General features: G+C 42.1%; 47 protein-coding genes. 24 read left to right on the top strand and 23 right to left on the bottom strand.

Going from position 1 to position 49,319, the window contains the following annotated elements; all coding sequences use genetic code 11:
- Positions 1–354: 354 nt before the first annotated feature.
- A complete protein-coding gene (locus BLP85_RS14315; protein WP_092820977.1) occupies positions 355–924 on the bottom strand; it encodes a peptidylprolyl isomerase in 570 nt (189 codons plus the stop codon).
- A 102-nt stretch (positions 925–1,026) separates the two neighbouring features.
- Between BLP85_RS14315 and BLP85_RS14310 the strand changes: the two genes are divergently transcribed.
- Positions 1,027–1,695, top strand: a complete 669-nt coding sequence (locus BLP85_RS14310; RefSeq protein WP_092820989.1) for an acetoacetate decarboxylase family protein — start codon at positions 1,027–1,029, stop codon at positions 1,693–1,695.
- Between the two features lie 53 nt (positions 1,696–1,748).
- Here the strand turns inward: BLP85_RS14310 and BLP85_RS14305 are convergent, their stop codons facing one another.
- Positions 1,749–2,819, bottom strand: a complete 1,071-nt coding sequence (locus tag BLP85_RS14305; RefSeq protein WP_092820988.1) for an alpha/beta hydrolase — start codon at positions 2,817–2,819, stop codon at positions 1,749–1,751.
- A 203-nt stretch (positions 2,820–3,022) separates the two neighbouring features.
- Here BLP85_RS14305 and BLP85_RS14300 point away from each other — a divergent pair, with 203 nt between their 5' ends.
- Positions 3,023–3,538: a hypothetical protein gene (locus BLP85_RS14300; RefSeq protein ID WP_092820975.1), complete on the top strand. Its 516-nt coding sequence runs from the start codon at positions 3,023–3,025 to the stop codon at positions 3,536–3,538.
- 238 nt (positions 3,539–3,776) lie between these two features.
- Here the strand turns inward: BLP85_RS14300 and BLP85_RS14295 are convergent, their stop codons facing one another.
- Positions 3,777–4,007, bottom strand: coding sequence for a hypothetical protein (locus BLP85_RS14295; RefSeq protein ID WP_092820973.1), 231 nt, complete (start codon positions 4,005–4,007; stop codon positions 3,777–3,779).
- A gap of 948 nt (positions 4,008–4,955) precedes the next feature.
- On the opposite strand from BLP85_RS14295, the gene grpE reads away from it, so the two are divergent.
- From grpE to BLP85_RS14270, 5 genes are all read left to right on the top strand, one after another.
- Positions 4,956–5,504 (top strand): nucleotide exchange factor GrpE, encoded by a 549-nt coding sequence (grpE, locus tag BLP85_RS14290; RefSeq protein ID WP_092820971.1) that lies wholly within the window; start codon positions 4,956–4,958, stop codon positions 5,502–5,504.
- Positions 5,505–5,627: 123 nt separating this feature from the next.
- Entirely contained in the window at positions 5,628–7,571 is a 1,944-nt protein-coding gene (gene dnaK, locus BLP85_RS14285; RefSeq protein ID WP_092820969.1) for a molecular chaperone DnaK, read from the top strand.
- 119 nt (positions 7,572–7,690) lie between these two features.
- Positions 7,691–8,125: a hypothetical protein gene (locus tag BLP85_RS14280; protein WP_092820967.1), complete on the top strand. Its 435-nt coding sequence runs from the start codon at positions 7,691–7,693 to the stop codon at positions 8,123–8,125.
- Positions 8,126–8,270: 145 nt separating this feature from the next.
- Complete coding sequence (locus BLP85_RS14275) at positions 8,271–9,182, top strand: matrixin family metalloprotease (protein ID WP_092820965.1); 912 nt, start codon at positions 8,271–8,273, stop codon at positions 9,180–9,182.
- Between the two features lie 119 nt (positions 9,183–9,301).
- Positions 9,302–9,679 (top strand): hypothetical protein, encoded by a 378-nt coding sequence (locus tag BLP85_RS14270; RefSeq protein ID WP_165493289.1) that lies wholly within the window; start codon positions 9,302–9,304, stop codon positions 9,677–9,679.
- A gap of 92 nt (positions 9,680–9,771) precedes the next feature.
- Here BLP85_RS14270 and erpA read toward each other — a convergent pair whose 3' ends face one another.
- The 4 genes from erpA to BLP85_RS14250 all read right to left on the bottom strand — a co-directional run bounded on the left by erpA (position 9,772) and on the right by BLP85_RS14250 (position 13,729).
- Positions 9,772–10,107 (bottom strand): iron-sulfur cluster insertion protein ErpA, encoded by a 336-nt coding sequence (gene erpA / locus BLP85_RS14265; protein WP_092820961.1) that lies wholly within the window; start codon positions 10,105–10,107, stop codon positions 9,772–9,774.
- A gap of 117 nt (positions 10,108–10,224) precedes the next feature.
- Positions 10,225–11,235 carry a putative solute-binding protein gene (locus BLP85_RS14260; protein ID WP_092820986.1) on the bottom strand — a complete coding sequence of 337 codons (1,011 nt, stop codon included), beginning with the start codon at positions 11,233–11,235 and terminating at the stop codon, positions 10,225–10,227.
- Between the two features lie 240 nt (positions 11,236–11,475).
- On the bottom strand, positions 11,476–12,486 hold the full coding sequence (locus BLP85_RS14255) for a putative solute-binding protein (protein WP_092820959.1): 1,011 nt from the start codon (positions 12,484–12,486) through the stop codon (positions 11,476–11,478).
- Between the two features lie 235 nt (positions 12,487–12,721).
- A complete protein-coding gene (locus BLP85_RS14250) occupies positions 12,722–13,729 on the bottom strand; it encodes a putative solute-binding protein (RefSeq protein WP_092820957.1) in 1,008 nt (335 codons plus the stop codon).
- A 240-nt stretch (positions 13,730–13,969) separates the two neighbouring features.
- Between BLP85_RS14250 and BLP85_RS14245 the strand changes: the two genes are divergently transcribed.
- A complete protein-coding gene (locus tag BLP85_RS14245; RefSeq protein WP_092820955.1) occupies positions 13,970–15,904 on the top strand; it encodes an ATP-binding cassette domain-containing protein in 1,935 nt (644 codons plus the stop codon).
- 381 nt (positions 15,905–16,285) lie between these two features.
- On the opposite strand, the gene BLP85_RS14240 is transcribed toward BLP85_RS14245, so the two are convergent.
- The 5 genes from BLP85_RS14240 to dnaA all read right to left on the bottom strand — a co-directional run bounded on the left by BLP85_RS14240 (position 16,286) and on the right by dnaA (position 23,102).
- Positions 16,286–16,660, bottom strand: coding sequence for a hypothetical protein (locus tag BLP85_RS14240; RefSeq protein WP_092820985.1), 375 nt, complete (start codon positions 16,658–16,660; stop codon positions 16,286–16,288).
- A 174-nt stretch (positions 16,661–16,834) separates the two neighbouring features.
- A complete protein-coding gene (gene gyrB, locus BLP85_RS14235) occupies positions 16,835–19,303 on the bottom strand; it encodes a DNA topoisomerase (ATP-hydrolyzing) subunit B (RefSeq protein ID WP_092820953.1) in 2,469 nt (822 codons plus the stop codon).
- Between the two features lie 54 nt (positions 19,304–19,357).
- On the bottom strand, positions 19,358–20,440 hold the full coding sequence (recF, locus tag BLP85_RS14230; protein ID WP_092820951.1) for a DNA replication/repair protein RecF: 1,083 nt from the start codon (positions 20,438–20,440) through the stop codon (positions 19,358–19,360).
- Between the two features lie 27 nt (positions 20,441–20,467).
- Positions 20,468–21,613: a DNA polymerase III subunit beta gene (gene dnaN / locus BLP85_RS14225; RefSeq protein WP_092820949.1), complete on the bottom strand. Its 1,146-nt coding sequence runs from the start codon at positions 21,611–21,613 to the stop codon at positions 20,468–20,470.
- 109 nt (positions 21,614–21,722) lie between these two features.
- Complete coding sequence (gene dnaA, locus BLP85_RS14220; RefSeq protein ID WP_092820947.1) at positions 21,723–23,102, bottom strand: chromosomal replication initiator protein DnaA; 1,380 nt, start codon at positions 23,100–23,102, stop codon at positions 21,723–21,725.
- Between the two features lie 662 nt (positions 23,103–23,764).
- On the opposite strand from dnaA, the gene rpmH reads away from it, so the two are divergent.
- The 5 genes from rpmH (at position 23,765) to mnmE (ending at position 27,864) form a co-directional block, all read left to right on the top strand.
- On the top strand, positions 23,765–23,899 hold the full coding sequence (gene rpmH / locus BLP85_RS14215; RefSeq protein ID WP_000831329.1) for a 50S ribosomal protein L34: 135 nt from the start codon (positions 23,765–23,767) through the stop codon (positions 23,897–23,899).
- Between the two features lie 30 nt (positions 23,900–23,929).
- On the top strand, positions 23,930–24,319 hold the full coding sequence (rnpA, locus tag BLP85_RS14210) for a ribonuclease P protein component (RefSeq protein ID WP_092820945.1): 390 nt from the start codon (positions 23,930–23,932) through the stop codon (positions 24,317–24,319).
- A 9-nt stretch (positions 24,320–24,328) separates the two neighbouring features.
- Positions 24,329–24,649, top strand: a complete 321-nt coding sequence (gene yidD / locus BLP85_RS14205) for a membrane protein insertion efficiency factor YidD (protein WP_092820943.1) — start codon at positions 24,329–24,331, stop codon at positions 24,647–24,649.
- A 5-nt stretch (positions 24,650–24,654) separates the two neighbouring features.
- Entirely contained in the window at positions 24,655–26,409 is a 1,755-nt protein-coding gene (gene yidC / locus BLP85_RS14200) for a membrane protein insertase YidC (protein ID WP_092820941.1), read from the top strand.
- Between the two features lie 99 nt (positions 26,410–26,508).
- On the top strand, positions 26,509–27,864 hold the full coding sequence (mnmE, locus tag BLP85_RS14195; protein WP_092820939.1) for a tRNA uridine-5-carboxymethylaminomethyl(34) synthesis GTPase MnmE: 1,356 nt from the start codon (positions 26,509–26,511) through the stop codon (positions 27,862–27,864).
- Positions 27,865–28,001: 137 nt separating this feature from the next.
- On the opposite strand, the gene BLP85_RS14990 is transcribed toward mnmE, so the two are convergent.
- Entirely contained in the window at positions 28,002–28,148 is a 147-nt protein-coding gene (locus BLP85_RS14990) for a hypothetical protein (RefSeq protein WP_171259730.1), read from the bottom strand.
- A 228-nt stretch (positions 28,149–28,376) separates the two neighbouring features.
- On the opposite strand from BLP85_RS14990, the gene BLP85_RS14190 reads away from it, so the two are divergent.
- The gene (locus BLP85_RS14190; protein ID WP_092820937.1) at positions 28,377–28,712 is read left to right on the top strand and encodes a DUF1622 domain-containing protein; all 336 of its coding nucleotides are present in this window, start codon (positions 28,377–28,379) and stop codon (positions 28,710–28,712) included.
- An 88-nt stretch (positions 28,713–28,800) separates the two neighbouring features.
- Here BLP85_RS14190 and BLP85_RS14185 read toward each other — a convergent pair whose 3' ends face one another.
- Positions 28,801–30,009, bottom strand: a complete 1,209-nt coding sequence (locus tag BLP85_RS14185; RefSeq protein WP_171259729.1) for an MFS transporter — start codon at positions 30,007–30,009, stop codon at positions 28,801–28,803.
- Positions 30,010–30,124: 115 nt separating this feature from the next.
- Positions 30,125–30,391, bottom strand: coding sequence for a metal/formaldehyde-sensitive transcriptional repressor (locus BLP85_RS14180; RefSeq protein WP_092820981.1), 267 nt, complete (start codon positions 30,389–30,391; stop codon positions 30,125–30,127).
- 54 nt (positions 30,392–30,445) lie between these two features.
- Here BLP85_RS14180 and dmeF point away from each other — a divergent pair, with 54 nt between their 5' ends.
- Together dmeF and BLP85_RS14170 are read left to right on the top strand one after the other, a co-directional pair.
- Entirely contained in the window at positions 30,446–31,426 is a 981-nt protein-coding gene (dmeF, locus tag BLP85_RS14175) for a CDF family Co(II)/Ni(II) efflux transporter DmeF (protein ID WP_092820935.1), read from the top strand.
- 81 nt (positions 31,427–31,507) lie between these two features.
- A complete protein-coding gene (locus BLP85_RS14170; protein WP_092820934.1) occupies positions 31,508–32,209 on the top strand; it encodes a DsbC family protein in 702 nt (233 codons plus the stop codon).
- Between the two features lie 434 nt (positions 32,210–32,643).
- Here the strand turns inward: BLP85_RS14170 and BLP85_RS14165 are convergent, their stop codons facing one another.
- The 4 genes from BLP85_RS14165 to BLP85_RS14150 form a co-directional block, all read right to left on the bottom strand.
- Positions 32,644–32,901: a GlsB/YeaQ/YmgE family stress response membrane protein gene (locus BLP85_RS14165; protein WP_092820933.1), complete on the bottom strand. Its 258-nt coding sequence runs from the start codon at positions 32,899–32,901 to the stop codon at positions 32,644–32,646.
- 177 nt (positions 32,902–33,078) lie between these two features.
- Positions 33,079–33,606, bottom strand: coding sequence for a hypoxanthine phosphoribosyltransferase (gene hpt, locus BLP85_RS14160; RefSeq protein WP_092820932.1), 528 nt, complete (start codon positions 33,604–33,606; stop codon positions 33,079–33,081).
- A gap of 222 nt (positions 33,607–33,828) precedes the next feature.
- Positions 33,829–35,145 carry a guanine deaminase gene (gene guaD, locus BLP85_RS14155; RefSeq protein ID WP_092820931.1) on the bottom strand — a complete coding sequence of 439 codons (1,317 nt, stop codon included), beginning with the start codon at positions 35,143–35,145 and terminating at the stop codon, positions 33,829–33,831.
- Between the two features lie 215 nt (positions 35,146–35,360).
- Positions 35,361–36,317: a TerC family protein gene (locus BLP85_RS14150; protein WP_092820930.1), complete on the bottom strand. Its 957-nt coding sequence runs from the start codon at positions 36,315–36,317 to the stop codon at positions 35,361–35,363.
- 379 nt (positions 36,318–36,696) lie between these two features.
- Here BLP85_RS14150 and BLP85_RS14145 point away from each other — a divergent pair, with 379 nt between their 5' ends.
- Positions 36,697–36,981 carry a GNAT family N-acetyltransferase gene (locus BLP85_RS14145; RefSeq protein WP_092820929.1) on the top strand — a complete coding sequence of 95 codons (285 nt, stop codon included), beginning with the start codon at positions 36,697–36,699 and terminating at the stop codon, positions 36,979–36,981.
- A gap of 54 nt (positions 36,982–37,035) precedes the next feature.
- Here BLP85_RS14145 and BLP85_RS14140 read toward each other — a convergent pair whose 3' ends face one another.
- Both BLP85_RS14140 and BLP85_RS14135 read right to left on the bottom strand, forming a co-directional pair.
- A complete protein-coding gene (locus BLP85_RS14140; RefSeq protein ID WP_092820928.1) occupies positions 37,036–38,121 on the bottom strand; it encodes a zinc-dependent alcohol dehydrogenase family protein in 1,086 nt (361 codons plus the stop codon).
- A gap of 358 nt (positions 38,122–38,479) precedes the next feature.
- A complete protein-coding gene (locus BLP85_RS14135) occupies positions 38,480–38,812 on the bottom strand; it encodes a hypothetical protein (protein WP_092820927.1) in 333 nt (110 codons plus the stop codon).
- A gap of 219 nt (positions 38,813–39,031) precedes the next feature.
- Here BLP85_RS14135 and BLP85_RS14130 point away from each other — a divergent pair, with 219 nt between their 5' ends.
- On the top strand, positions 39,032–39,505 hold the full coding sequence (locus BLP85_RS14130; RefSeq protein WP_092820926.1) for a BLUF domain-containing protein: 474 nt from the start codon (positions 39,032–39,034) through the stop codon (positions 39,503–39,505).
- Positions 39,506–39,567: 62 nt separating this feature from the next.
- On the opposite strand, the gene mpl is transcribed toward BLP85_RS14130, so the two are convergent.
- Positions 39,568–40,932 carry a UDP-N-acetylmuramate:L-alanyl-gamma-D-glutamyl-meso-diaminopimelate ligase gene (gene mpl / locus BLP85_RS14125; RefSeq protein WP_092820925.1) on the bottom strand — a complete coding sequence of 455 codons (1,365 nt, stop codon included), beginning with the start codon at positions 40,930–40,932 and terminating at the stop codon, positions 39,568–39,570.
- A 256-nt stretch (positions 40,933–41,188) separates the two neighbouring features.
- On the opposite strand from mpl, the gene BLP85_RS14120 reads away from it, so the two are divergent.
- The 4 genes from BLP85_RS14120 to BLP85_RS14105 all read left to right on the top strand — a co-directional run bounded on the left by BLP85_RS14120 (position 41,189) and on the right by BLP85_RS14105 (position 45,317).
- On the top strand, positions 41,189–41,527 hold the full coding sequence (locus BLP85_RS14120; protein ID WP_092820924.1) for a DMT family protein: 339 nt from the start codon (positions 41,189–41,191) through the stop codon (positions 41,525–41,527).
- Positions 41,528–41,706: 179 nt separating this feature from the next.
- Positions 41,707–42,219, top strand: coding sequence for a 5-(carboxyamino)imidazole ribonucleotide mutase (purE, locus tag BLP85_RS14115; protein ID WP_092820923.1), 513 nt, complete (start codon positions 41,707–41,709; stop codon positions 42,217–42,219).
- A 27-nt stretch (positions 42,220–42,246) separates the two neighbouring features.
- Positions 42,247–43,368, top strand: a complete 1,122-nt coding sequence (locus BLP85_RS14110) for a 5-(carboxyamino)imidazole ribonucleotide synthase (protein WP_092820922.1) — start codon at positions 42,247–42,249, stop codon at positions 43,366–43,368.
- 662 nt (positions 43,369–44,030) lie between these two features.
- Complete coding sequence (locus BLP85_RS14105; protein WP_092820920.1) at positions 44,031–45,317, top strand: lytic murein transglycosylase; 1,287 nt, start codon at positions 44,031–44,033, stop codon at positions 45,315–45,317.
- A 98-nt stretch (positions 45,318–45,415) separates the two neighbouring features.
- On the opposite strand, the gene BLP85_RS14100 is transcribed toward BLP85_RS14105, so the two are convergent.
- A complete protein-coding gene (locus tag BLP85_RS14100) occupies positions 45,416–46,543 on the bottom strand; it encodes an anhydro-N-acetylmuramic acid kinase (RefSeq protein WP_092820918.1) in 1,128 nt (375 codons plus the stop codon).
- Positions 46,544–46,606: 63 nt separating this feature from the next.
- On the opposite strand from BLP85_RS14100, the gene tyrS reads away from it, so the two are divergent.
- Both tyrS and BLP85_RS14090 read left to right on the top strand, forming a co-directional pair.
- Positions 46,607–47,839 (top strand): tyrosine--tRNA ligase, encoded by a 1,233-nt coding sequence (tyrS, locus tag BLP85_RS14095; protein WP_165493288.1) that lies wholly within the window; start codon positions 46,607–46,609, stop codon positions 47,837–47,839.
- 529 nt (positions 47,840–48,368) lie between these two features.
- Positions 48,369–48,662 carry a hypothetical protein gene (locus BLP85_RS14090; RefSeq protein WP_092820916.1) on the top strand — a complete coding sequence of 98 codons (294 nt, stop codon included), beginning with the start codon at positions 48,369–48,371 and terminating at the stop codon, positions 48,660–48,662.
- Positions 48,663–49,319: the final 657 nt, after the last annotated feature.

Below are 49,319 nucleotides of genomic sequence, written 5' to 3'. Positions count from 1 at the left end.
TCGAGTAATTTCTACCATCAATCAATGAAAATAATTTCGATCGATCAACCAGTAAAAATCCACACAAGTTGTTCTTCATAATCTCTTAATGATCTATTTTCTACCTCGTCAGTAGAAAATATAACGCAATACACATCTAACAACTTAACCTGTTCAGCTAAGTTCGTTTGCTGTATCGCGTCGGGATGAGCTCATTATAGGGCAATTTCGTACACGTGCAAGTGCTTTTAACTGATTGTTTTATTAAGTGTTGTATTTTTATGCACTCTTTTGGTTCATTTTTATTCTAATTTAAATATAAACATATAATTTTAAAGCAAAAATATGAATTAAATATTTCTGCTTTATTTTTTATTACTTTTTCTCTTCTGCTGCTTTAATGTTCACACTGATAATTTTCACAGCTTGCTTGGGTACATTTTGATGCATGCCAAAGTTTGCAGTCGGTACTTGGGTGATTTTATCGACCACATCCATGCCTTTAGTGACTTTACCAAACACCGCATAACCGGCATTCATCTGACTTCTGTTTAAAAAGTCATTGTCTACCGTATTAATAAAAAATTGGCTTGTTGCAGAATTGGGCTTGTTGGTTCGTGCCATCGCCAAAGTGCCACGTGCATTCTTTAACCCATTATAAGATTCATTCTGGATGGGTGCTTTGGTCGGTTTCTCTACCATGTTGGCATCCATTCCTCCACCCTGAATCATAAAGCCGGGAATCACCCTGTGAAAAATAGTGCCGTTATAAAAGTTATCTTTTATATAGGCTTCAAAATTTTTTGCAGAAATAGGTGCCTTGTCATTAAATAACTCTATTTCAATATTCCCCATAGACGTTTTCATTTCTACCAAGGTATTTGCAGCCATCACCTGCAAACTCATACATGCAGCACTAATAGCAAATAAGGCTTTATTTAACATTTCTTTACTCTTCTACGTTAAGTTGTAATTGTGAATGTCGATATATTAATCTTTCAATATAAATATAACAGCTTCTCTTTTTGAGATAAAACGAGTATGACAATGAGCAAAGAATTAAACACAACTACTTTTTCCCTTTATCCACCGTGGCATTTACATGGGGATGCTTTTATTTTGAATTACTGGTTAACACCCAAATTTATTGAGCAGCATCAGAATTTTTATATTGCTTCCTCTCCGATTGGCCGCGTGGTACAGGTGATTTTGGTTCGTTATCATGATTCTCCTGTAGGTCCATATGATGAATTGCTGATCTTGGATCATCCTTTAATCAGTAAAAGGCGCTTGTCTTCCATTCCTAAAATTTATGTTTCTACCGAAAGTTCGATGGTCAACGGTCAACACTTTTGGGGAATTCCAAAACAGCTGGCCCAGTTTGAATGGCTCATCCATGATGATGTGGTGTATTGCAAGATTTGCTTTGAACAGCAAGAAATGAGTTTGCACTTGCAGAAATATAAACATAGTCAGACGTTTTATGTGAATAGTCACCATTTACCTGCACGGCTGCTCAATATTTACCAAGCCTGGCAAGGTTTACGCTATCAATTCACTCCACAATTTCGCGGTAAACTCAGCAAATTAAAACAAGCCAGCTGGAAAAACACCCAGGACATTTTCCCTGATTTTTCTCAGGCCCGCTATTTACACAGTTTTTACGTGCCAGAATTTAGCCTCACCTTACCTAAAGCTAAAATTGAGAAAAAATAAAAAAGTGTTTCACGTGAAACACTTTTATTGCAGCTTGTTCTTAAGCTAAACAGCTAAGCGTGTTTATCCCAAAACTTTCTATAGTTTTTACTAATTTCAATAAAATACTTTTTAGCACGATAAGACACGGGTGTTAGATTGGCAAAACCATGCGCTTGATCGCTATATTCCTGATAATGCACCTTCACACCGCGATGACGTAATTTATGGGCATAAATTTCCCCTTCATCATGTAATACATCATGACCAGCAGTCACCACAAACGTAGGGGGTAATTTGTCATGTTTGCCATAGGTCGGGGAAATGAGCGGATCATCCAGTTCAACCTGATGGGTATCTGCATAATAGTGGGTCACAAAATCCACATCTTTACCGGTTAAAACCAGCCCTTCATTATAGGCATAAAATGAAGGATGACGGCTTTTAAAATCCACTGCCGGATAGAGCAGTAATTGGGCTTGTGGTGCATAAACTTTATGGGCAGCTCGTTGTGCAACCACGGTGCTGATATTTCCTCCAGCGCTATCGCCCGCAACTGAAATCCTATTTTTTAAGATTTTAAGCTGCTTTCTATTTTGATAGACCCATGCCAAGGCATCTTCACAGGTCTGAATCAGTTTATTCGGACTTGCTTCAGGGGCTAAAGGATAGTCAATACTCAAAACCTGTACTTTGGCATGTACTGCCAGTAAACGACAGACTTCATCATGCGAATCCAGACTGCCGACAACAAAGCCACCCCCATGAAAATACACCACCATTGGCAATTTTTTAGTGGGTGCAGGATGGTAATGTCGCGCGAAAATGGTTCCACTGTGTAAAGGTAAACGCAGATCTTCCACCTGTTTCACCGGTGTAGGTTTAGCTTTGATGGACTGCATTTGCAAATCAAAGCTTTTACGCGCATGGATAATATCTTCACTCACAAAGCCATTACTGCCACGTCTTAACTGGGCTGCCATCATGCATTGGATTAAGGGATCAAGTTCAGGATACTGGTGGGGATATCTTAAAATTCTAACTAAAGATTTTTGTGCAAAACTGGGTAACCGGTCCAGAGTACGTGCAGCTGTACCTTGACCTTTTTCTAACACGGTCTGTAAAGTTCGGCTAAAAGCAACCATCATTGCATCTTCCTTTTATTTTAATCTTCACATTTTCTACATGGTCAGCCCATGCGTGACCATAATCTTATATAAGTCTAATCATCTGTATACACAGTAAAAACATTCATACGCTAATCTTCTTTTTATACCTTGTCATTGACTATTTCCATGTATATTTCGGAGTGTTTTTGCTACTCCTTGCCACAAGAAGGATACACCTTATGGCTAAAAGACTGATTATACTCTCATTAGCTACGACATTTTTAGCTGTAGGCTGTGTGGCATTTCCTGAAGATGGTGGCTACTACAATGGCGCTTATGATGATCGCTACGACCGTGATTATGATCGGGTTTATGGTTCAAGTTATGACTATCGCTATGAACTTGAGCGGGATCGTCAACGTTGGGAATATCAACAACGCCAAAACCATTTAGAGTTAGAACGCAAAAAACGTGTGTCTGAGCGTCGTCAGTGGGAACAGAACCGCCAGAAACAGTTTGAATGGGAACGTAAAAAACGTGAACAGCAACATCTATTGGAACAGCGGAAAAGAATCGCTGAACAGCGTCGCAATAACCAGTCCGGCTGGAATCACCAAAAGCGTGAAATTGAACGTAAGCGCGCAGAACAGCAGCGTAAAAAGGTGCAGATACGGCAACTGCATAAAGTGCAGGAAAAACGCAGGGATCACCGTCGAGATTCAAATCATCGAGAACATCAGCAGCGTGAGAGATGATCTCATTCCACCCCTGCCAGTTCCTCCCCCTCAATATCCTTTATTTAATGAATCAGCAATCCGGCTTAGTATCGAATACTGTGCTGATAAAATCATGATTCTCTCCGCAACGAAACTTTGCGATATCTCTTAAATAGATGATAGCAAAAGCCGAGCTACCATCTATTGCAACCATCAGCTGAAAGCTTTCTCTAAGACTCTAAGAAGAAATCATCTCATCCTGGCGATAGCCTGGTGATTACTGTGCAGCTTGTGAACTTTGAGAAGCAGAGCCAGAGTGGGTAGCGCCCGCATGAACTGAAGTATCTGCCTGAACGCCAATTCCCCCCGGTTGTGCCTGAGTGGAAACCCCCAGACCTGTGGTAACTTGAGCAGTCTCAGGATTTTGTGTGGTTTCGGCAGAAGTACAACCGACCGCAGTCAATGAAACAGCAATCACGCTTAAAGATAATAAAGCGGTTTTTTTCATCCATATTTTCCTTGTTGGTTAAGTTTATGAAGCAAAGTCCAACTTTGCGCTGCCTATCATTCAAAATTTTTATTGTAACTGCCCACCTGTTGAGTTGTAGTTTTGCGAAATCATGTAATTATTCACTTGTTTTTATAATATTAAAATTCTCAATTGACTTGCTTGTTTCAGCGCAAATTTGACCATTAACATTTTGTATTTAATATTATTAATCCAATTTAAAACTCAGAAATATGACGCATTTCCCCATCCTTTAGATGAGCATTTAAATTGTAAAGATCTATCAAAATCCTGATAAAATTTTGCTAAATAAATACATAAATTCTCTTCTTTTCTGTATTCGGAAAATTTCAGGCAAAAAAAAAAGCTTATCCGGAGATTGGATAAGCCTAGAAAACACATTTCTAAATACCAAGAAGAAACTACAGCGATAGAATCTGGGTTAAATAATAAGCGTACCTAGCAATTTTGTGAAATATATAATTTATAGCATATTGATCGTTTTTAAGTCTAAATAAACATCAAGAAGTTCATTGCTTGCATGCTATGAACTTTCCCATACATATTATTATCAATAGCTTAATTCGGTTCAGACTATTGCAACTGCTATTTCTGCCGTTCACTCCACTATAAATAATAGGCTTACTTAGATCAGGATACGCTAGTCACCAGGGTTCCACCTATGCTCTGCTTAACCGGGTCTAAATCCTGATATTTACCCGCAATCATCACATCATCTGACATTTTATTTTAGAAAAAATAATGCTTTTTAATAATTTTAATCAAATTAAACAGATTTAATTGCTTGTCTCGCTTGAATTTTTAGCGTCTGCCCCGAACTCTGTAGTAATCATGAATTATCACTCATGGCAGTTCAGGATTAACGCGGTTAGCACTGAGGCCAAAAGGACTGACATGTTTAAAAACCCATTCAAACGGAGTAAATCTATGGCAACTGAGCAAAATCAAGACGCTCAAGATCTAGGGCAAGAGCAAGCTGAGCAAAAAACAGCAGAATCTCAAGCTGAAACAGAACAAGCCGCAGTTTCAGTTGAAGATTTACAAGCCCAAATTACCCAGTTGGAAGAAAGTTTAAAACTTGAAAAAGCACGTACAGCCAATGCGGTCTATGAAGCACAAAAAAGTGTAGAACGTATTCAACGTGATGCTGAAAAGCATAAAGAAACGGTGATTGAGAAGTTTGCTAAAGAGTTGCTGGAAACTGTCGACAATTTAGAACGTGCCATTCAGGCGGCTGGTGATATTGAATCGCCATTACTTGAAGGCGTACAACTGACCCATAAATCGTTACTCAGTACGCTGGAAAAATTTAATGTTGTAGAAGTCAACATGAATAACGGTTTCAATGCGGATTTACATCAGGCAGTCGGTATTGCACCTGATGTCAAAGCAGGTGAAATCGGTACTGTATTACAAAAAGGTTATGCCCTTTCAGGCCGTTTATTGCGTCCAGCAATGGTCCTCGTGGGTCAATAAGGTAAAGAAATTCGAGAGTTTTTCTACTTTTTTTCATGCAAACAACTTGAAAAATTTTGAATGGCTCTCATATCGGATAACAAGCAAAAACATTGCAAAAAATAATTTTGAGGAAGCATCCAAATGGCTAAAATCATTGGTATTGACTTAGGTACAACAAACTCTTGTGTTGCCGTACTTGAAGGCGACAAAGTTAAAGTTATCGACAACGCTGAAGGCGCTCGTACCACTCCATCTATTATTGCCTATAAAGATGGCGAAATTCTGGTTGGTCAGTCTGCTAAACGTCAGGCAGTCACAAACCCTAAAAATACATTATTCGCAATCAAGCGTTTGATCGGCCGTAAGTACCAAGACCAAGCGGTACAAAAAGATATCGGTCTGGTACCTTACAAAATCATTCAGGCAGACAATGGCGATGCTTGGGTTGATGTCAACGACAAGAAACTTGCACCACAACAGATCTCTGCTGAAATCTTGAAAAAGATGAAAAAAACTGCAGAAGATTATTTGGGTGAAACAGTCACTGAAGCGGTAATTACCGTTCCTGCATACTTCAACGATGCACAACGTCAAGCAACTAAAGATGCGGGTAAAATTGCCGGTCTTGATGTGAAACGTATCATCAACGAACCAACTGCTGCGGCTCTTGCGTTCGGTATGGACAAGAAAGAAGGCGACCGTAAAGTTGCAGTTTACGACTTGGGTGGTGGTACTTTCGACGTATCAATCATTGAAATTGCGGACCTGGACGGCGACCAGCAAATCGAAGTATTGTCTACAAACGGTGATACTTTCTTGGGTGGTGAAGACTTCGATAACGCGTTAATTGAATTCCTGGTTGAAGAATTCAAGAAAGAACAAAGCGTGAACCTGAAACAGGATCCACTGGCATTACAGCGTTTGAAAGAAGCGGCTGAAAAAGCAAAAATCGAGCTTTCTTCTTCTAATGCAACTGAAATCAACCTTCCATACATCACTGCAGATGCGACTGGTCCTAAACACTTGGTGATCAACGTAACGCGTGCAAAACTTGAAGGTTTGGTGGCTGACCTGGTTGAACGTACTATTGAACCTTGCCGTATTGCGCTTAAAGATGCCGGTCTTTCAACTTCCGACATCTCTGACGTGATTCTGGTGGGTGGTCAGTCGCGTATGCCACTTGTACAACAAAAAGTACAAGAATTCTTTGGTCGTGAGCCACGTAAAGACGTGAACCCGGACGAAGCGGTTGCAATTGGTGCTGCAATTCAAGGTGCGGTATTGTCTGGTGACAAAACTGACGTATTGCTTCTTGATGTAACTCCATTGACTCTTGGTATTGAGACGATGGGCGGCGTGTTAACAGCAATCATCGAGAAAAACACCACGATTCCTGCGAAGAAATCTCAAGTGTTCTCAACTGCTGCAGACAACCAGCCAGCTGTAGACATTTCGGTTTACCAAGGTGAACGTAAGATGGCTCAACAAAACAAATTGTTGGGTAACTTCCAGTTAGGCGATATCCCACCTGCTCCACGTGGTGTGCCACAAATTGAAGTATCGTTCGACATCAATGCTGACGGTATCTTGAAAGTGTCTGCAAAAGACAAGAGCACGGGTAAAGAGCAATCAATTCAAATTAAAGCAAACTCTGGTTTGAGCGATGCTGAAATTGAAGCGATGATCAAAGATGCTGAAGCAAATGCTGAAGAAGACCGTAAGTTCGAAGAACTTGCAAAAGCACGTAACGAAGCTGATGCTTTGGTTTCTAGCGCGCAAAAAGCAGTAAAAGATTTGGGTGAACAAGTGACTGCTGACGAAAAAACTGCGGTTGAAACTGCGGTTTCTGAACTTGAAGCTGCAACCAAAGAAAATGACGTTGAAGCGATCAAAGCAAAAACTGAAGCACTGCAAAACATCATCATGCCGATCACTCAACGCGCTTATGAAGCTGCGCAAGGTGCTCAAGGCGGCGCGCAAGGTTTTGACCCAAATGCATTCCAAGGTGATGCGGGTCAACAACAAAAAGCGGATGACGGCGTTGTAGATGCTGAGTTCACTGAAGTTAAAGATGACAAAAAATAATTTGTCGAATTAACAGAAAAAAGACCGCGCAAAAGCGCGGTTTTTTTTGGTTATCTTATAGGCAACAGGATGGATTTTGACTAACATATAATTATATAAATTACTTAAAAAATAAAAATATGCATAATTTTATCAAGCTTCTACTGATTGCTTCTGGCTTTGCAATCATGATGCTCTACCCGATGGGCAATCTGTTTATCGTATTACCCTCGAGTGTTTTTCTTTCTCCATTTAATTATTTGCAAGCTTTAGGTATAGAGGCGGCCTTTGCTCTTGGTTTCCTAATATCAGCAATAGTGTTGCTGATATTATCGGTACCTCAGCGCTACCCTTATGGAAAAGGCTTTATCTTATTGGGCTTGGGATTAATCAGCTATATTATTTTCCAGGTGTATAAATATGAAGTGAGCTTCTATGCTTTCAATCATCGAAATGTGAATTCTTACCATGTTAAATATTTAATTGAACTTATTATTTTTTTATTTAATTTTGTAGGTCTAATCTTCATCTATCATTCTAATTTGCCTAAACAAATTGATCAGTTTAAAAAATAAAGCTTAGGATGCTAAATTTCCTGAACTTAAGCATGACAAAAAATAATGTATCGAATTTAAAAAAGACCGCACAAAAGCGCGGTTTTTTGATTTTTATTTTTGCTTAATTGTTATACAGTATAAAAAATAATGTTTTTAAGCTTTTATGCGCTTAGTGCTACTCAGCCTTTTGGTCATCTTTCTTTTAGGCATGACCTATCAAACCCGAAATCATCCCCAAATTCGCAACAACAAGCTGCTGGATCGTATACAGCATCCTTTCGATACCCGGTTACGTTACCGCATTGCTGAAGTTGATCCGCGTTTTGGCCTGAGTGAAAATGAACTGAAACAGATCAGCCAGCAAGCCATTGACATCTGGAAAGCAGGTACAGGCCAAGACTATTTTGTTTATGATCCCGATGCCCAGCTCACCATCCATTTAATTTATGACCAACGCCAAGATGAATCGATGCAACGTCGCCAGCAAATCGGACAGATTCAACACAACCAGCAAGTGTGGGTCAATAAAAACCAGCAACTGAAGCAATTCAAAGATGAGCTAGATCGTACCAATGCCATGCTCGAAGCGAGAAAACACCAATTAGGTCTGCAGTTACAACAATACAATCAGCAGATAGCCGTCATTAATCAGCATGGCGGAATCCCGCCTTCAGAACGTGACCAGCTCATGCAGCAGCAAAATCAATTACAACAGCAAATTTTTGTACTGCAGCAGGAAATCAATATTTATAATCAGAAAATCCAGCAACTCAATCTGCAGGTCGATGACCTGAATCAGCTTAATCAACAGATTGATAGTTCTGTAAAAAGCTTTAATCAGCGCTTTCAGCCGCGATTATTTGATAAAGGTTCGTTTAATGGCAAGCAAATTAATATCTACGAATTTGAATCCGTTGAAGATTTACGCTTGACGCTGGCACATGAATTTGGCCATGCATTAGGCTTGAAACATAATCAGGACCCACAAGCGCTGATGTATCCGCTCATGAAAGATCAAAACATGCAAAATTTCCGCTTGTCCGCTGCTGATATTGCCTTGTTACAGGCGCGTTAGGCCCAACTTGAGATACAATGCAAAAAAACCTTACTTTTTATAAATCTATGAATAGTAAGATATCGGCAATCAGGCAAATTTCATGTTATGGTAATAACAAGAAATGACAACAGAAACCTGTGGAGATGCATGTGAGTTACTACCATATACTTATTGAAGTAAATGATCACATCAGTACGATTGAGCAGACTCGCGATATTGAAATTTTTGATATTATTGAGATTCAGCCTTATCTCCATTCTATTCTTTTGCCTTATTTCAATGAGCAACAGATTGAACTTGAAGATGAAAATATTGAATATAAAGATATTCTACATTTACAAGTCAAACAGACCCTGTTGCCTATTCAAGATTTGATTGAAGAAGAACAGCGCTTATTGCCAAGCGATACCGATATCACCATTAGCGCTTATGAAATTTTTAACAATCGCGATTTAAGCCAAGATGTAACTACCGTTATTTTTGATATTTTAGAAGCAGCTAAACTACAAGCTTAATCATTTAAATAGCTTGAAACTGCAATTTAGCAAGCTGAACTGCAATAAAAAAGCCCTCATGTTTGGAGGGCTTTTTATATTTGATTATTCGCTTAAATTGAGAAAGATGAACCACAACCACAGGTTGTTGTTGCATTGGGGTTGTTCACGATAAAACGTGAACCTTCCAGACCTTCTACATAATCAACTTCCGAACCGACAAGATATTGATAGCTCAGTGAATCGACCAGCATTTTCACATCGCCATTGACAAATTCAGCATCATCTTCATTCATGCTTTCAGCAAAGTTAAAGCCATAAGAGAAACCGGAACAACCGCCACCTGTAACATAAACGCGTAACATTAATTCTTGGTTGCCTTCGCTATCACGCAATTGGCGTACTTTATTCGCAGCATTGTCGGTCAGCACCAGAGCTTGGGCATTCATGTGGGATTCCTCTGTTCAATTCAGGTGTCTTGAAATATAAAAGACCATATATCAAGTATAGCATACCCAATATATGGTCAGTATTTACAGATTTAAAGTTAAATCAGACTATTTTTCTCAAGATTGTTTGTAGTTTTCATCCGGCAGACTACATTCGAAATTCTTTGGATCTTGCTTACAACGGAATTGCCAGAGCAACTTCATCATCCGTTTATCATAAACACCGCGTTTGGTTAAATCCACTCGCGACTCGCGCATGAGTTTTTGATAGCCTGCCTTATCTGCTTCAGGAATTTGCATCCAGTATTTTTGCGGAATATCGGCTTTCATTTTGCCTAAAATCCCGAAGGCACGAGGTAACTGGCTTTTGACCCATTCACGTGACTTTTGCCCATATCCTGCCGGAAATTTATTTGGACGAATAATCACATTACCAGTCACCTGTAAAATAGGATAATTCACAATTGCACCCTTATTCCCTAAGCCTTTATAAAGTTCTAAAGGTTTAAAGACGGCAGCAGGTGCACCAATAATATCGACTTGGCCATTGTTAAATTTAGCGCCAAAATTGGTGACATCTGCACTAATTGCCTGTGCACCCACTTGCTGAACCATAATTTTTTGCGCTTCGTCGTAATCAAGTACGGCAATTTTTTTACCTGCGGCTTTCGCTACAGTATTGATATTACGGTCGTTGACCATTAAAAAGGCATCACCGACTGGAATTACACCGACCACTTCATATTTACTATTCACCATATGTTTGGCAAAAGTCGGACTGGCTAAACCCTGCATGACTTTTACCGCCAGTTTTAAATCGGGAATCGCACCAATGGCATCCAGTGAACCGGTAAAATGGTTAAACTGACGACCGCGCATACCGGTCACACTAATCCCGTCACACTTTCCAGCTTTAAAATCCTCAGCGATGACCGCTTCGTTCTGGCCTACACGCAATTCAATATCGGCACCCCAATTTTTGGCTGCCAATTGATAATCTTTCATCAGGGCAAAAACATCACCACTTTTACCCACTAAATCAAATACGCAAATCACTTGTTTAGCTTGAGTCATACTGGTAACTGCACATAAACCCAGACCAAGCAGCAGTGTTTTAGACCATGGCATCATGATTTTTTTCTTCCTTGTATCATTATTTTATTCAATCTTGGATTGAATGGTTTTTTGCTTTTTTTTATTCATCAGCCATTAGCGGTTGGTCTTGAAGACCTTTTTTTGAGGCTGATCAAAATTTTACTGTTTTTTAAAGATTACGACTTTTTTTACTCACCACAATGGCAAAGATGACAAAATCCAAGCGACAAAAAAGCCCAGATTTAATCTAGGCCTTCCTTTTATAAATCAATATCATTCACCACCAAGTGAACATTCGAAATTCGCTTTATCGACAGAACAGCGGGCCTTTTTCAAAATCCCCATCATGCCTGCATCATAAATACCACGTTTGGTCATATCCATACGGCCTTCACGCAATAATTTCTGGTATTTGGTTTTATCTTCTGCATTCAGGTTCAATTTAAACTTGGCTGGAATATTGGCTTCCAGACGATTAATCAGGGCAAAACTTTTTGGTAAGTTTTTCACAAACCAATCACGTGATTTTTGACCAAAGCCTGCCGGAAATTGGTCTGGACGGATCACAAAATCTGCGGTCACCTGGAGTACAGGGAAATTAAACATTGCACCATTGGAACCTAAACCTTTATAGATTTCTAAAGGCTTATACGCATAGGCTGGTGCACCCACCATATCTACCTGTCCATTATTGAATTTTGCGACAAAGTTAGATACGTCAGAGATCACCGCTTGCGCCCCTACACGCTGCACCATAATTTTTTGTGCATCGTCATAACCCAATACGGCAAATTTTTTGCCTGCTGCTTTTTCAATCGAGTCAATCTGTTTATCACGTACAAAAATAAAAGCCGAACCTAAAGGTGAAATACCCGCCACTTCATATTTTTTGCCGCCTAAATTACTGACCATTTTCGGCGCATTACGTTTATCCAAAGCAAAAGTGATGGCACGCTGAGCAATCGCATTACTGGGTGCACCACCGAGAGCATCAATAGAGCCTACGAATTTGTTGTATTGACGAGCACGCATCGCGGTCATAAACACGCCGTCACATTTACCGGCTTTAAAGTCATTATCTGCAACTGCTTCATCTTGACGTGGAATAAGATTAATCTCCGCGCCCCATCCTTTGGCAGCCAGTGCCCATTCCTGAGCCATTTGAAAAGATTCACCCGATTTACCCAGTAAATCGAATACACATACATCGACTTTAGCAGCTTGCGCTGTGCTCGCTAAGCCGACAGCAGCAAATGTTGCCAATGTAAAAATCGTTTTTTTCATTATTTAGGTCCTTTTGGAATCTTGTTGTTTGACGAGTATCCGTTCACGCCACAAATATTAAGCAAGTTCATTCTAAAAAAATAGAGCATTTACTCCAATTAATCAGGCTTAAAATGCCAATATTTTTTCTATTTTTTAAGTTCACAATAAAAATCATAAGCTTATGTAATAACGATTTTTAGCTATAATTTATGGAATTTGCGCTATTTTACAAATAAATACAATAATGATGTCTTTATTCACCGCTTAATGAACACTCAAAGTTGGTTCGTTCCACAGTACAACGGGCTTTTTTCAGTACCGTCATCATAGTCGGTTCATAAATTCCTTGCCTGGTCAGGTCTAAACGTCCATCCCGCAATAATTTCTGATATTTATCATGATCTTCCTTGGTTAAATTAACTTTATATCTGGCAGGAATTCCTGCTTCCAGGCGCTGCACCATCGCAAAGCTTTTCGGTAAAAGCTTTATAAACCAGCTACGCGATTGGTCTGCAAAACCTTCAGGAAATTTTTCCGGGCGAATCACCAGATCAGCAGTCACATTGACCACTGGAAAATTAATCATGGCCCCGTTAGAGCCTAAACCCTTATAAATTTCTAGCGGCTTAAAAGCATAAGCAGGTGCCGCAATCATGTCGACTTCACCATTGTTGAATTTTTTCACAAAATTAGAAATATCAGACATCACCGGTACGGCACCGATACGCTGGACAACAATTTTTTGCGCCTGATCATAATGCAGAATCGCAAATTTTTTACCTTTTGCTTTCTCTATAGAATTAATTGATTTATCGCGTACAAAAAGATAAGCGGTACCAATTTGCCCAATCCCTGCCACCTCATATTTTTCATTGGCAATGGTACTGATCAGCCGCTTTTTATTGCGTTTGTCTAACACAAAAGCAATGGCTTTTTGTGCAATCTGATTACTTGGAACGCCACCGAGTGCATCAATTGAACCGGCAAATTTGTTATAGGCACGGGCGCGCATTGAGGTCATGTAAAAGGCATCACAGACACCGGCTTTAAAATCTTTTTCTATTTTTGCTTCATCTTGATAGGATATTAAATTGACATCAGCCCCCCAATTTTTACTGGCTAAGCCCCATTCTTCAATTAATTTATAGGACTCACCAGCTTTACCGAGTAGATCGAATACACAGATATTTTGTTTTGCCTGAGCCAAGCCTGAAAAACTCAAAAGTGTGAGTGTTGATAAAATAAAAGTTCCTTTATTCATAATACCCCTTCTTCTTTTTTCACTTATTCCTCTTAGAAAATCACTATAGTTTTGTTTTAATAGTAAAAATAGCATTAGCACTATCTTTCTGACAAAAGGCTGTTTTTTGCACAATTTGTCACATTTTTCTTAATTTACTGAAAATCATCCCTTTATAAAAAAGAATCATGCACTGCCTTTTTATTTTCTGAGCCGCTTCCTTTAGAATACGCTCACCATTCTTCTCATTTAGATATTTCAATGATTCAGTTAGATCAACTTTCTATACGTCGCGGTGGACGTGTTTTATTTCAAAAAGCGTCTATGCAGCTACATCCAGGATGGAAAATTGGCCTAACCGGTGTCAATGGCGCAGGAAAATCGACCTTGTTTGCGGCATTGTTGGGTGGAATGGAATCGGATGGTGGTTCTCTAACCCGTCCTGCTGCCTGGACGGTGGCCCATATGGCCCAGGAAATTAAAGCGCTGGAGATGAAAGCCATCGATTTTGTCCTGTCCGGAGATGAAGAATATTGGGACATCCAGCACAAACTGGAACATCCTGAAGACCTCAATAATGAGGAATTAGCGCATTTATATGGTCGTTTTGATGAAATTAATGGCTACTCTGCTCCATCCAAAGCATCACAATTGATGGCCGGTCTGGGCTTCTTTGAACATCAGTCTCAACTGGATGTTTCAAGTTTTTCGGGTGGCTGGCGCATGCGTTTAAATCTGGCCCGAACCCTGATGAGCCGTTCCGACTTGCTGTTACTGGATGAACCGACCAACCATCTCGATTTGGATGCGATTTTATGGCTGGAAGACTGGCTAAAAGCCTATGAAGGCACCCTGATTTTAATTTCGCATGACCGTGATTTTCTGGATGCCGTTACCGATCATATTTTACATATCGAAAATCAGGAGTTGACGCTCTATACCGGAAATTATTCTACCTTTGAACGTACCCGTAGTGAACGTCTGGCACAACAACAGCAAGCCTATGAAAAGCAGCTTGAAACACGGGCACATTTACAAAAATTTATTGACCGCTTTAAGGCCAAAGCCACCAAAGCCAAACAGGCACAAAGCCGGATTAAACAATTAGAACGCATGCAGGAACTTTCTGCTGCACATGTGGATACACCGTTTACCTTCAGTTTCCGTGAACCGACTAAAATGAGCTCACCGCTGCTGCAACTGGAACATGCAGATATTGGCTATGGAGACAAGCTAATTGTAACCAACGTCAATTTGCAAATCACACCCAGCAGCCGGATTGGTTTACTCGGGATGAATGGTGCCGGTAAATCGACACTGATCAAATCTTTGGTGGGTGATCTGAAACTGCTCAAAGGGACGCGCAAAGATTCTGAATTGCTGAATATTGGTTATTTTGCCCAGCATCAAATGGACGCCCTGGATGGGAGTGCCAGCCCAATGCTGCAATTGTCACGAATCGCGGACAAGAAAATCAGTGAAGCAACTTTACGTTCATTCCTCGGCAGCTTTGGTTTTAGTGGCGAACGTATGGACACCCCAAGTGAAGGCTTCTCCGGCGGTGAACGTGCGCGTCTAGCTTTGGCTTTAATTGTCTGGCAACGTCCTAACGTGTTGATTCTGGATGAACCGACCAACCATCTGGACCTTGATATGCGTCATGCCCTGACCATGGCCTTACAAGACTTTGAAGGTGCTGTGGTGTTGGTATCGCATGAGCGTCAATTGATTGCCAGCGTCTGTGATGAATTGTTGCTCGTCCACAATGGTCAATGCCGTGAATTCGATGGTGATCTGGTCGCCTATGCAGACTGGTTACGCCAGGCACGGATTGACCTGATGAAAAATGGCCAGAAACCTGCTGAACCCGTGAAATCACAAGTAGAAGTAAAACCGGCAATTTCAAAACTCGATAAAGAAGCTCAACGTAAAGAAACCGCACGCCGCCGTGAACTGAGCCGCCCGATTCGTAAAAATATTGAAAAAAATGAAGCACAGATCAGCAAGCTGCAACCACGTTTGGCTGAAATTGAAGTATTACTGGGTGATACGGCAATGTATGAAGCAAATCGTAAAGATGATCTACTCAAGCTGATGAATGAGCAAACTCAGTTAAAAAGCCTGCTGGAAACGGTGGAAGAACAGATGCTAGAGTTGATGATGGAACTGGAAGAGCTTGAAAGTTCTTTTGAATAAGGCATTTTTTCCATTCTTAAGCAAAGCTAAAGTGATGCTTATTTTATGATCGCAGCACAATATTTAAGGTGTGCTGCGATTTTTTAATTTTTCTACACAACCATTCTTATAGCCATTTTAGCCCGCTATGGTGACCTATTGCAGCTGAAACAAGCTGATCCAGTCTTAGACTGAAAAATTACCTTTAAATAAATTTTAAATTCAAAACCTGCCTTTTAAATTTAAAGTTTTTATCCACAACCACTCAAAATTCAAGTTTAAATTTAAAATAAAAGATCGTTTTATGCTGTGGATAAGTTATTTTTCACTTTTCTATTGAGCTAAAATGGCAGTTTAAAAACTTATCCACACAAAGCTTTCCACTATGTTGGTCGTTTAAAATTAGTTTTTTGACTTATCTTGAGCTGTTTTTTTGCGTTTTAAAAACCTGAGTTCGATTATTTTCCAGACGCCCTCCCTGACCCATAATTCCCGAATCTGTTTCTGATCCTGCAAACCAATCAAGACCTGGCAATGCTTTAAATCTTTATCATAATCAAATTCTTCAAACTCAACTGCGAGTTTTTGGGGCTTCCAGACACCATTTTTTACAGCATGCGCAATCCGGTCATAACGGACAAAATTGCTTTCCACACGACCTTCCTGCTCGTAGACCACTTTGAACTGTTCATGTTCATACTGAGCCAGAACCTCGTAATCTCCGCTAAAAAAGGCCTGAGTCCAGATATCGCGGATCTGTTTCAATTCTTGATCCATAGCGCCCACCTCGTCATATTGCATGATGATTTCCTCTTGCTTAGAGTCATCATGACAGAGGAATACGTCATTTTAATAAAAATAAAGATGGCTAAAAGTTAATCGGATTAAGATAAAAATAGCATAAAAAAAGCACCCCGAAGGATGCTTTTTACAATTTCACTCATCAATGCATCAAGCGTCAATATCCGCATTCAAGGCATTTTCTTCAATGAAGGCACGACGCGGTTCCACATCATCTCCCATCAAGCAGGAGAACATGCGGTCTGCCTCAATAGCATCTTCAATGGTCACTTGCAGCATGTTACGGTTTTCAGGATCCATGGTGGTTTCCCACAGCTGTTCCGCATTCATCTCGCCCAAGCCTTTATAGCGCTGGATCATCATACCACGACGTGAGTCGGATAAAATGTGCTGCCAAACCTGATGGAAAGTCGATACCTGGATCTTGCGATCACCTTTCTGCAAATAAGCGCCTTCTTCAAGCAAGCTAAACCAGCTCTTTGAATTTTGCAGCAAACGCTTGTATTCACTTGAACCGAGCAATCCGGCATCCAGTAAATAATGATGCGGCAAGTTGTGTACATAAACTGTTACGCGTGGCCAGTAATGTGCCACTTTGCTACCGTCTGCATGTTCTTTTTCAAACAGTTCAAGCGTGATTTCAGGGCGTAAACTCGGCTGTTGAACTTCAATGGCTGCACGCAACTGTTCAGCCCACTGTTTTACATAGTCTTCGTCATGGCTATGGTCGAGCTTGAATGCTTCCAGGCCCAGTAAACCGTCCAGCAAGCTTGCTGGATAACGTAGCGTTAAACGTTGCAAGCTCTTTTGTGAAGTCTGATAGTCAGCAATGACTTTTGCTAAAGATTCACCACGAATAGCCGGAGCCTCACTGCTTACATGCAGTTCCAGCTCATCAATTGCGTTAGAAATGAGATAGGTTTCAAGCGCATCATTATCTTTAATGTACTGCTCTTGCTTGCCTTTTTTCAGTTTATATAACGGTGGCTGTGCAATATAGATATAGCCGCGTTCCACCAGTTCAGGCATTTGACGGAAGAAGAAGGTCAACAGCAGCGTACGGATGTGCGAACCGTCGACGTCAGCATCAGTCATGATGATGATTTTGTGATAACGCAATTTGTCCGGATTGTACTCTTCGCGGCCAATACCACAGCCCAGTGCCGTAATCAGCGTACCCACTTCCTGACTCGAGATCATCTTGTCAAAACGTGCACGTTCTACGTTCAGGATTTTACCTTTTAGCGGTAGAATTGCCTGCATCTTACGGTTACGGCCCTGTTTTGCAGAACCGCCCGCAGAGTCACCTTCGACCAGGTACAGTTCAGACAATGCCGGGTCTTTTTCCTGGCAATCTGCCAGTTTGCCTGGTAAACCTGCAATATCCAGTGCGCTCTTACGACGGGTCATTTCACGCGCTTTACGCGCCGCATCACGCGCACGTGCCGCGTCGATAATTTTACCCGCAATTGCTTTGGCCGCTGTTGGGTTTTCCAGAAGATATTCAGCAAATGATTTATTCATTGCCTGTTCTACGGCGGGCTTCACTTCACTGGAAACCAGTTTTTCCTTGGTTTGTGAAGAGAATTTCGGATCAGGCACTTTAACCGAAACAATCGCGGTCAAGCCTTCACGCGCATCATCACCAGAAACGTTCACTTTCTCTTTTTTGAGCAAGTTTTCACTTTCCATATAGCTGTTTAAACCACGGGTCAAAGCTGCACGGAAACCGGCTAAATGCGTCCCCCCATCTTTTTGGGGAATGTTGTTGGTAAAACAGCGTACGTTTTCTTGATAAGTGTCGTTCCATTGCAAGGCAACTTCCACACCAATGCCATTGTCTGCCTGAACAGTAAAATGAAAGATATCATTCAGATGGGTTTTGCCCTGGTTGATATATTTCACAAATTCAGACAAACCGCCTTCATAATCAAACACATGCTCCGCATCGATACGTTCATCACGTAGCACAATACGTACACCCGCATTTAAAAATGAAAGTTCACGTAAACGGCGCGCCAAAATATCAACATTGAAAATGGTTTGACTGAAGGTCTCGGCACTTGGCCAGAAACGCACTGTTGTCCCGGTTTTATCGGTATCGCCCACGACTTTGAGTGGATAGACCGGGTCACCATGTTTATATTCTTGTTGGTGGATATGGCCAGCTCTGTGAATGGTCAATTCCAGTTTGCTGGACAGGGCGTTGACGACCGAAACCCCGACACCGTGCAAACCGCCAGAAACTTTATAGCTGTTATCGTCAAACTTACCGCCGGCATGCAGAATGGTTAAAATCACTTCAGCTGCAGACACGCCTTCTTCAGGGTGAATATCGGTCGGAATACCACGGCCGTTATCGGATACGCTGACAGACTCATCTTCATGAATGGTCACCAAGATTTCGTCACAGTGACCTGCCAAGGCTTCATCAATGGCGTTATCGACCACTTCAAACACCATGTGATGTAGGCCCGAGCCATCGTCAGTATCACCAATATACATACCTGGACGCTTACGCACAGCATCGAGGCCTCGTAACACCTTGATACTAGAGGAATCATAAGCCTTTTCATGGGTTGGTTCTGTTTGAGAAGCAGCTTGATCTTCTGAACTCATGGTTTCTCCCTAGTGAAATATAGGTCTATCCAAAGATGGGTAAAATTTAAAAAGTTATTGCACAACAACCTGAACTTGACCATTTTCAACTTTGAATAATTGATATGAAATAGACAAATCATGTAAATGTTTTTTGACCGATTCATGCTCTAAAGTGGTAATAAAAACTTGACTACCCAGCTGGCTCAATCGCTCAATTAATCGTCGTTGTGCAGTTAAATCTAATTCTGCTGTCAGATCATCTAATAATACCACAGTTTCCTTATTACAGGCATGCAGCATTGCAATCTGTGACAGTTTTAAAGCCATAATCAGGAGCTTTTTCTGGCCGCGTGAAAGCACTACATCGGCATCGCCCATGGCTGTTTTTAAACGTAAATCTGCACGATGCGGTCCATATTCGGTATAACGGCGATCGACATCTTTCTGATGATGCGCAGTCAGGTCATGCAGCAGGCCCTGTTCGGTATGAAAGCCGGGACTATATTCCAGTTCAACCGCAAGATTGGGCAGCAAATGCTGCAAATCCTGCTCAAAATAAACCTTCCACTGCTCGACAATGCCGCTACGCTGCGAATTCAGCATTTCGCCATATTCCGCCAGCATTTTGTTCCACGGTTCCAGATCCTGCAAACTGAGATTTCTGTTCGATTTCAGCAAACTGTTGCGTTGCTTTAAGGCACGGGCATAGTACTGCCAGGCATGATAAAAATCCGGTTCCACGTGGAACATCAGCCAGTCCAGCAATTGCCGGCGCGGTTTGGCCCCATAATCGATAATATCGGTACTTTGTGGGTCAATATGCTGTAAAGGCAGGATTTTGGCCAGTTGCCCTTGGGTAGCAATATGATCGCCATTGACCTTAATCAGCTGTTCACCGGAGAGCAGCTTTTGCATGCCGATTTTTTCCGTTGCCGATTGTGCAAACACAATCGCGTCGCCGGTTTCATGCTGAATATAATTTTTCGGAATATGGGTACGAAAAGAACGTCCGGTCGCCAGCAGATGAATGGCTTCCAAAATCGAGGTCTTGCCTGAACCGTTTTGCCCGTAAAAGACATTAAACGGCTGCAACTCCTGGAGTGCAACCGTCTTTAAGTTTCGAACACGTTCTATATTTAAACGCGTAATATGCATGGTTAAATCTGATTCAATAGCGTTGAATTAAACACGCATTGGCATTACAACATAGGTCTGATCCTGTTGTGCCGGATCATGCACCAATACCGACTGGTTGGCTTCAGTCATGGTCATGGCGACATCTTCACCATCCAACACATTCAGCACATCAAGCAGATATTGTGCATTGAAAGACATTTCCATCGGTGCATCGGCATACTGAATGGCCAAATCTTCAATCGCTTCATCTTGCTCCGGGTTATTGGCACGCAGCTGCAAAGAATCGGCACCAAAATTCAGGAACACGCCACGTAATTTTTCATTACTGAGAATGGCCACACGCTGCAAGGATTGCTTGAATACGTCATGCGCGATCAATACGTTTTTATCACCACCACGTGGAATCACACGACGGTAATCCGGGAATTTTCCATCAATCAGTTTAGTCGTGAAACGAACGGTAATATCACCCTGCTCTTTATCGCGGCTTGGGGTGCTAATGGTCACATTTAACAGTTCACGGCCAATCAATAAAGACAATTGCTCATCTTCAATGCTGAGCAGACGCTGTAACTCGGCAACCGCTTTACGAGGCACAATCGCCTGGATAGGCTGAGTTGCAGTAGATTGTGCAACAGTTTCACACAGCGCAAGGCGATGACCATCAGTCGTTACAGCACGCAACTGATTTTGGTCAATTTCAAGCAGTGTTCCGGTTAAATAAAAACGTACATCCTGTACCGCCATTGCAAAAGCCGTTTTTTCAAACAGGCGTTTTAATTCGCGCTGAGTCACGGTCACTTGCGTACCTTGGGCATTTTCGGTACTTAACAACGGGTAGTCTTCAGCTGGCAAAGTCCCCAGTACAAAGCGGCTATTGCCTGATTTTAAAATACAGCGATCTTCAGTAATTTGCAGGTCAATCAATGCCGCAGCAGGCAAGGATTTACAGATATCCATCAGTTTACGTGCCGGTACAGTGGTTTCACCCACCTGCAGGCAAGCCCCTTCAGCCAGGGTGGTACTGGCCACCAGTTCCACTTCCAGATCAGAACCGGTAATGGTTAAGGATTCATTATTTACTTGAATTTTGACGTTAGACAGAATGTTTAAAGTATGGCGACGTTCAACCGCTCCTACGACATGTGACAGAACATTAAGTAAGCTTTCTTTCGCGATTTTTAAACGCACGGTACATTCCTCTAACAACTGAAGATGAAAATAAATAAATGTGTTTTTTAGCAGTGTACTATGCGGCAGAATATGCCGCATTGCAAGAATAGAATTTGATCAATTCAGATCAGCTTTGCAACAGCCGTTGCAGGTTTTTATAGTCTTCATTAAAGATCGGATCTTCTTCCCGAAGGCTGATCACTTTTTCACAGGCATGCATCACGGTACTGTGATCACGCCCACCAAAAGCCATGCCAATTTCGGGAAAACTGTCCCCGGTCAGTTCACGTGCCAAACCCATGGCCAGCTGACGTGGACGGGCATAAATACGGGTCCGCTTGGGACCGACAATTTCTTTTAAAGGAATACGGAAATATTCACTCACCACGCGCTGGATATTTTCAGTACTGATGGTACGGGCACGGATGGCCAACACATCTTTTAACGATTCACGCACGACATCCAGATCGATCGGCGTGCCTTTAAAACGGGAAATCGCCACCACCTTGTTCAGCGCACCTTCCAGCTCACGAACATTGGCCACCACTTGCTGAGCAATAAACAGGGCACAGTTACGCGGCAACTCCACTCCACTGCTTTCGGCTTTTTTCAGCAAAATTTCAATTCGGGTTTCAATATCCGGTGGCTCAACTCCAACTGACAATCCCCAGGAAAAACGTGAAACCAGACGTGCATCCAGTTCCGTCAATTCTTTGGGATAACGGTCGGAAGTCAGAATAATCTGTTTCGATTCATCCAATAGCGCGTTAAAAGTATAAAAGAACTCCACCAAGCTGGCTTCTTTACCGGCCAGCAAATGAATATCATCCACCAGCAACAGATCGAGCGAGCGGCAATTCTTTTTAAACTCTTCCACTTTGCCTTGCTGTAAAGAGCTGACAAAATCCTGTACAAAACTCTCGGCCGTCATGTACATCACCCGTGCATTGGGTTTGGCCTGTAACAGGGCATTGCCGACAGCTTGCATGAGGTGGGTTTTACCCAAACCGGTCGGTCCGTATAAAAATAGCGGGTTATGCTGTGAAGCGCCCAACTGAGTTAACACTTTACGGCATGTTTCAGCTGCCATCTGGTTGGAACGGCCTTCAACAAATAGTGAAAAAGTAAATAAGGGATTTAGTAAACGTTTACGGCTGTTTTTACTGCCGGTTTCATCTTTTTCTTTTTTCGGTTTGGAAACAACTGCCGGAACAGATTGCAATGCAGCCGTGGTGGTTGCTGGCTGTTCATTGGCTGACAAGATTGCACCCGGACGTGAATCCACCAGAATCTCGACTTTACGTACCCGGCCTTCAGACATCTGTTCAGCCAAAATCGTAATCAGCTCCAGATGATGCTCCTGAATATAGCGGGTCCAATACGGATTGGGTGCATAGAGTCTTAAAGTATCATTCAGCTCTTCCGCAACCAGAGGGCGAATCCACATGGTAAAGACATTTCCCGAAAGCTCTTGTCGCAAACGAGTTAGACAGTCTGTCCAAAGCATGTGAAACCCCTATTCATTCCATTGTTAGTAAAAAAATCATGCGAGCCCGACCGAGCGGGTCGCCATTCTATCGAAGTTATCCACATCTGTCATGGCAAAATTCAGGAAATATCACTCAAAAAAGCAAATTTCCGATTAAATTTAAATTTAAATCATGGTGTGGATAAGTTTATCCGCAAGCTGTGGATAAAATATAGCACAAAGTTATCCACAAATTAATAAAATCATAAAAACATAGATATCCACAATTTAAATTTATGTTTATTAAAAATAAAATATGCTTTTCCACAAAAAAAACCCACCCTAATAATAATAAATTTAAATTTATAAATTTGAATTTATTTATAGAAATGCGGTTTTGTGGGGATAACTCTAAAAAGTTATAAATTTAAATTCATTACCCAACACAATCATGTTTATTCACAACAGCCTGTGGATAATATTGTGAGTATTTCTGTTTATAACTTATGTTGTTTTATTAATCAATAATTTACACTGTGTATAAAATAGATACAATTTTTAATAATCTAACGATATGCTCAATCCGTCAATCTTGTAAAAACCGGCTTATTTTGAAAGAAAGTTTGTTTTTGATTGACAGCTCACTGAATGAACACTAAAATCGCGAACCTTCATAGAAAGATCATTTTTGGAGTTTCAATATGAAACGTACATTCCAACCATCAGAATTAAAGCGTAAGCGTGTTCATGGTTTCCGTGCTCGTATGGCTACTAAAGCTGGTCGTCAAGTATTAGCTCGCCGTCGTGCAAAAGGTCGTCATAGCTTAACTGTTTAATCTGTTAACGCTATTACGATTTTGGGTGTTATGACACTTTATGGCTTCAGCACAGATGTACGTATACGCTGTGCTGCCGATTATAAAAGTGTGTTTGATGGTGCGCTTTTTAAAGTGCATCAACCCCATTTCCTATTTCTTGCAAAAAATTCCGAACAGCCGAAAAGCCGTTTGGGTATTGTTGTTGCGAAGAAGAAAGTGCGTCGTGCACATGAAAGAAATAGAGTAAAACGTCTTGCTCGTGAAAGTTTTCGCCTGCATCAGCAGCAATTAGATTTATTAGATATTGTGGTCATGCCTAAAATGGGCATTGAAGCAGTGCCTAATGCAGAATTGCAGCAGCAATTACAATTTGCTTGGCAGAAATTGCAACGCCTTGCCAAAAAGCATAAAAAGATAGCTCCCTCCCCACAAAAGTAGAGAAGGCCAATGGTACGTTTACTGCATTGGTTGATTCGATTCTATCAGATCGCGATTAGTCCTTTATTGGGACCTCGCTGTCGTTATATTCCAACATGTTCTCAATATTCTTTGGAAGCAGTCCATACTTATGGGGCTCTGCGTGGTGCGTGGTTAGCTACTCAGCGTATTTGTCGTTGTCATCCTTGGGGGGGCTCAGGTTATGATCCGGTACCGCCAAAGGCAATTCGTTTTATTTCATTTCAGCAAATAGATTCTCAAACGCTTCACGTTGTTGTACCCTTTCGTGATCGTTTATTGAACCGAAATCACTCTAACTACTTGGGATAATAGATATGCAACAATGGGCCAGGTTTGCAATTCTAGGGGCCATGTTTGTCGTCGCATATTTGCTTATTTTGGCTTGGCAAAAAGATTATGGTCATGCAGAAACTCAACCGCAGCAACAAACTGCCGTTGTTTCACATGAAGTATCTGCAGATTTGCCAAATGGTCAAACCGCTGCTACTGCGTCTGACATGCCTCAAGCGAATATTGCGACTCAGCAAACTACAACAGATGCCACTGCACCTGTAAGTCAACAGCTTATTTCAGTACAGACTGACCTTTATCATCTTTGGATTAATCCTAAAGGTGGTGACATTGTTCGTATTGAATTATTGAACCATGATAAAGATAAAGACAGTAATGCGCCGTTCGTGATGTTGGAAAGCGATGCTCAGCGCACCTATGTGGCTCAGTCTGGATTGATTGGTTTAAATGGACCAGACAGTAACCGCAACGGTCGTCCGGTATATGAGATTGAAAAAGCGTCTTATACCTTGGCAGATGCCAAAGCGGAAAAAACCAAAGATGGTCAAGCGGTTAAAGTTTTATCGGTACCGATGGTCTATAAAACTGCTGATGGTGTCGAGATTATTAAGACCTTTAGTTTCAAACAAGGTGAATATCCGATTATTGTCAGCCACAAAGTGGTGAACCGCAGTAGCCAGAACTGGCAGGGCCAGATGTTTGGTCAGATCAAGCGTGATAATTCGGATGATCCAGGTAAATCTTCCCAAGGTATTTTCACCCTCGGCACATTCCTGGGCGGTGCGTGGGGAACGCCAGATGAACATTATAACAAGCTGAAATTTGACAACTTCAACGATGAAAAGTTGAATGTGGAAGCCAAAGGCGGCTGGGTTGCTGTAGTGCAGCATTATTTTGTCAGTGCCTGGATTCCGGGGGATATTAAACTCACTCAAGCCAATGGTCAGCCTTATAGTGCCAAACTGGAATCTCGCCAATCTACCGATAACATGAACATTATTGGTTTCACTTCACCGACCATGAATGTACCTGCCGGTACCACGGCGGAAGTGGACGCGACCTTCTATTCAGGTCCTAAAATTCAGTCTGAATTGAAAGACCTTGCTGTGGGCCTGAATCAAACTGTAGATTATGGCTGGTTATGGCCAATTGCCAAATTATTGTTCCTGGGCCTCCAATTCTTCCATAATATTGTGGGCAACTGGGGCTGGTCAATTATCCTGTTGACCGTATTGGTCAAACTGATTCTGTGGCCATTGTCGTCCAAGAGCTACCGTTCGATGGCGAAAATGCGTGTGATTGCTCCTGAAATGCAACGCATGAAAGAAGAGTTCGGTGAAGACCGTATGCGCTTCTCGCAAGAAATGATGGCGCTGTATAAGCGTGAACAGGTCAATCCATTATCGGGTTGCTTGCCATTGCTATTGCAAATGCCGATTTTCCTGGCCTTGTACTGGGTATTGATGGAGTCGGTAGAACTTCGTCATGCACCATGGTTAGGCTGGATTCAAGATTTGTCTGCAATGGATCCGTGGTTTATCCTGCCGTTACTGATGGGCTTGACCATGTTTATCCAGCAGTCCTTAAATCCGCAACCGGCTGATCCGATGCAGGCGAAAGTCTTCAAGATCATGCCAATTATCTTCACCGTATTTATGCTGTTCTTCCCTGCGGGCTTGGTGTTGTACTGGATTGTCAACAACAGTATTACCATCTTGCAGCAAGGTCTGATCAACAAAGGTGTTGAGAAAGAACGCGAAAAACGTGACGTTGTTTAAGTAACGACTGATTGCGAATAGCTGAATAAATCCGCTTAAGATGGTAATCTTAGGCGGATTTTTCTTTGGCTGTGATTTGGGATTTTTTAGGTGAATTTTATGCAAAACCTTACTACGATTGCTGCGATTGCAACTCCGCCCGGACGTGGTGGCGTGGGGGTAATTCGTCTGTCGGGTCCAAAATCTTATGCCATTGCTGAAGCTTTGACTCAAAAAGCCCTGCCTAAAGCCCGTTTTGCCGGTTTCCGCCAGTTTTATAATGCGGCTGGTGACGTCATGGATGAAGGCTTGGCCATTTGCTTTCCTAACCCCCACTCCTTTACCGGTGAAGATGTGGTGGAGCTGCAGGGTCATGGCGGCCCAGTGATTCAAAATGCCCTGCTCGGCCGTTTATTGGAATTAGGCGCGACCGCTGCCAAAGCCGGTGAGTTTTCCATGCGTGCCTTTGAAAATGGCAAACTGGATCTGGTTCAGGCCGAAGCCATTGCCGACCTGATTGATGCCACCTCCCAGGCCGCTGCGCGTTCTGCGGTACGCTCCTTGCAAGGTGCCTTTTCTACCCGGGTCAATACCGTGCTGGAGAAATTGATTCACCTGCGCCTGCATGTGGAAGCTGCAATTGATTTCCCGGAAGAAGAAATCGACTTTTTGGCAGACGGTAAAATTTTAGCCCTGCTGGAAGATGTGCAAAGTTCAGTCGCTGCCGTTCAGACCTCGGCACGCCAAGGCCAGCTATTGCGCGAAGGTTTGCAGGTGGTGATTGCGGGTAAACCGAATGCCGGTAAATCTTCCCTGCTGAATACCCTGGCAGGCAATGAACGCGCCATTGTGACCGATATTGCCGGTACCACCCGTGATGTGTTGCATGAAAAAATCACCTTGAATGGCTTGCCGATTACCCTGACCGATACCGCAGGTTTGCGTGAAACTGGTGATGTGGTGGAAAAAGAAGGCATCCGCCGCGCGATTAAAGAAATTGAACAGGCCGATTTGTTGCTGCTGGTCTATGACTTAAGCCAGGGCGAAGATCCGCTGCAATTGGCGCAAAACTATTTTGCCGAACATCTGGAACCGCGCCGTTTAATGCTGATTGCCAACAAGTGTGACTTGACCGGTGCAGCCGCTGCAATTGGCGATTATCAGGGTTTCCGTCATATTACCGTTTCTGCCAAGCAGGAAACCGGAGTTCAGTCACTCATAGAGGCAATTACAGCGCATGCAGGCTTCCAGCCGGAAGAAGATACCTTTATTGCCCGTACGCGTCATTTAGACGCAATGAAGCGCACTCAGGCCTATCTGGCAGAAGCGCGTGAACAACTGGTGGTGTATAATGCAGGCGAGTTGGTGGCGGAATCCCTGCGATTGGCCCAAAATGCCTTGGGTGAAATTACCGGGGACTTCAGTGCAGATGACTTGTTGGGCAAGATTTTTGGTTCGTTCTGTATCGGAAAGTAATTTCAATTTAAGCCATTATTCTAATAAGTTCCAATAGATTACTATGTAAATTAAATAGCATTAAGTTTTAATAACTTAGTGCTTTTTTTATGTCATTTGATGGTGTTAATTTTTTTACTTTCTCATAGGCAATCTTTCTACTTTTGAAAGGTCAAAATGAGGATCTCAAAATATATTTTGAGTCCGCAAGAAAAACCTTTTGTTTCCCATACACGACATCCTGAGCCAGTTTTAAGCACTGCTTTAAAATGCAGCGCAAGGGATGGGAAACGTGTGGCATCCATGCCACACTCATGAATCTAATATCGACTAAAATCTATTTTCAATTTCAGCTTTACGAACAATTTTTAGTTTTTAAAATGATTTATGCAAGAAGTCTAATAGTATTAAGCCTACGATCTAGACTTGTGAATCAGACAATTAAAACTGAGAATAATTTTTTATGATTGAGTCAATGTGGACAGATGTTGATGTCAGAAAGTAAGAGTTAAAATCTCTTATGGAGGTGGTGAATGTTTGATGTCATGTTTTTGCGTGAATTATTAATCTCCTGGGTTCATTTCCTCCAATTATTTTTAGAAATGATTTCCGTGGTGTGTGTAATCATTGGCTTGATCAAAACCTCAATGGTGTTCATCCAGCTTAAATCAGGTCGCACAGCACGTTATTGTTTTGGAGACTGGCTTGCCACTGCACTTGAATTCCAGCTCGCCGCCGATATTTTAGCCACCACTGTCGATCCAGATCTGGATAGCTTGATTAAATTGGCCATCATTGCCGTAATTCGTACTTTCTTGAATTATTTCTTAATCAAAGAGCTTGAACATCAACCTACGCAGGGAAAATGAGGGGAGGGAAAGGCCGAATATAAAAACAGCTCTGCATTTGCTTTAATGATTTATCTTCATGGGGCTTACATTTCCATGAGCACCCTCGCTATTCCGTTTTTAGATTTGGTTTAAGCAAAGTGTTTTTCTGCCTTAATTTTTTATGCCAAATTAATAAATATAGACAGAGTAAACAGAACGCGGCACAAAAACTGAGCACACCTGCGGTTAAACCGAAATGATCGGCAAGATAGCCTACTGCAATAATAGGTAAAATGGTGCCTAAATATGCGACAAATAAATAGGTCGACATTACTGCAGCTCGATTGTGTGGATTGGTCATGGCGTGAATTAAGCCAAATGCCCCGATCAGGGCTAATCCATGCCCAACGCCAAGTAGTACATCACTGATAAAAAACAGAAAACTCCAGTGTAAGTACATACATAAACCCAAAATCAATAAACTGAACAACAGTGTATACAGCCCATAATTCAGGCATTTTCTTGCAGGAATCGATCTGGAAAAATACTGTACCATTGCAGAAATCAGCAGAATGCAGGTAATGGCCAGTCCACTGACCAAAGGACCATGCCAGGGAATAATGACCTGTACAAATGAGGGGGAAAGCGAAGCGAATAGGCTGAACGCTGCAAAGGCGCAAAAGGCAGTCAAACCGGTAATATAAAATTCAGGACGGAATTGTGCTTCAGGACGTTCTAAACGGGGTGCAATTGAAAAAGCTTGTGCGGTAAATTCAGGCTGAGGCAGACGTAACAAGCCTATAAAACACAACACTGCCCCGATAATAACCGGAATATACGGAGTAAATAACGGGGTGGCAGAAAACTGGGCAATCAGTCCACCCACCAGGGGACCTAAACCAAAGCCAACGGCAGTAATCACCGAGCTGAGCTGTGGTGCATGGCTTTTATGCGATTCAGGAATGCTCCACATCAGTCCAATCAATGCCGATGTGGTCATTAATCCCGAGGCAATCCCGATAATAAAACGCCCCAAAGACAGCCATAGCGCATTGTTTGCAAACATGGACAGCAGAAGCCCAACTGTGATGATGACCAAACCCAGTTCTAAGGTTTTTAAAAAGCCAATGCTGTTACTGGTACGGCCTAAAAACAGCAGCGTGGCTAAACAGCCCAACATATAAGTGACAAAAATATAGGTGATATGACTCGGCAACAAATGCCAAAGTTGCTGATAGATGGGATATAAAGGGCTGGCCAGTGCCGTCCCCATCGTTCCAATACAAAGTGCCAGGCTGACCATTAAAAATGGGCGCCAGGATTGTTGATTTGTCATAGAGGGTCACAAAAATATTTGCCACAGCATTCAAAAGGGCAAATATGGGGAGAAAAAGGAGAATTTAGCGTACTGGCAATCCCTATATAGCGTCAATGAATAAAATGTAAGAAATCTAGCTATAACGTTTTAATAACTGAAGAAATTCTTCCAGTTCTGCTTCATTAATTGCTGTCTGTTCTCCAATCACGTGATGACGCAAATGTGCTTCAATAAGCTCATTCATCAGGCCATTCACCGCCCCCTTAATGGCTGCGACTTGTTGCAAAATACTAATACATGAATTTTCCGGATGATTTAACGCTTGCTCCACGGCATTGATTTGTCCTTGTAAGCGTTTGACCCGGTTTTGAATTTTCTTGTCCTGATGTAAATGCCCCAACATTATTCTCCAAAAATAAATATACTATGGGGGAGTATATTGAAAAGCTAGATTATGCAAAACGCCCCATTTACCCGAACCCACCATCATCAGTTTGATGAAGGTAATCCGCTTGCACAAAAACGTATTTTATTGGCGACCATTCTAACGGCAGTGATGATGCTATTAGAAGTGATTGGCGGCTGGATTTACAATTCTATGGCTTTGCTGGCGGATGGCTGGCACATGAGCTCGCATATGCTGGCGCTGGGACTGGCTTATTTTGCTTACCGTTCCGCACGCCGTTATGCGCAGGATCATCGCTTTAGTTTTGGTACCTGGAAAATTGAAATTTTGGCAGGTTATAGCAGCGCCATCTTGCTGATGGTGGTGGCGGTGTTTATGGCCTTTCAATCGGTTGAACGACTGCTTAACCCGATTGATATTCTTTATAATCAGGCCATTCCGATTGCAATTCTGGGCCTGGTGATTAATTTAATCTGTGCGTGGTTGCTGCATGATGATCACCATCACCATCACCATCACCATCACCATGATCACGAAAATGAGCATACTCATACCGAGCATGACCTGAACCAGAAAGCCGCCTTTATGCATGTGGTTGCCGATGCGGTGACTTCAGTCTTTGCCATTATTGCGCTGTTTGCTGCCAAGTATTTGAATTGGACTTTTCTGGACGCCTTATTGGGTATTATCGGAGCCATTCTGGTAGCAAAATGGGCTTGGGGATTGATCAAGGAAACTGGAAAAACCTTGTTGGATGCAGAAATGGATCATCCTGTGGTAGAAGAAATTCGTGAGGTAATTGCAGAATTTCCAGTGGTAGAAATTACCGACCTGCATGTCTGGAAAGTGGGTAAAGGTAAATTTTCCTGTATTTTAGCTTTGGTCACCGATTCCAGTTTGAATGCAGACCAGGTTCGTGAGGCCTTATCCATTCATGAAGAAATCGTACATGTTTCGGTGGAAATTAATCCGCGATCAGTCAATGTTCCACGTGAAACCTTGCTGGGTAAATCTGTGGGTTTTCAGTAAGGCGAGCTAAAATTTTAAGATGAGCTGGCGGGTTTTTGGGTAGAATCAGCAGGAAAGATTTTAAAGCAATGAGCAAAACAGATGATTAAAAAAACATTGGCATGTGCCTTGATGAGTTTTATTTCCACTTTAACTTTGGCAAATGTCGATACGGTGAAAAGTAACCTGAGCAAGCAGCATCCCAAACTGAACATTGAAAATATTCAAGCCACCGAAATGAAAGGGATTTATAGCGGCTCAATGGATGGCCAAGTGGTGTATTTGGGGGAAGAGGCCCAACATATTCTGGTCGGTTCCATGTTCCGGTTAAGTGACCAGAAAAACCTGACCAAAGATTTAATACTCAAGCAGAACAGTATTGACTGGAAAAAATTGCCATTACAGGATGCGGTCAAGACCGTGCGAGGTAATGGTAAACGTCAGATCGCGATCTTTTCTGACCCAAATTGCCCGTATTGTAAACAGCTTGAAACTGAACTAAGCAAATTAAAGGATGTGACGATTTACACCTTTATTTACCCCATTAAAACTCAATCTGTGGCGGTTTCCAAACAGGTATTTTGTGAAAAAGATCCAGCTTTGGCCTGGTCAAATTTGATCGCTAAAGGGATTCAACCCGGTGCTAATAAAAGCTGTGCCAATCCGATTGAGCGTAATTTAAGTTTAGGTAAAACTTTAGGTTTAACCGGGACACCCGCCATTATTTTCTCCAATGGCTTTAAAGTCATGGGTGCCTACCCGGCCCAGGAAATTGAAAAAATCTGGAAAGAACTGGGTTTATAAAATAGATTTGCGCTGATGCAAGGAACGATAAAAAAGCACCATGTACGGTTAATGCTGATCAGTTAAGGAGTTTAGAAATAAACTCTTTAATTTTTTAGTCATTCATGGCGGAGTCTTACCGTTTTAAATCAATTCCTTGCAGCTCATTTGTTACTTTGGTTTCGCCCTGAGAAGCACTGCTTCGTAAGACTAAAGACATCTTGCGGAGCAATGCTCCTGACCGCAAAACTCGTCAGCCACTATCAACTAACAAATTTGTCGCAGAAACAATCATTTTTTTATGTAGTCCTGCCTCAAACAGTTGCGGATGACTTTTCCCATATATTAAATACAGTCATGAATTTAAAAAAGAAAATGCCAGTCAATTTCTTAACTGACTGGCATTACCGTGTACGGTGCTTTTTTATGACTTATTCCATGATTCGACAGGACATTTAACCCCTGGAATTCTTGGTCACCAGATTATAAAGAAACAGAATAATGATGGCCCCGATCACCGAAGCAATAAAACCTGCTGCAGAGTTTTCACCATACAGCCCGAGCAAGCGTCCACCATAAGTAGCCAATAATGAACCTGCAATACCGAGCAAGGCAGTAATGAAGAATCCTGCCTTATCATCACCCGGATGAATAGCTCGTGCAATTAAACCTGCAATAAAACCGACCACGATAGCAACGATAAGTGACCACATCAGTCTTCTCCTTTTGTTATCATTTATTTAATTTCGATTCGCTTTCATTTTTATAATTAATCATTTATCGAACACGAAACAGATGAATCCTGCTAATAACTGTTGTTTTTTTGTGCCGCTTGCAATTTAAAGCATAAAAAAGTGGCCTTCGGCCACTTTAAGTATCTTTGCTCAGTCTTATAAACCAATTTCACCAATAAATGGAATATGGCGATATTTTTGATCATAGTCCAGACCATAACCGACAATAAATTTATCTTCCACTTCAAAGCCCAGGAATTTCACTTCAAGTTCAATTTCACGGCGTGAAGGTTTGCTGATAAGCGTACACAGTTCAATAGAGTTGGGACCGCGAGTACTCAGGATTTCCAGAACTTTGCTCAGGGTATTACCAGAGTCGATAATATCTTCCACAATCAGCACATCTTTACCGCGAATTTCGCCGTCCAAATCTTTTAGAATTTTGACATCACGGCTTGAAACAGTACCGCCACCGTAACTGGATACGGTCATAAAATCGAGTTCATGTGGCTTGCTGATTGCGCGACATAAATCCGCCATAAAAATGACAGAACCGCGAAGCAAGCCAATCAGCACCAATTCTTTGTCACTATTGGCATAGTGAGCATCAATTTTCGCACCAAGCTCTTTGACTTTGGCTTGAATTTCTTCAGTTGAGATCATCACACTCATATGAACGGTCATGGGGAGATACCTAAAAGCAAATCAAAAAATAAAAAAGGTGTTGACCAGCAACACCTCTAAAGTTGTTTTAATTTTAATACATCTGTTTAAGAGATGCATCTTTTTTGCGCTTGTAAATCTCATCAGGCCTTGTGCTGCACCGTATCACGTTTCAGTAAAAATGCACACACCAGGGCAATTCCACTCCACACAATGATCTTTTTAGCGGATTTTTTCCTCACTTCACTTTTTGACATAGGCTGCTGCTCCATAAATATAGGTGGCATGAATATTACGGTCATCGCCCATGGTCATCAGAGCAAACAAAGCATCTTCAATGCTTTTAGCATGTTCCTGACGCAGTGCCTGCAGTGCAGTGGCTTTTAAATCCAGCACAATAAAATCGGCTTCTTTGCCCAGGTTAAAGTTACCCAGTTTATCCTCCAGATCCAAGGCTTTGGCGCCGCCCAAGGTCGCGTGATACAGAGACTCGAATGCCGAGAGTTTATCGCCCTGAAGCTGCTGTACTTTATAGGCTTCATTCAAGCTTTGCAGTTGGCTGAAGGACGTGCCTGCGCCAATGTCTGTGCCCAAACCGACTTTGACCTGTTTTTCCCAGGTTTTTTTCAAGGGAAATAAACCACTCCCCAAAAATAGATTTGAGGTCGGACAAAAGGCAATGGCCGAGTCTGTGTCATGCATACAGTCCCACTCGGCATCCTCCAAATGTACGCAGTGGGCAAATATCGAACGCTGCCCGGTTAAACCATAATGGTGATACACATCCAGATAGCCTTTTTGCTCTGGAAATAAATCTTTGACCCAGGCGATTTCATGCTTGTTTTCACTTAAATGGGTATGCACATACACATCGGGATACTCCCCTTTTAGCTGCCCTGCTTTGGCCAGTTGTTCTGGCGTCGAGGTCGGTGCAAAACGTGGGGTAATGGCATACAGGTTGCGGCCTTTGCCATGCCATTTTTCAATCAATGCCTTAGAGTCCTGATAAGCGGTCTCTGGCGTGTCACACAAATCTTCTGGTGCATGACGGTCCATCATCACTTTGCCGGCAATTAAACGCATTTGATACTGTTCTGCGGCTGCAAATAAGGCATCGACCGATTCCGCATGCACGGTACAAAAAACCAAAGCTGTGGTGGTGCCGTTTTTTAATAATTCCTGGACAAAAAACTGCGCGATTTTGTCTGCATAAGCTTTGTCTTTAAACTGCAATTCCGTCGGAAAAGTATAGGTATTCAGCCATTCGAGCAGTTGTTCCCCATAGGCCCCGACCATCTCGGTTTGCGGGAAGTGGATATGGGTATCAATAAAACCCGGCACAATCAGCTTGTCGGGATAATGATGCACTTCAACATCAGCCGGAACATGCTGCTGGCCGCTTTGCCAGTCACCAAACCAGCGAATTTTGCCATTTTCGGCAATCAGTAAACCATCTTCTACATATCGCACTTGGTCGTGAATATCACGCGCTTGGGCAACCGTATTCTGAATATCTAGGAAGCGACCGCGAACCGCCGTCGTTGCAACTACAGAAGACATTGAAAACCTGCAATTTTGAATTTTTTCGATTGATTGTACCTGAAATTTTGCCCTTACACCCGATCGGATGGGTTTCATGCTCTCCCCTGTGCGATGCATGGAGCGGCATGCTCAAGGATGAAAAACTGCATGGATCAATATCCAGTCGCTTGAAAGATGGGAAATAAAAAAGCCCTCCATCGCAACGATGAAAGGCTCGGTCATTTGAGTGAAAATTAAAGTTGCTGTTGCTGCTTGTTGTAGCGAATCGACAGCCATGCGGTAATGGACAGGACAATCACAATAAAGCTCAGCGATATCCAGATTGGCATGTGGAACACATCCAGCATCAGCATTTTAAAACCGATAAACAGTAAAATAACCCCTAGGCCATAAGGCAGGTAATGCATTTTAGAGGCAGCCCCGGCCATTAAGAAGAACATGGCACGTAAGCCTAAAATTGCCATCAGGTTAGCGGTTAACACAATAAAGGGATCGGTGGTGACTGCAAAAATTGCCGGAATAGAATCGACTGCGAAAATGACATCGGAACCTTCAACCAAAACCAGCACTAAAAATAAGGGGGTGGCCCATAACACACCGTTTTGACGCACGAAAAAGTTATGCCCGTCCAGATGCGGCGTAATACGCATATGTTTACGTAACCACTTGAGTAGGGCAATGTTTTCAATATCCGGATTATCTTCATGGCCTTTCAGGAATTTAAAGCCGGTATAGACCAGAAAGGCACCGAAAATGTAGAGAATCCAAGAGAATTCTTGCACGAACCACGCGCCAATAAAGATAAAGATGGTACGTAAAACAATCGCGCCGAGTACGCCATAAAGCAGCACTTTACGCTGTAAGGCAGGAGGGATGGCAAAGGCTGCAAAAATCATTAACCAGACGAATACATTATCAATCGCCAGCGATTTCTCTAACAGATAACCCGCAAAAAACTCCATAGTTTTTTGATTGGCTAAGGCCACACTTGCCGTTTGCTGCAAATACAGCCATAAACCGCCTGCAAACAGGACTGAAACAGTGACCCAGGCCATACTCCAATAGGCGGCTACCTTCACTTTAACGGGCTGGTCTTCGGTGTGTTTAAAACCAATAAAGTCGACAATCAGCATGACTGCTATCATCAAAAAAAAGGCCAGGTACAATCCAGGGTTGCCAATGGATTCCATAAAAATCTCCACATCTGACAACTGGCCATAAAAAAACCTTGACCTGTTGCCAGATGATTTAAAAATCTCTGTCAACATGATCAAGGTCTTGCCTACATCTGAATATCTATATTTTGTAAATTCAGATGCTCAGATACCGACTTTTTGCAAAGTGTAATGACGATATTCTGACACCTGATCTTTGAGTAAGATTAAAAGATCAGGTCTGGAGGAGGCTACTCCCCTTGTTCAACTTAATTTTGTTTTGGATTTCATCCAAATGTGGCTGAAGAATCGCATATTTATGTGAATTGTGCAAATTTTATCTATTCACAATGTTTTAAAATAATCTACTTTTAACGTATTCTGGTTTCAGTCAAATAAAAAGTGAGGACTAGCGATGCAGTTTCAACACCAGGATAATGGCCAACAAGGTGAATTTTTTACTTTGAATGATGCAGGTCAACGAATTGCGGAAATCACTTATATCTGGACTGGTGAGCATAAAATTATCGCCAACCATACTTGGGTGGATGATTGTTTGCGTGGCCAAGGCGTAGCACGAAAATTGCTAGATGTTTTAGTTGAATTTGCCCGTCAAAAACGATTGAAAATTGTGCCCACCTGTTCTTATGTCGATGTGATGTTTAAACGTGATCAGAGTTTGGCAGACGTTGTCGCCTAAGTTTAAAAAGTGATTTAAAAAGCCCAATTTTTTGGGCTTTTTTATGTTTTGAACCTACTGATCCAGATCAATAATAACTTTCATGGCCTTCTGGTCTGCGGCATGTTTAAACACATCATAAGCTTTCTCAAATTCAGCAAATTTAAAATGATGCGATGCCAGTTTTTCCATCGGCAATTTTCCGGAACAGCAGGTTTTAAGGAGCATGTCTGTAGTATTGGCATTCACCAGACCTGTGGTGATGGTCAGGTTTTTAATCCACAACTTGTTGATTTCAAAATTGACCGACTTGCCATGGACCCCGACATTGGCCAGATGCCCGCCTTCTTTCACCACATTTTGACAAATATTCCAGGTGGGTTCTGCACCTACGGCTTCAATGGCGCAATCTACGCCCCTGCCCTCGGTAATGTCCAAAATGCGCTGAATGGCATCTTCTTGAGCTGAATTGATGGTATGGGTTGCACCCAATTCCTTGGCCAGTGCCAAACGGTGATCATCCGTATCGACTGCAATAATGACAGAAGGCGAATAGAATTGTGAGGTCAGCACGCAACCCATCCCGATTGGTCCTGTGCCGATAATGGCAATACTATCACCGGGTTTCACATTGCCATATCGCACGCCAATTTCATGTGAAGTTGGCAGTACATCGGATAAAAACACCGCGACATCTTCATTTAAGCCTTCAGGTAAAAGATAAAGCGAAGTGTCGGCAAAAGGGGTCCGTACATATTCCGCATGCGCACCATCGATCATGTAGCCCATAATCCAGCCTCCGCCATTCTGGCAGTGGGAATATAGTTGCTTTTGGCAGTTCTCACAGATACCGCAGTGGCTAATACAGGAGATAATGACCCGATTGCCTTTCTTGAATTTTTTGACTGCGGAACCGACTTCTTCAACAATACCGATACCTTCATGACCTAAAATACGGCCATTAAACTGTCCGGTTAGGGTTTTGGCATGTTCCTGTATTTCAGGGTTTTTACCTTTCCAGATACCTAAATCGGTACCGCAAATGGTGGTTTTGGTGACTCGGATCACCGCATCATCGGGATTAATAATTTGGGGAATCGGGCGCTCTTCAAAGCGGATATCATTTTCGCCGTAATAGACCATTGCTTTCATTGTTGTCATCAGCTTATTCCTTTGTTATTTCATCTCTTTCACACTATCAAATAAATCTCCTCTTTAAAAAAATTAAAGCAGAATATTTAATTAGAGGAACACTGAATGATGATAGGAAGAAAGAAGTTAATCAGATGCCCTGCCGTATTTATAGGACGTTGAAGTATTGAGCATGAATACGCAGAGTTTGTATATCTAAGCTAGCAATAGTAGTTGACAAAGTCATTACTCAGACAGCTTTGCTTACAGAATGATGTGATTTCAACAAAGCCTGAAATTGTGGGCTTACAGCAATATGTTTAGCTTGATCGGCTCTCATAAAATGTCAGGACAGATTAGACAGATTTTGCCTGTTCTATCTGCCTGATCAATCTCTTAAAACAGATTTATAGGGTTTGGATTTTAACAGGTATTTTTTACGGGACTGGACCAGGTGGGTCAGGGTGACGCCCAGCAAGGCGGTCATCAGCATCATTTCAAGCATTTTATACTGTTCGAGCCACAGAAAAGGCAATGCTAAAATAACCAGACTCAGCATTAAATAAAAATGCTGCTGTACCCAGAATTTAAGCGAGATTCCCAACAGGCAAGATGAAATTGCGATATTCAGCATTTCTTCCACACCGAAGCGGTGTAACACAATAATAAAGCTTAAATAAAGGCACAATAATCCAGTCATGATAAAAACTTTTTTTAACATGCTTATCTCCTAATTTTAGAAAATTGTTTATTTTTTATTTGTTTAACTTTAAGTTAATAGCATCTCATTGAAAAATTAAGCCGTCCTGATCAAATGAGCATGTAAGAATAAAATTACATTTGATTAAAAAAAAATCAATTATAGTATGGGCTTAGGATATTGAGCCGTGAAAGAAAAACGGCCTATTACAAAGTTGCATAAGTCAAAATAGGAATTTTTATGCTGATTCAATTATGTTATGCCAGTAGTCGTGTTGAATCCGGCAATGATCTATTACAGGATTTAAGTGACATTTTAGCGACGGCACGATCTTTTAATCAGGCACATGATATTTATGGCGTGCTTTATTATGCTGAAGGCATTTATTTTCAATGTCTTGAAGGTGAAAAACAGCAGCTGGAAGGCTTATTTTCAAAGATCAGTCAAGATGCTCGCCATCATCAGATTCAGCGTTTTCCTGACCATAGGATTGAGCAGATTCATTTTAAAAAATGGTCGATGAAATATGTTAACCAGCATGGCAAGATCAGCAGATTATTCAAAGCAATAGGTTTGGAGAAATTCCAGCCGCACCAGTTGCATGCTGAGCAAATGAGCAAGTTTCTTCGTTTATTGCTTAAAATGGAAGAAGCCCGGCATGAGGTTCAACCCAGAACCGGTCTGACCAAACGGGGCTATCAAAATTATTTTTAAATAAAAAGCCCACAGGACGTGAGCTTTTTAATATTCTTGGATGAGCAGTTGAAGTGCAACCTCTACGCTTTTAACGCACTAATCAGTTTCTGGTGTAAGCCGCCAAAACCGCCATTTGACATAATCACTACAGCATCGCCCTCGCCTGCTTCTGTGGTCACCGTTTGAATAATGTCATCCAGCGAACGTGCCACCACGGCTTTGTTCGGTGCAGCGTCAATCACGGGCTGTAGATCCCAGTCCAGCCCTTCCGGTTGATACCAGATCACTTCATCGGCCAAACGTGCCGAGTGTGCCAGGCCCTCTTTATGGCTACCCATACGCATGGTATTGGAACGCGGTTCAATAATGGCCCAAAGTTTACGTTCACCCAGGCGTTTGCGTGCGCCGTCCAGCGTAGTTTCAATCGCGGTCGGATGATGGGCAAAGTCGTCATACACCTCAATGCCTTTTACCGTATCCAGCAATTCCATACGGCGTTTTACCCCGCCAAAGTTTGAAAGTGCTTCACATGCAGTTTCAATGGCAACACCTACGTGTTCAGCCGCTGCAATGGTCGCCAGGGCATTGGCCACACTGTGCTGTCCGGTCATATTCCACTGAACGATGCCTTTGACCACACCATTTTCCAGTACCTTAAAGTGCGAGCCATCTGCGGACAGTTGTTCGGCAGAAAGTGATGCTTTGTCATTGGCATCCAACGAAGTGCGAACCACAGGGGTCCAGCAGCCCATTTCCAGAACTTCATCAATATTGCTTTCAGTGATTGGGGCAATAATGCGGCCTTCGCTGGGAATGGTCCGCACCAGGTGATGGAACTGTTTTTGAATCGCGGCCAGATCATCAAAGATATCAGCATGGTCAAATTCAAGGTTATTTAAAATTGCGGTTTTAGGATGATAATGTACAAACTTGGAACGCTTGTCGAAGAAGGCAGAATCATATTCATCGGCTTCTACACAGAAGTATTTACCGCCACCTAAGCGTGCGCTTTCACTAAAACCTAAGGGCACGCCCCCAATCAGGAAACCCGGGTTTAAACCAGCCTGATCCAGTACCCAAGCCAGCATGGTCGTCGTTGTGGTTTTACCATGAGTTCCTGCAACACCCAGCACATGTTTGCCTTGCAAAACATGATCGGCCAAAAATTGCGGACCTGAAATATACGGTAAACCCTCATTTAACATATATTCTACTGCATCAATGCCACGCTTCATGGCATTACCGACAATGACCAGATCCGGATGCGGCTGCAAATGACTGCGGTCATAACCCTGCATCAAGCTGATGCCTGCATTTTCCAGTTGGGTCGACATGGGTGGATAGACGTTTGCATCTGAACCCGTCACCTTATGTCCCAAATCACGCGCCAAGAGTGCCAGCGAGCCCATAAAGGTGCCACAAATACCCAAAATATGCAGATGCATGCGTTTTAACTCCACTGCTTTTTAGACACATCACGTTGTTGTTGGTGGTGTTGTCATGATTTATTCAATTTGAAAGCAACGATATCAAGGGTTTTGCGGAAAAGATAGTCTTTCTTGTATCTATTCCCGGCATTACATCCAGTAGTTTAGGAGGCTTTGGGATCGGGATTTCTCCGAGCTAAAATCAGTCAGGAAATCACATGCTTTTTTATGGTAAAAACGTAAAATATTTGCAGTTATTCCAGATGAACTGACTATGTACTTTGCCCTGCTGCTTTTAATTATTTCCAACTGCTTTATGACATTGGCCTGGTATGGTCATCTTAAATTTTTACATGGTGCGCCAATCTGGCAAGCAATTTTATTTGGCTGGGTAATTGCCCTGCTTGAATATAGCTTTATGATTCCGGCCACTCGCCTGCTTGCCCAACAAGGCTGGGCCGTGGGACAAATGAAGATTACCCAGGAAGTGGTGACCTTGCTGGTGTTTGTGCCTTTTATGATTTTTCTGTTTAAACAGCCTTTTAAACTGGATTATGTGTGGGCAGGGCTGTGTTTGGTGGGCTGTATTTATTTTGTATTCCGTAGCCAGTAAATTGGCCACTGCCCTATTTTCAGTGATTTCTATAAAAAAAATGAAAATATCCGCCTGCTTGTGCTGTTAAATTTTGGTGAGATGAAAAATCAGTCTATAATATCGGGCTTGTGATTCATTTAAAACTTGGCTCTTGTCGAGATTTATCCTTCCTTACATTCGTTTATGGAACATTTGCAATGAATGCGGCTGCTGCAGACACTCAACCTCTCGTTGGAATTATCATGGGTTCCCAATCTGACTGGGCAACTCTGGAACACACTGCCAATATGCTGAAACAGCTTGGCGTCCCATTTGAAGCGGAAGTTGTTTCTGCACACCGTACTCCAGACCGTTTATTTGAATATGCGGAAACAGCGCGTGAGCGTGGCATTCAGGTGATTATTGCCGGTGCTGGCGGTGCAGCGCATCTTCCAGGCATGTGTGCGGCAAAAACCGATTTACCTGTTCTGGGTGTACCGGTGAAATCTTCAATCCTCAACGGTGTAGATTCATTGCTTTCGATCGTGCAAATGCCAGCCGGTATTGCAGTGGGTACCTTGGCAATTGGTCCTGCTGGTGCAACCAATGCCGCCATTATGGCAGCACAGATTTTAGGTCTGACACGTCCTGAAATTGCCAAAAATGTTGCTGAATTCCGCGCTGCGCAAACTGAAAAAGTGGCAAGCAAAAATATTCCTGGTCAAAACTAAAGCCAAGCTTAAAACGGGACACACGTTATGGATAAAACCATCGGTATTTTTGGTGGTGGTCAACTCGGCCGTATGATGGCACAAGCTGCTCTACCGCTGAACATTCAATGTACCTTCTTTGAAGCCAATACAGATTGCCCTTCTGCAGCTTTGGGCCAGGTCATCTCAAGTCAAGCTGAAAATGGTCTGCAAGATTTCATTCACAGTGCAGATGTGTTCAGCCTGGAATTTGAAAATACCCCACTGGAAGATGTGGATGTTTTAACCCAGCAAAAACAATTGCATCCGCCACGTCAGGCTCTGGCAATTGCACAGCATCGTCTGTCTGAAAAAGCCTTGTTTGATGAGCTGGAGATTCCGGTAGCGCCTTATAAAGCGGTTACTTCACTTGAGAGCTTGCAGGCTGCTGTGGCAGAACTTGGTTTACCCATCGTTTTGAAAACCTCACGTGGTGGTTATGACGGTAAAGGCCAGTTTGTTCTTCGTTCAGCCGATCAGATTGATCAGGCTTGGGCAGAACTTGGTCCTGCCGGTGAACTCATTGCAGAAAGTTTTGTGACTTTCTCACGTGAAGTTTCAATTATTGCAGTGCGTGGCCAAAATGGTGATGTGAAAACCTGGCCATTGGCTGAAAATCATCATCACAACGGCATTTTGTCGCATTCGATTGTTCCGGCACCCAACAGTGCCGATTTACAGCCGGTTGCACAAGACTACATCACTCGCCTGCTCAATCATTTGAATTATGTCGGTGTATTGACGCTAGAGCTGTTTGTCACTGACAAAGGCTTGTATGCCAACGAGATGGCACCACGCGTGCATAACTCGGGTCACTGGTCAATTGAAGGTGCTGTTTGCTCGCAGTTTGAAAACCACATTCGTGCGGTGGCTGGCTTGCCATTGGGTTCAACTGAAGTGGTTCGCCCAACGGTAATGATCAATATTATTGGTCAACATCCTAAGTCTGAAGATGTCTTGGCTTTAAATGGTGCTCATTTGCACCTTTACAACAAGACTGAGCGTGAAGGCCGTAAGATTGGCCATATCACCCTGATGCCAAATGACCGTGCTGATCTGACTGCATTATGCCGCGCATTGGCGAAAATTTTGCCAAATCCACTAGCACTTAGCGAAGATATGAGCATTTAAACCCAAGTTTGAATGATAAAAAAGCGGTCATGCCAATGATCGCTTTTTTTATGCCTGCAGTTCGGGCATGATTGCGCCTCTTTTCGAGGAAGATGCCATTTATCGGAACAAGGAAAAAATAATTGTATGTTATTTGTACAATGATTTATAAATAGACTGAATAAAAAACAAACAAATAGAATGGCTCTGTATTTCAGTTTTATTGTTGTAAAACGATGCAGGAATTTTTAAATTCAAAAGATAAAAATAAATTCAAAAATATGAATTTAAATTTAAACTCGTGCATTTGAATTTAAAAAATATGAATTCAAATGGTTTAAGGAGAAATGAATTTAAACTTTTAAATTTAAAAAATAGGATTTTGAATTTAAAGTATTCGCTTTCTAAAACTATAAAAATAGTGGAATTAACTTATCCACAAGCTATTTGAATTTAAAATTTTGCTTTAAATTTAAAATAATAAATTTAAATTCATATTTGCCTGTGTTTTGAATTTAAAAAATCTAAAAATAAAGCCTGTGGATAAAATTTTTAAATTCAAAAGTGAAATATGAATTTAAAATGAAGAAAATGAATTTAAATTTACGATTTGATTCAGAAACGATGTGCTGATGGTGGTATGGTAAAAGCATAATTTAAATTCAAAGATCGTAAAGGATACTATGCAGCGCTTAGCTTTCGTTTTAGGTTCAGTTTTCCTTGCCATGACTCAAGCCAATGCTGAGCTGATTATTAATGGTCAACCTGTCACAGTCACTTCCACGACACCTTCAAATCAAATTTTGACTCCGCGAAATAATTTTCAGCAATGTATTGCTAATTTACGTACTCAGGCTATGAACTCGGGTGTGAGTGGTTCTACCTATGATCGCTATACGCAAAATTTAACCCCCGATTATTCCGTGATTGATAAATTGAATTATCAGCCTGAATTTTCGACTCCGATTTGGGACTATTTATCCGGTCTGGTGGATGAAGAGCGAGTGCAACTCGGGCGTCAAAAATTAGCCCAGCACCGTGATGTGTTGAATCGTGTTGCAGCCACTTATGGAGTGCCGGCTGAAACAGTGGTCGCTGTTTGGGGGGTGGAAAGTAACTTTGGCGATATTTCTGGAAGTTATCCTTTATTGCAGGCTTTGGGTACTTTAAGTTGTGAAGGGCGTCGGCAAGGTTTTTTTCGTGGCGAATTCTTTAGCACCATGCGAATTTTACAACGCGGTGACTTAAGCGAGCAGCAAATGAAAGGCTCATGGGCGGGAGCATTTGGCCATACCCAGTTTATGCCTTCCACCTATGAAGAGCTGGCGGTGGATTTTGATGGTGATGGTCGTCGTGATCTGGTGTCCAGTACCTCAGATGCTCTGGCTTCAACTGCAAATTTTCTGAAAAAGCGTGGCTGGCAAACCGGGCAACCTTGGGGTTTTGAAGTTAAAATCCCTGAAGGCATTTCCATTACCGGGGAAAGCCGTCGCAATAAAAAGGCTTTAAGCAGCTGGGTGAGTCGTGGTGTGGTGCGTGCTGATGGTACAGCGCTCATTCAGGGTAATTTAAGCGAGTCATCTGCTGCGGGCCTTATGGCACCTGCAGGTGCAAATGGGCCGTTATTTCTGGTCTTTAAAAACTTCGATGCTATATATAGTTATAACGCGGCAGAAAGTTATGCATTAGCGATTGCGCATTTGTCCGATCGGCTACAAGGTGGAGGCGGTTTTAGTAAAGCCTGGCCTACCGATGATGCAGGAACATCACGTGCAGAACGTCGTGAAATTCAGCAGTTCCTGATCAATCGCGGTTATGACATTGGCAGCGTAGATGGCCTGATTGGGGATAAAACCCGTCAAGCGATCCGTCAGGAGCAGATTCGTTTGGGTCTTAGTCCAACCGGACGGGCTGGACAACAGATTTTGAATGCTTTTCGTCAGGAAAATGCCAAAAATCTGATGAGGTAAGTGACTCTGTAAAGTATAGAACTAATAAACGTATAGAAATAAAAAAGGTCTGCATCAAGCAGACCTTTTCTATGCTGAAGCTTTGAAACAAAAAATATTTAGACTGCAGTAATACTGCCTAAAATACGATAGCCTGCTGCACCTGTAACTGCAGGCAGATTCCCGCTTTGCTGATTCACAAAACGCATCGCCAGCCAGGCAAAAGCAGTAGCTTCCACCCAGGTTGGGTTCAGTCCTAAATCGGCAGTGGTTTGTACTGTCCATTCGTGTTTGCGTAAACGCCAGCGCAATTGCTCAAGCAGGTTCGAGTTATAGGCTCCGCCACCGCAGACATAGACTTCACCGGTATCCATGTCAGAACGGTAAATGGCTTTTTTAATGGCACGGGTAGTGAGTTTCATTAAGGTTGCCTGAACATTTTCAGGGGTATCTTCTAGCTCGTCATATTCTAGGTCATTACGCCAGTCGAGAATCTGTTCATCCAGCCATTCCAGGTTGAAGTCTTCACGGCCGGTACTTTTCGGGGGTTCTTTGGAGAAAAATTCATGCGCTTGCAAGCGGTCCAGCAGGCTGCGAATCGGTTGTCCGTATGCTGCCCAGTTGCCATTTTCATCATAGGGTTGACCGGTATAGCGGTGACACCAGGCATCCATGAGAATGTTGGCAGGACCGGTGTCAAAACCAAAAACGGCTTCGGGTTTGCCGGCAGGCAGCATGCTGACATTGGCAATCCCGCCCAAATTCAGAATCACACGATGAATGCTGTCATGCTGAAACAGGGCTTGATGAAATGCAGGAACCAGTGGGGCACCTTGACCGCCAGCCGCCATATCGCGACGACGAAAATCTGAAATGACCGGAATTTTTGTCATTTCAGTAATGATGTTGGGATCACCAATTTGCAGGGTAAAACCGTGTTCAGGGCGGTGGCGGATGGTTTGTCCATGCGAACCGATAGCTTTAATTTGGCTACGATCTAAGTTGTTCTTTTCAATGAGCGTATTAATGCCCTGACCAATCATGGTGGCTAAAGCAACGTCAGCTTTGCCCATACGGTCAATTTCATTGTCGCCCGGTAGGGTAAGTGCCATCAGTTCGTCACGAAGATCGGGATCAAAGGGCAAAGTGAGGGTGGCATGAAGCTGTAAGGGATCAAAAGAAGCAGCAACAATATCGACACCATCCATGCTTGTGCCGGTCATTACCCCAATATAGATCGCTGTCATGATTATTCTTAAGCCTGCAATGTGCTGAAAAAGTGTTAGTATATCGCACAAATTGAATAACTGATGTGTTTGGGTTTTGTGATGTCAAATTTCCTGCCGGCTGAAGAACAACTTGCCCTCATTCAACGAGGCACGCATGAAATTATTTCTGAAGAAGATCTTCTGAAGAAATTAAAAGAAAATCGTCCGCTTAAAATTAAAGCGGGTTTTGACCCAACTGCACCTGACTTGCACTTGGGTCATACGGTTCTGATTAACAAATTGAAAGTGTTCCAGGATTTGGGGCATGAAGTTTATTTCCTGATTGGCGACTACACCGCCATGATTGGCGATCCCACAGGTAAAAGCGCGACTCGTCCGCCATTGTCCCGTGAAAAAGTGCTGGAAAATGCAAAAACCTATCAAGAACAAGTATTTAAAATTCTTGATCCGGCTAAAACCAAGGTGGTATTCAACTCTGAATGGTTTGCTCAGAAAACTGCAGCTGATTTAATTCAGCTGGCTTCACAGCAGACTGTAGCGCGTATGCTGGAGCGTGATGACTTTACCAAACGCTACAACAGCCACCAACCGATTGCGATTCATGAATTTTTATATCCATTGGTGCAAGGTTATGACTCGGTCGCACTACATGCTGACGTGGAGCTGGGGGGTACAGACCAGACCTTTAACCTGTTGATGGGGCGTACTTTGCAAGGTCGTTATGACCAGGAAGCACAAGTCTGTATTACGGTACCGATTCTTGAAGGTTTAGATGGCGTGAATAAAATGTCTAAATCTTTGGGTAACTACATTGCCGTGTTTGATGCACCGGGTGCGATGTATCAAAAAGTCCTTTCAATGCCAGACTCTCTGATCGAGCGTTATTTTGATCTGTTAAGCTTCAAGTCGATTGAAGAAATCCAGCAGCTGTTAAAAGAAGTGGCTGAAGGCCGTAATCCGCAAGAAGTGAAAAAGATTCTCGCGCTTGAACTGGTTGAGCGTTTCCACGGTGCAGAAGCTGCGGCAACTGCACATAAAGGTGCGGGTAACCTGATTACTGAAGGTGAATTGCCTGAAGGAACACCTGAGGTGACCATTTCACGTGGGGAATTTGGCGGTGAAATCTTTATTACCTCTATTTTACGTGCTGCGGGTTTAACCAAAAATGCGGCTCAAGCCAAAGATGCGATTGGTCGTGGTGCTGTTAAAGTAGATTGGAATGTGGTTGATGCTAATTTTTCTGTGAAAGAGAACGTGACTTTGATCGTTCAAGCCAGTAAAAAAGCAATTGCAAAAGTGACTTTTATTGATTAAGCATGTGCTAAGCCATTGAAATAAAAGCAGGCTTTAGCCTGCTTTTATTTTTTGTACCGTATATGAATATTTTAAATAAATAAATTCAAAAAAAAGCTTATAAAAACAATACTTAAATTTTTCCAATTGTCTTGATTTTGTCATATTTTATGTTTAAGATTTATCCATCTAGACATTGTGTAGAAAACATATCTAGAGGGTAACTTTATAAGAAAAGCTCCGCAATTTTTAAGTCTCTTCCCCAGGAGACTTTTTTTAAATTTTTGTAGATAACTATAATAATGACACGATGGATCGAATAAAGATTCAACTCCAAGGAAGAGATTTTGGGAGAGATCTCTTCCTTTTTTATTTCCAAATTTTCGTTATTTCTTTTGGCTTTTATTCAATTGCTGCATTTTTCATTTATTTAAAATACAGGTTAGACTGCAGTGTAAGTGCTGAAATTGAATCACCTTATCAGCATGTTCATGATATGAGGTCTCAAAGAAGATCTATAAAAGTTATAAAAAGAGGATAAGTATTATTTATGTACCATTATCAGACTCAAAATATTTTTGACCAGGAAATTGATTTCATTTTACGTTTCCTGTTTGAATACGATTCGCCTGAACAGAAACAACAATCCTTTGCCCAAGCACAAGCCCTGTTTCAGCAATTAGATCTCGCATCACACTATCTTCTGTTTTCCTTAGTCAAAGAACGATTACCACGTCGGGCTAAATTGTTATTTGCTGCTGAAGACTATAGTGGCAAGAAAGAAGTGATTATGGAAGTAATGCGGCACTGGGTGGGGTGTAACTCTCAGGAACATGCAGCTTAATGATGGTTTATATTCTTGTCAGGTATGCTGTAAATATCGAGTTTATTTGTGAGGGAGATAAAGCTATCACGAAATAGCTCGATACTTTCTAACTAAAAAGTTTAGATGGATAAAGAAAGTAAATATAAAAATATTCAGTAGACATTAAATTGAGTGTGCGATCTATAAGTCTGATAGAAAAGTAGGAAATATTGCTCATCTTGTTTAGAGAATTCAGAAAAATTTTGCAGATAAAGATTCATTTTTTAGCTCTTATCTGTTTTTTATGGTTTTTTGATAGCTATCAGGTCTTAAAAAATCGAGCTGTTTATATTTGAAAAGCAATGAATACGGTATTTATTTGATAAAAATGCTCAAAATTTAGATAAAAAAGTGATTTTTTAATAAAATTCGTAGAAAAAAGATACATACGTGAAAAATATAGTGAATTGGGGGTTGCAATGATTCTGAAATCCTCTAGAATGCACCCCATACCGACGAGATAGACGGAAACGAACGAAACGCGAAGCGTTGAGTTGTTAAGTTTATTGAATCCAGCTTCTGGCACTGACGAGGTGTTAGAAAGATCATTAAGAGATTATGAAGAACAACTTGTGTGGATTTTTACTGGTTGATCGATCGAAATTATTTTCATTGATTGATGGTAGAAATTACTCG

This window comes from Acinetobacter kookii, from assembly GCF_900096895.1.
Lineage (GTDB): Bacteria > Pseudomonadota > Gammaproteobacteria > Pseudomonadales > Moraxellaceae > Acinetobacter > Acinetobacter kookii.
The sequence above is the reverse complement of the archived record's forward strand: the minus strand, read 5'-3'. Positions and strand labels throughout refer to the sequence as shown.

What these genes read in the sequence shown, in the direction of transcription:
- BLP85_RS14240 (WP_092820985.1), bottom strand. Translation starts at nt 16,660, where the DNA reads ATGGATCAAGAATTGAAACAGATCCGCGATATCTGGACTCAGGCCTTT.
- hpt (WP_092820932.1), bottom strand. Translation starts at nt 33,606, where the DNA reads ATGACCGTTCATATGAGTGTGATGATCTCAACTGAAGAAATTCAAGCC.
- BLP85_RS14100 (WP_092820918.1), bottom strand. Translation starts at nt 46,543, where the DNA reads ATGACAGCGATCTATATTGGGGTAATGACCGGCACAAGCATGGATGGT.
- BLP85_RS14110 (WP_092820922.1), top strand. Translation starts at nt 42,247, where the DNA reads ATGGATAAAACCATCGGTATTTTTGGTGGTGGTCAACTCGGCCGTATG.
- BLP85_RS14300 (WP_092820975.1), top strand. Translation starts at nt 3,023, where the DNA reads ATGGCTAAAAGACTGATTATACTCTCATTAGCTACGACATTTTTAGCT.
- dnaA (WP_092820947.1), bottom strand. Translation starts at nt 23,102, where the DNA reads ATGCTTTGGACAGACTGTCTAACTCGTTTGCGACAAGAGCTTTCGGGA.
- BLP85_RS14250 (WP_092820957.1), bottom strand. Translation starts at nt 13,729, where the DNA reads ATGAATAAAGGAACTTTTATTTTATCAACACTCACACTTTTGAGTTTT.
- erpA (WP_092820961.1), bottom strand. Translation starts at nt 10,107, where the DNA reads ATGAATGCCCAAGCTCTGGTGCTGACCGACAATGCTGCGAATAAAGTA.
- BLP85_RS14170 (WP_092820934.1), top strand. Translation starts at nt 31,508, where the DNA reads ATGATTAAAAAAACATTGGCATGTGCCTTGATGAGTTTTATTTCCACT.
- BLP85_RS14260 (WP_092820986.1), bottom strand. Translation starts at nt 11,235, where the DNA reads ATGCCATGGTCTAAAACACTGCTGCTTGGTCTGGGTTTATGTGCAGTT.
- BLP85_RS14310 (WP_092820989.1), top strand. Translation starts at nt 1,027, where the DNA reads ATGAGCAAAGAATTAAACACAACTACTTTTTCCCTTTATCCACCGTGG.
- BLP85_RS14190 (WP_092820937.1), top strand. Translation starts at nt 28,377, where the DNA reads ATGTTTGATGTCATGTTTTTGCGTGAATTATTAATCTCCTGGGTTCAT.
- BLP85_RS14185 (WP_171259729.1), bottom strand. Translation starts at nt 30,009, where the DNA reads ATGACAAATCAACAATCCTGGCGCCCATTTTTAATGGTCAGCCTGGCA.
- yidC (WP_092820941.1), top strand. Translation starts at nt 24,655, where the DNA reads ATGCAACAATGGGCCAGGTTTGCAATTCTAGGGGCCATGTTTGTCGTC.
- BLP85_RS14275 (WP_092820965.1), top strand. Translation starts at nt 8,271, where the DNA reads ATGCGCTTAGTGCTACTCAGCCTTTTGGTCATCTTTCTTTTAGGCATG.
- BLP85_RS14140 (WP_092820928.1), bottom strand. Translation starts at nt 38,121, where the DNA reads ATGACAACAATGAAAGCAATGGTCTATTACGGCGAAAATGATATCCGC.
- BLP85_RS14295 (WP_092820973.1), bottom strand. Translation starts at nt 4,007, where the DNA reads ATGAAAAAAACCGCTTTATTATCTTTAAGCGTGATTGCTGTTTCATTG.
- BLP85_RS14145 (WP_092820929.1), top strand. Translation starts at nt 36,697, where the DNA reads ATGCAGTTTCAACACCAGGATAATGGCCAACAAGGTGAATTTTTTACT.
- mnmE (WP_092820939.1), top strand. Translation starts at nt 26,509, where the DNA reads ATGCAAAACCTTACTACGATTGCTGCGATTGCAACTCCGCCCGGACGT.
- BLP85_RS14105 (WP_092820920.1), top strand. Translation starts at nt 44,031, where the DNA reads ATGCAGCGCTTAGCTTTCGTTTTAGGTTCAGTTTTCCTTGCCATGACT.
- BLP85_RS14135 (WP_092820927.1), bottom strand. Translation starts at nt 38,812, where the DNA reads ATGTTAAAAAAAGTTTTTATCATGACTGGATTATTGTGCCTTTATTTA.
- purE (WP_092820923.1), top strand. Translation starts at nt 41,707, where the DNA reads ATGAATGCGGCTGCTGCAGACACTCAACCTCTCGTTGGAATTATCATG.
- tyrS (WP_165493288.1), top strand. Translation starts at nt 46,607, where the DNA reads ATGTGTTTGGGTTTTGTGATGTCAAATTTCCTGCCGGCTGAAGAACAA.
- BLP85_RS14280 (WP_092820967.1), top strand. Translation starts at nt 7,691, where the DNA reads ATGCATAATTTTATCAAGCTTCTACTGATTGCTTCTGGCTTTGCAATC.
- BLP85_RS14090 (WP_092820916.1), top strand. Translation starts at nt 48,369, where the DNA reads ATGTACCATTATCAGACTCAAAATATTTTTGACCAGGAAATTGATTTC.
- dmeF (WP_092820935.1), top strand. Translation starts at nt 30,446, where the DNA reads ATGCAAAACGCCCCATTTACCCGAACCCACCATCATCAGTTTGATGAA.
- guaD (WP_092820931.1), bottom strand. Translation starts at nt 35,145, where the DNA reads ATGTCTTCTGTAGTTGCAACGACGGCGGTTCGCGGTCGCTTCCTAGAT.
- BLP85_RS14165 (WP_092820933.1), bottom strand. Translation starts at nt 32,901, where the DNA reads ATGTGGTCACTTATCGTTGCTATCGTGGTCGGTTTTATTGCAGGTTTA.
- rpmH (WP_000831329.1), top strand. Translation starts at nt 23,765, where the DNA reads ATGAAACGTACATTCCAACCATCAGAATTAAAGCGTAAGCGTGTTCAT.
- BLP85_RS14315 (WP_092820977.1), bottom strand. Translation starts at nt 924, where the DNA reads ATGTTAAATAAAGCCTTATTTGCTATTAGTGCTGCATGTATGAGTTTG.
- BLP85_RS14120 (WP_092820924.1), top strand. Translation starts at nt 41,189, where the DNA reads ATGTACTTTGCCCTGCTGCTTTTAATTATTTCCAACTGCTTTATGACA.
- recF (WP_092820951.1), bottom strand. Translation starts at nt 20,440, where the DNA reads ATGCATATTACGCGTTTAAATATAGAACGTGTTCGAAACTTAAAGACG.
- BLP85_RS14990 (WP_171259730.1), bottom strand. Translation starts at nt 28,148, where the DNA reads ATGGATGCCACACGTTTCCCATCCCTTGCGCTGCATTTTAAAGCAGTG.
- BLP85_RS14255 (WP_092820959.1), bottom strand. Translation starts at nt 12,486, where the DNA reads ATGAAAAAAACGATTTTTACATTGGCAACATTTGCTGCTGTCGGCTTA.
- mpl (WP_092820925.1), bottom strand. Translation starts at nt 40,932, where the DNA reads ATGCATCTGCATATTTTGGGTATTTGTGGCACCTTTATGGGCTCGCTG.
- BLP85_RS14150 (WP_092820930.1), bottom strand. Translation starts at nt 36,317, where the DNA reads ATGGAATCCATTGGCAACCCTGGATTGTACCTGGCCTTTTTTTTGATG.
- grpE (WP_092820971.1), top strand. Translation starts at nt 4,956, where the DNA reads ATGGCAACTGAGCAAAATCAAGACGCTCAAGATCTAGGGCAAGAGCAA.
- yidD (WP_092820943.1), top strand. Translation starts at nt 24,329, where the DNA reads ATGGTACGTTTACTGCATTGGTTGATTCGATTCTATCAGATCGCGATT.
- BLP85_RS14305 (WP_092820988.1), bottom strand. Translation starts at nt 2,819, where the DNA reads ATGGTTGCTTTTAGCCGAACTTTACAGACCGTGTTAGAAAAAGGTCAA.
- gyrB (WP_092820953.1), bottom strand. Translation starts at nt 19,303, where the DNA reads ATGAGTTCAGAAGATCAAGCTGCTTCTCAAACAGAACCAACCCATGAA.
- BLP85_RS14130 (WP_092820926.1), top strand. Translation starts at nt 39,032, where the DNA reads ATGCTGATTCAATTATGTTATGCCAGTAGTCGTGTTGAATCCGGCAAT.
- dnaK (WP_092820969.1), top strand. Translation starts at nt 5,628, where the DNA reads ATGGCTAAAATCATTGGTATTGACTTAGGTACAACAAACTCTTGTGTT.
- BLP85_RS14245 (WP_092820955.1), top strand. Translation starts at nt 13,970, where the DNA reads ATGATTCAGTTAGATCAACTTTCTATACGTCGCGGTGGACGTGTTTTA.
- rnpA (WP_092820945.1), top strand. Translation starts at nt 23,930, where the DNA reads ATGACACTTTATGGCTTCAGCACAGATGTACGTATACGCTGTGCTGCC.